The sequence below is a fragment of the Sphingomonas sp. OK281 genome, from assembly GCF_900115295.1.
In the GTDB taxonomy this organism is placed as follows: Bacteria; Pseudomonadota; Alphaproteobacteria; order Sphingomonadales; family Sphingomonadaceae; genus Sphingomonas.
Map to the genome: position 1 here is coordinate 1 of NZ_FOVZ01000012.1, position 57510 is coordinate 57510.

55 protein-coding genes and 2 pseudogenes (1 of these 57 only partly in view) are annotated in these 57510 nt (G+C 62.5%); 30 read left to right on the top strand and 27 right to left on the bottom strand.

Annotated elements, in window-relative coordinates; genetic code table 11:
* The coding region (locus tag BM244_RS23710) for an integrase core domain-containing protein (protein ID WP_254784751.1) at nucleotides 1-182 on the top strand (182 nt) is incomplete at its 5' end.
* 193 nt (nucleotides 183-375) lie between these two features.
* Here BM244_RS23710 and BM244_RS21930 read toward each other — a convergent pair.
* The 5 genes from BM244_RS21930 to BM244_RS21950 form a co-directional block, all read right to left on the bottom strand.
* On the bottom strand, nucleotides 376-1638 hold the full coding sequence (locus BM244_RS21930; protein WP_093401045.1) for a retropepsin-like aspartic protease: 1263 nt from the start codon (nucleotides 1636-1638) through the stop codon (nucleotides 376-378).
* Nucleotides 1639-1680: 42 nt separating this feature from the next.
* Entirely contained in the window at nucleotides 1681-2886 is a 1206-nt protein-coding gene (locus BM244_RS21935) for an SGNH/GDSL hydrolase family protein (RefSeq protein ID WP_175518365.1), read from the bottom strand.
* Nucleotide 2887: 1 nt separating this feature from the next.
* Entirely contained in the window at nucleotides 2888-4342 is a 1455-nt protein-coding gene (locus tag BM244_RS21940) for a S41 family peptidase (protein WP_093401047.1), read from the bottom strand.
* Nucleotides 4343-6178 carry a S41 family peptidase gene (locus tag BM244_RS21945; protein ID WP_093401048.1) on the bottom strand — a complete coding sequence of 612 codons (1836 nt, stop codon included), beginning with the start codon at nucleotides 6176-6178 and terminating at the stop codon, nucleotides 4343-4345. It abuts the gene before it with no gap.
* A 184-nt stretch (nucleotides 6179-6362) separates the two neighbouring features.
* Nucleotides 6363-7304, bottom strand: a complete 942-nt coding sequence (locus BM244_RS21950; protein ID WP_254784754.1) for an MBL fold metallo-hydrolase — start codon at nucleotides 7302-7304, stop codon at nucleotides 6363-6365.
* A 193-nt stretch (nucleotides 7305-7497) separates the two neighbouring features.
* Between BM244_RS21950 and BM244_RS21955 the strand changes: the two genes are divergently transcribed.
* Nucleotides 7498-7884, top strand: a complete 387-nt coding sequence (locus tag BM244_RS21955) for a nuclear transport factor 2 family protein (RefSeq protein WP_093401049.1) — start codon at nucleotides 7498-7500, stop codon at nucleotides 7882-7884.
* Nucleotides 7885-7957: 73 nt separating this feature from the next.
* Complete coding sequence (locus BM244_RS21960; protein WP_093401050.1) at nucleotides 7958-9037, top strand: alpha/beta fold hydrolase; 1080 nt, start codon at nucleotides 7958-7960, stop codon at nucleotides 9035-9037.
* 245 nt (nucleotides 9038-9282) lie between these two features.
* On the opposite strand, the gene BM244_RS21965 is transcribed toward BM244_RS21960, so the two are convergent.
* A protein-coding gene (locus BM244_RS21965; RefSeq protein ID WP_093401051.1) for an IS5 family transposase occupies nucleotides 9283-10040 on the bottom strand; the annotation gives its coding sequence in 2 pieces (ribosomal slippage) (nucleotides 9283-9719 and nucleotides 9719-10040; 759 coding nt in all).
* Between the two features lie 668 nt (nucleotides 10041-10708).
* On the opposite strand from BM244_RS21965, the gene BM244_RS21970 reads away from it, so the two are divergent.
* From BM244_RS21970 to BM244_RS21985, 4 genes are all read left to right on the top strand, one after another.
* Nucleotides 10709-10906, top strand: coding sequence for a hypothetical protein (locus tag BM244_RS21970; protein WP_093401052.1), 198 nt, complete (start codon nucleotides 10709-10711; stop codon nucleotides 10904-10906).
* Nucleotides 10907-11120: 214 nt separating this feature from the next.
* On the top strand, nucleotides 11121-11369 hold the full coding sequence (locus tag BM244_RS21975) for a helix-turn-helix transcriptional regulator (protein ID WP_093401053.1): 249 nt from the start codon (nucleotides 11121-11123) through the stop codon (nucleotides 11367-11369).
* A complete protein-coding gene (locus BM244_RS21980; RefSeq protein WP_093401054.1) occupies nucleotides 11366-11872 on the top strand; it encodes a hypothetical protein in 507 nt (168 codons plus the stop codon). The genes BM244_RS21975 and BM244_RS21980 overlap by 4 nt, the downstream gene beginning before the upstream one ends.
* On the top strand, nucleotides 11869-12375 hold the full coding sequence (locus BM244_RS21985) for a hypothetical protein (protein ID WP_093401055.1): 507 nt from the start codon (nucleotides 11869-11871) through the stop codon (nucleotides 12373-12375). Before BM244_RS21980 ends, BM244_RS21985 begins: the two co-directional genes overlap by 4 nt.
* Here BM244_RS21985 and BM244_RS21990 read toward each other — a convergent pair.
* Nucleotides 12286-12984, bottom strand: coding sequence for a recombinase family protein (locus BM244_RS21990; protein WP_254784757.1), 699 nt, complete (start codon nucleotides 12982-12984; stop codon nucleotides 12286-12288). The two genes, BM244_RS21985 and BM244_RS21990, sit on opposite strands and share 90 nt — an antisense overlap.
* A gap of 5 nt (nucleotides 12985-12989) precedes the next feature.
* Between BM244_RS21990 and BM244_RS21995 the strand changes: the two are divergent.
* The 4 genes and pseudogenes from BM244_RS21995 to BM244_RS22005 all read left to right on the top strand — a co-directional run.
* Nucleotides 12990-13724, top strand: a pseudogene (locus BM244_RS21995) (transposase); the annotation flags it as partial.
* A 454-nt stretch (nucleotides 13725-14178) separates the two neighbouring features.
* On the top strand, nucleotides 14179-15114 hold the full coding sequence (locus BM244_RS22000) for a Crp/Fnr family transcriptional regulator (RefSeq protein WP_254784759.1): 936 nt from the start codon (nucleotides 14179-14181) through the stop codon (nucleotides 15112-15114).
* Complete coding sequence (locus BM244_RS23330) at nucleotides 15114-15266, top strand: hypothetical protein (RefSeq protein WP_175518366.1); 153 nt, start codon at nucleotides 15114-15116, stop codon at nucleotides 15264-15266. The genes BM244_RS22000 and BM244_RS23330 overlap by 1 nt, the downstream gene beginning before the upstream one ends.
* 209 nt (nucleotides 15267-15475) lie before the next feature.
* On the top strand, nucleotides 15476-15826 hold the full coding sequence (locus tag BM244_RS22005; protein WP_093401056.1) for a hypothetical protein: 351 nt from the start codon (nucleotides 15476-15478) through the stop codon (nucleotides 15824-15826).
* A 350-nt stretch (nucleotides 15827-16176) separates the two neighbouring features.
* Here the strand turns inward: BM244_RS22005 and BM244_RS22010 are convergent, their stop codons facing one another.
* The 6 genes from BM244_RS22010 to BM244_RS22030 form a co-directional block, all read right to left on the bottom strand.
* Nucleotides 16177-16602, bottom strand: coding sequence for a hypothetical protein (locus BM244_RS22010; protein WP_139227080.1), 426 nt, complete (start codon nucleotides 16600-16602; stop codon nucleotides 16177-16179).
* 137 nt (nucleotides 16603-16739) lie between these two features.
* Nucleotides 16740-17006 carry a hypothetical protein gene (locus BM244_RS22015; RefSeq protein WP_093401058.1) on the bottom strand — a complete coding sequence of 89 codons (267 nt, stop codon included), beginning with the start codon at nucleotides 17004-17006 and terminating at the stop codon, nucleotides 16740-16742.
* A gap of 160 nt (nucleotides 17007-17166) precedes the next feature.
* Nucleotides 17167-18120, bottom strand: a complete 954-nt coding sequence (locus BM244_RS22020; RefSeq protein WP_139227082.1) for a hypothetical protein — start codon at nucleotides 18118-18120, stop codon at nucleotides 17167-17169.
* 173 nt (nucleotides 18121-18293) lie between these two features.
* The gene (locus BM244_RS22940) at nucleotides 18294-18617 is read right to left on the bottom strand and encodes a hypothetical protein (protein ID WP_139227084.1); all 324 of its coding nucleotides are present in this window, start codon (nucleotides 18615-18617) and stop codon (nucleotides 18294-18296) included.
* Nucleotides 18618-18667: 50 nt separating this feature from the next.
* Nucleotides 18668-20188: a M16 family metallopeptidase gene (locus BM244_RS22025; protein WP_175518367.1), complete on the bottom strand. Its 1521-nt coding sequence runs from the start codon at nucleotides 20186-20188 to the stop codon at nucleotides 18668-18670.
* Nucleotides 20189-20413: 225 nt separating this feature from the next.
* The gene (locus BM244_RS22030; RefSeq protein ID WP_093401061.1) at nucleotides 20414-22126 is read right to left on the bottom strand and encodes a M61 family metallopeptidase; all 1713 of its coding nucleotides are present in this window, start codon (nucleotides 22124-22126) and stop codon (nucleotides 20414-20416) included.
* A gap of 788 nt (nucleotides 22127-22914) precedes the next feature.
* Here BM244_RS22030 and BM244_RS22035 point away from each other — a divergent pair.
* Complete coding sequence (locus tag BM244_RS22035) at nucleotides 22915-24615, top strand: M61 family metallopeptidase (protein WP_093401062.1); 1701 nt, start codon at nucleotides 22915-22917, stop codon at nucleotides 24613-24615.
* Between the two features lie 111 nt (nucleotides 24616-24726).
* On the opposite strand, the gene BM244_RS22040 is transcribed toward BM244_RS22035, so the two are convergent.
* On the bottom strand, nucleotides 24727-25134 hold the full coding sequence (locus BM244_RS22040; protein WP_093401099.1) for a winged helix-turn-helix transcriptional regulator: 408 nt from the start codon (nucleotides 25132-25134) through the stop codon (nucleotides 24727-24729).
* Between the two features lie 17 nt (nucleotides 25135-25151).
* On the opposite strand from BM244_RS22040, the gene BM244_RS22045 reads away from it, so the two are divergent.
* The 6 genes and pseudogenes from BM244_RS22045 (at nucleotide 25152) to BM244_RS22070 (ending at nucleotide 31035) form a co-directional block, all read left to right on the top strand.
* Nucleotides 25152-26150: an NmrA/HSCARG family protein gene (locus BM244_RS22045; protein ID WP_217649199.1), complete on the top strand. Its 999-nt coding sequence runs from the start codon at nucleotides 25152-25154 to the stop codon at nucleotides 26148-26150.
* Between the two features lie 260 nt (nucleotides 26151-26410).
* Nucleotides 26411-27127 carry an alpha/beta fold hydrolase gene (locus BM244_RS22050; protein WP_175518368.1) on the top strand — a complete coding sequence of 239 codons (717 nt, stop codon included), beginning with the start codon at nucleotides 26411-26413 and terminating at the stop codon, nucleotides 27125-27127.
* 190 nt (nucleotides 27128-27317) lie between these two features.
* A pseudogene (locus BM244_RS22055) lies at nucleotides 27318-27895 on the top strand (recombinase family protein).
* A gap of 1093 nt (nucleotides 27896-28988) precedes the next feature.
* A complete protein-coding gene (locus BM244_RS22060; protein WP_139227086.1) occupies nucleotides 28989-29729 on the top strand; it encodes a hypothetical protein in 741 nt (246 codons plus the stop codon).
* A complete protein-coding gene (locus BM244_RS22065) occupies nucleotides 29726-30577 on the top strand; it encodes a sulfotransferase domain-containing protein (RefSeq protein WP_175518369.1) in 852 nt (283 codons plus the stop codon). Before BM244_RS22060 ends, BM244_RS22065 begins: the two co-directional genes overlap by 4 nt.
* Nucleotides 30574-31035 (top strand): lasso peptide biosynthesis B2 protein, encoded by a 462-nt coding sequence (locus tag BM244_RS22070; protein ID WP_093401067.1) that lies wholly within the window; start codon nucleotides 30574-30576, stop codon nucleotides 31033-31035. Before BM244_RS22065 ends, BM244_RS22070 begins: the two co-directional genes overlap by 4 nt.
* Here the strand turns inward: BM244_RS22070 and BM244_RS22075 are convergent.
* Nucleotides 30975-31769, bottom strand: a complete 795-nt coding sequence (locus tag BM244_RS22075) for an aspartyl/asparaginyl beta-hydroxylase domain-containing protein (RefSeq protein ID WP_217649200.1) — start codon at nucleotides 31767-31769, stop codon at nucleotides 30975-30977. The two genes, BM244_RS22070 and BM244_RS22075, sit on opposite strands and share 61 nt — an antisense overlap.
* Here BM244_RS22075 and BM244_RS22080 point away from each other — a divergent pair.
* From BM244_RS22080 to BM244_RS22090, 3 genes are read left to right on the top strand one after another with little or no spacing between them, the layout of a single operon-like run.
* Entirely contained in the window at nucleotides 31738-32907 is a 1170-nt protein-coding gene (locus BM244_RS22080) for a sulfotransferase (RefSeq protein WP_139227087.1), read from the top strand. The two genes, BM244_RS22075 and BM244_RS22080, sit on opposite strands and share 32 nt — an antisense overlap.
* On the top strand, nucleotides 32904-33185 hold the full coding sequence (locus BM244_RS22085; RefSeq protein ID WP_093401070.1) for a PqqD family protein: 282 nt from the start codon (nucleotides 32904-32906) through the stop codon (nucleotides 33183-33185). Before BM244_RS22080 ends, BM244_RS22085 begins: the two co-directional genes overlap by 4 nt.
* Nucleotides 33182-35116 carry an asparagine synthetase B family protein gene (locus tag BM244_RS22090; protein WP_093401071.1) on the top strand — a complete coding sequence of 645 codons (1935 nt, stop codon included), beginning with the start codon at nucleotides 33182-33184 and terminating at the stop codon, nucleotides 35114-35116. The genes BM244_RS22085 and BM244_RS22090 overlap by 4 nt, the downstream gene beginning before the upstream one ends.
* Here the strand turns inward: BM244_RS22090 and BM244_RS22095 are convergent.
* The gene (locus tag BM244_RS22095) at nucleotides 35104-35283 is read right to left on the bottom strand and encodes a hypothetical protein (RefSeq protein ID WP_093401072.1); all 180 of its coding nucleotides are present in this window, start codon (nucleotides 35281-35283) and stop codon (nucleotides 35104-35106) included. The two genes, BM244_RS22090 and BM244_RS22095, sit on opposite strands and share 13 nt — an antisense overlap.
* A 206-nt stretch (nucleotides 35284-35489) precedes the next feature.
* Here BM244_RS22095 and BM244_RS22100 point away from each other — a divergent pair, with 206 nt between their 5' ends.
* Genes BM244_RS22100 through BM244_RS22115 form a run of 4 tightly spaced genes read left to right on the top strand, consistent with a single transcriptional unit; the run spans nucleotide 35490 to nucleotide 37678 of the window.
* Entirely contained in the window at nucleotides 35490-36017 is a 528-nt protein-coding gene (locus BM244_RS22100) for a phage tail protein (protein ID WP_093401073.1), read from the top strand.
* Between the two features lie 22 nt (nucleotides 36018-36039).
* On the top strand, nucleotides 36040-36585 hold the full coding sequence (locus BM244_RS22105) for a phage tail protein (RefSeq protein ID WP_093401074.1): 546 nt from the start codon (nucleotides 36040-36042) through the stop codon (nucleotides 36583-36585).
* Between the two features lie 17 nt (nucleotides 36586-36602).
* Nucleotides 36603-37142, top strand: a complete 540-nt coding sequence (locus BM244_RS22110) for a phage tail protein (RefSeq protein ID WP_093401075.1) — start codon at nucleotides 36603-36605, stop codon at nucleotides 37140-37142.
* On the top strand, nucleotides 37142-37678 hold the full coding sequence (locus BM244_RS22115; RefSeq protein ID WP_093401076.1) for a GNAT family N-acetyltransferase: 537 nt from the start codon (nucleotides 37142-37144) through the stop codon (nucleotides 37676-37678). The genes BM244_RS22110 and BM244_RS22115 overlap by 1 nt, the downstream gene beginning before the upstream one ends.
* On the opposite strand, the gene BM244_RS22120 is transcribed toward BM244_RS22115, so the two are convergent.
* The gene (locus tag BM244_RS22120; protein ID WP_093401077.1) at nucleotides 37657-37947 is read right to left on the bottom strand and encodes a DUF6916 family protein; all 291 of its coding nucleotides are present in this window, start codon (nucleotides 37945-37947) and stop codon (nucleotides 37657-37659) included. The genes BM244_RS22115 and BM244_RS22120 overlap by 22 nt on opposite strands.
* A gap of 157 nt (nucleotides 37948-38104) precedes the next feature.
* On the opposite strand from BM244_RS22120, the gene BM244_RS22125 reads away from it, so the two are divergent.
* Nucleotides 38105-39208 (top strand): nucleotidyltransferase family protein, encoded by a 1104-nt coding sequence (locus BM244_RS22125; protein ID WP_302847316.1) that lies wholly within the window; start codon nucleotides 38105-38107, stop codon nucleotides 39206-39208.
* Here the strand turns inward: BM244_RS22125 and BM244_RS22130 are convergent.
* The 5 genes from BM244_RS22130 to asnB form a co-directional block, all read right to left on the bottom strand.
* Nucleotides 39174-40478, bottom strand: coding sequence for a sugar transferase (locus BM244_RS22130; RefSeq protein ID WP_093401079.1), 1305 nt, complete (start codon nucleotides 40476-40478; stop codon nucleotides 39174-39176). The genes BM244_RS22125 and BM244_RS22130 overlap by 35 nt on opposite strands.
* A complete protein-coding gene (locus BM244_RS22135; protein WP_093401080.1) occupies nucleotides 40456-41754 on the bottom strand; it encodes a nucleotide sugar dehydrogenase in 1299 nt (432 codons plus the stop codon). The genes BM244_RS22130 and BM244_RS22135 overlap by 23 nt, the downstream gene beginning before the upstream one ends.
* Nucleotides 41755-41856: 102 nt before the next feature.
* Nucleotides 41857-42981 carry a glycosyltransferase family 4 protein gene (locus BM244_RS22140; RefSeq protein ID WP_093401100.1) on the bottom strand — a complete coding sequence of 375 codons (1125 nt, stop codon included), beginning with the start codon at nucleotides 42979-42981 and terminating at the stop codon, nucleotides 41857-41859.
* Nucleotides 42981-44060 (bottom strand): EpsG family protein, encoded by a 1080-nt coding sequence (locus tag BM244_RS22145; RefSeq protein WP_175518371.1) that lies wholly within the window; start codon nucleotides 44058-44060, stop codon nucleotides 42981-42983. The genes BM244_RS22140 and BM244_RS22145 overlap by 1 nt, the downstream gene beginning before the upstream one ends.
* The gene (gene asnB / locus BM244_RS22150) at nucleotides 44039-45973 is read right to left on the bottom strand and encodes an asparagine synthase (glutamine-hydrolyzing) (protein ID WP_093401082.1); all 1935 of its coding nucleotides are present in this window, start codon (nucleotides 45971-45973) and stop codon (nucleotides 44039-44041) included. Before asnB ends, BM244_RS22145 begins: the two co-directional genes overlap by 22 nt.
* A 92-nt stretch (nucleotides 45974-46065) precedes the next feature.
* Between asnB and BM244_RS22155 the strand changes: the two genes are divergently transcribed.
* From BM244_RS22155 to BM244_RS22165, 3 genes are read left to right on the top strand one after another with little or no spacing between them, the layout of a single operon-like run.
* Nucleotides 46066-46848, top strand: coding sequence for an FkbM family methyltransferase (locus BM244_RS22155; protein ID WP_093401083.1), 783 nt, complete (start codon nucleotides 46066-46068; stop codon nucleotides 46846-46848).
* On the top strand, nucleotides 46845-47945 hold the full coding sequence (locus BM244_RS22160) for a glycosyltransferase (protein WP_093401084.1): 1101 nt from the start codon (nucleotides 46845-46847) through the stop codon (nucleotides 47943-47945). The genes BM244_RS22155 and BM244_RS22160 overlap by 4 nt, the downstream gene beginning before the upstream one ends.
* Nucleotides 47946-47950: 5 nt before the next feature.
* Entirely contained in the window at nucleotides 47951-49048 is a 1098-nt protein-coding gene (locus BM244_RS22165; RefSeq protein ID WP_093401085.1) for a glycosyltransferase family 4 protein, read from the top strand.
* On the opposite strand, the gene BM244_RS22170 is transcribed toward BM244_RS22165, so the two are convergent.
* Nucleotides 48999-50087 (bottom strand): glycosyltransferase family 4 protein, encoded by a 1089-nt coding sequence (locus BM244_RS22170; RefSeq protein ID WP_139227088.1) that lies wholly within the window; start codon nucleotides 50085-50087, stop codon nucleotides 48999-49001. The genes BM244_RS22165 and BM244_RS22170 overlap by 50 nt on opposite strands.
* A 76-nt stretch (nucleotides 50088-50163) precedes the next feature.
* On the opposite strand from BM244_RS22170, the gene BM244_RS22175 reads away from it, so the two are divergent.
* Nucleotides 50164-51090 (top strand): glycosyltransferase family 2 protein, encoded by a 927-nt coding sequence (locus BM244_RS22175; RefSeq protein WP_093401087.1) that lies wholly within the window; start codon nucleotides 50164-50166, stop codon nucleotides 51088-51090.
* 4 nt (nucleotides 51091-51094) lie between these two features.
* Here the strand turns inward: BM244_RS22175 and BM244_RS22180 are convergent, their stop codons facing one another.
* The 4 genes in view from BM244_RS22180 to BM244_RS22195 are tightly spaced (at most 14 nt apart) and all read right to left on the bottom strand, a layout consistent with a single transcriptional unit that may run on beyond the window.
* Entirely contained in the window at nucleotides 51095-52993 is a 1899-nt protein-coding gene (locus tag BM244_RS22180; protein ID WP_093401088.1) for an acyltransferase family protein, read from the bottom strand.
* Nucleotides 52990-54768, bottom strand: coding sequence for an ABC transporter ATP-binding protein (locus BM244_RS22185; protein WP_217649201.1), 1779 nt, complete (start codon nucleotides 54766-54768; stop codon nucleotides 52990-52992). Before BM244_RS22185 ends, BM244_RS22180 begins: the two co-directional genes overlap by 4 nt.
* Nucleotides 54765-55907, bottom strand: a complete 1143-nt coding sequence (locus BM244_RS22190; RefSeq protein ID WP_175518372.1) for a tetratricopeptide repeat protein — start codon at nucleotides 55905-55907, stop codon at nucleotides 54765-54767. Before BM244_RS22190 ends, BM244_RS22185 begins: the two co-directional genes overlap by 4 nt.
* A gap of 14 nt (nucleotides 55908-55921) precedes the next feature.
* Nucleotides 55922-57510 carry the 3' portion of a GumC family protein gene (locus BM244_RS22195; RefSeq protein WP_175518373.1) on the bottom strand. The gene runs 655 nt beyond the window's last position, so 1589 of the gene's 2244 nt are visible here — the last part of the coding sequence; its start codon lies beyond the right edge, outside the window; it ends in the stop codon at nucleotides 55922-55924.

Consider the following 57510-nt stretch of genomic DNA (forward strand, 5'->3'; position numbering starts at 1 on the left):
AGTGTCTGAACGAACACCTGTTCCCCTCGCTGGCTGCGGCGAGACGGATCATCGAGGCATGGCGGACGGACTACAACACCGTGCGTCCGCACAGCAGTCTTGGCGGGATGGCTCCCGCCGAGTTTACGAACCGCCCCCGCCAGGGGCATATGGAAACCGAAGCTAAGTTATCAGCGGCCTGAAAACGGGGAGCAGGTCAGATTGCGCGATAGAAGGCGTGTGTACTTTCGATCCTGTTTCATCAGCACGTCGTAACGTGGTGCATGACGGACACGCCAGCCCTACGCCTTCGGAAGGACGTTCATCCGAGCGCGAACGGCGTACCTTGACCAAATTCGATGGGGGGTGAAAAATAGCTGGCGCTAAATTCGTGTCTCAGAAATACCTTGCAAGCTCCATTACAATGTCTCGACCGCTGAGAAGATGGAGTTTGATACGGCCGGGTATAGGTCCGAACCGCCATTCATCGTTTGTGGTCAGGGTCTGTCTCACGCCATTGACGGACGCGATTACGTCACCGGGAATCAAGCCTGCCTTGGCAGCCGGAGACGCCGCGGCAACATATACTACCACTTTCCCGGCTGGGCTCGACTTCAAGCGAAGCCCGGAATGATCAATGGTAAAGGGCGTGCCGTGATCAATTGGGGGAGCGAGTAGGACGCGATGATGCGGAAAATCTACGATGAGGTGGAAACGCCTCAGTATGCCAATTCCAATGTTGCCGTCTGAAGAAGGGTCTTGGGTGCCGACTTGGCTATCGACATCCCAGAGTTGGGCGGGGATTTCGTGAAAATCGCTTTTTCCAATGGTGACCAGACCCACCATGGTGACTCTCTGCTCACGGGTGCCGCCTGCGCCCCCAGAGATGCCTGTCGAAGTCTTTCGCGTTCCCATAAATCCCGGGCGCGCCCAGAAGTGAGGCGATAGAATAAGGTTTCCCGGATTGCCTAGGTCGAGGACAAGATTGGCGGGTCTGCCCTCGACTGACACAGTGATCGACTGGTTATCACCGGCAGGTGTCAACGGCGCAGAATAGGCAGAAGCAGGCGCCACAAAGTCGGCGGGGTCACGAAAGGCAATTCTATGACGAGCAAAGTCAATATCTACAACAAGTTTCCTAAATAATTCACCCCCCAGAAGAATTGGAAGAGGACGCCCGACACGCTGTGAAACAAAGCTCAAATCAATCGCAACGGCTTCACCATTCCATCGCATTCTGCCTAATTGCAGGCTTACTCCCTTAACAGTGCTATAATCAGTCTTCCCGCCCACGGCCTCCCCAATTAGATGATCTACGGTAGTAAGTCCAAGGCCTTCAGAAAAGGACTTGTCCAGAACTGTCGAAGAAGCCCCACTGTCCAGCATGGCCGTTACGGTGCGGCCATTGACGACAACCGGAAACATGATCCGGCTTTTGGAGTACAGGTCGAATTTAACCCATCCGCTCGATCGTTTTCTGGAATTAAACCTAATTCCAGCATTGTCCGGTTTTCCGGCGCTGGCTTGCCGCGCAGATGGCAATTCTGCTGCTCTACCGCATGCCGGTAAGCTCGATACCAGGAAGGCAGATGATATCCACGAGTAGGCCAGCGTGCGCATAATGAACATATAAAGTGCCTTATTGTTTTTATAGAGCATGATGTTGCAAGGGCGTGCCAATTAGCAGGGATCCCGAGAAGCTTATTGTTGCAGGACCGCGGAATTTAAAACGTGCTCCGCCACCTCCGCCATTGCTTGATACCCAGAATCATTTGGATGGAGGTGGTCACCGCTATCGAACTTGGACAGTAGGCGCTGTGGATTTTCTGGAGTGCGGACCGCTAGATCCATATCGAGTATCCCATCGAAGGCATGTCCCCGACGGATGAATTGATTAACCGCCTGGCGTGCCATTTCCCCTTCACGGGAGTAATAGTCCGCCCCCTCAAACGGCGTGATGGTGGCGCCGTAGATCTTTAGCCCTTTGGCATGAGCGCGCTTGATAAGCCGTCGATAGGCCGAGATGATTTCCGCCGGTTTCACTGCCTCCAATCGGAAAGCCTGTTGCGCTCCGAAGCCGATATCGTTGACGCCTTGGAGCAGAATGATCGCGCGGGCGCCTCTGATGGCGAGAACGTCGCGTTCGAATCGGTTCAACCCCGCCGGACCGTCCATTTCACCGTCATGCAGCAACCGGTTCCCACCAATCCCGGCATTGACTACGCTCCACTGGGCATAAGCGGGAGTCGCTGCGAGACGTCGTCCCAACTGCTGCGGCCAGGACAGGTCTCCGAACGGCGTTGAGCCGACGCCATCCGTGATCGAATCCCCCATTGCAATCAGGACCATGCGGTCAACTGGCGCCATGACCTCGATCCGTGAGATGATGCCGGCTCCCAGGCTGCGATGCCCTTCGGCGATGACGGCGTCGCTTCCATGATCGCCGGGTGGCGACAGGAACAGGCGGGAGAGGTGCCCCGAGACGCGCGTCGCCTCGGGATAGAAGATCGTCACCGAGACATGCCCGAAACGCTCGACGGGAAAGTCGATCGCGTCGCTGGTCAGTTCCCTTCGCGCCGGGATGATGGTGGTCCGTTTGCCGCGAAAACTCAGCGAGCGGTCGCTCCCCGCGGCCAGCCGGCCCTGCGCGTCGCTGATCGCGATGCGGACATCGGCGATGCGGACGGGCGCATTGCCGAGATCGTTGCTCAGCACCACCCGCAATCGCGATGCCGCCACCTCAAGCCGGATCGGCTGCCGCACCGTCTGATTCTCGTAACGGCGGACGGCGCGATCGAAGTCCGCCGGTATGCCGCTAACCGGCGGGGCCTCGAACGCCGCGATCCACCGCTGTTCCGGGATCTCCGCGATCGCCAGCAGCGCGAGGATGGCGGTAAGGATCTTCATGCTATCGGCCCCGCTTCGTCGACAATGGTGTGGGGAAACTCGCCGGCGGCACGATCCCGCCAGCTGGATAGGCAGGCTCCGGCGCCGGCGGGTGCAATCCGGCCGGCGGGTTCCGTCCGATTGTATCCAGGACTTGGGCGACGGCCGCCGCCAGTTGCGCATCCACGCCAGCCGCAAGCGCCGCCGGCATGTTCTCGACGACGATATCGGGCTCGGTACCCTCGTTCTCGATCGTCCAGGCACCGCCGGTGGTAAACAGCGAATCCTTGGGGATCGTGATGCGGGTGCCGTCGATCAACGGCCACGGCCCCTTGATCCCGCGCACGCCGCCCCAGGTCCGCTCGCCGATCACCGTTCCCAGTTTGCCCTGCTTCACGAAGAACGGAAACTGATCGCCGTCGGATGCGGAAAAGATATTTGTGACGATGGCCAGCGCACGGGGTGCGACGGCGCCCGGCAGCGTCGTGACCGCGCCCTGGCGGTTGACGAAACCGCCGTCCACCGTGCGGCGCAGGATGCCGAGCACCCACTGGCTGGTAAAGCCGCCGCCGTTCCAGCGAACGTCGATCACCAGACCCTGCTTATCGGTCTGCGGGTAGAATTGACGGATGAAATCCTGCGATCCCATATCGTTGAAGTCGGACAGGAAGATATACCCTACCCGCCCGCCCGACAGGCGATCTACGCGCGCGCGGTTCGCCTCCACCCAGTCTAACTGGCGCAGCTGCTGCTCGCTTGCGACCGGTTCGGCGGCGATGTCCCGCCCGGGGCCGTCCGATGTCCGCGCGACGGTGAGAATCACGGGGCCGCTCCAGTCGATCAGCAGCGAATAGGGATCGGCGGGCGCGCGCAGTTGCCGGCCGTCGATCGCGAGCAGTAAGTCTCCGTCGCGGATATCGAGCGCCGGCTCGCCAAGCGGTGCGCGGAAGCGCGTGCGCGTCTGGTCGCCGCGATAGACGTGCGTCATCCGGTATCGCCCGCTGGCACCGTCGATCCCGAAATCGACCCCGAGCAATGCCGCGGGATGGGGGTCCGCAGCCCGAACATCCGCACCCGGCGCGATGAACATGTGGCTGTTGGCCAGCTCCCCTTGCAACTCGCCGATCAGGTAGATCGCATCCTCCTGGCTGCCGACGAGGCGGGCCAGCCGGGTATAAGCCAGCCGCGCGCGATGCCAGTCGACGCCGTTCATGCGCCGGTTCCAGAACAGGTCGCGGTCTAGCCGCCACGCCTGATCGACCATCTCGCGCCATTCCGCGGGCTGCTCGATGCCGATCCGAATCGCATTCAGATTCAGCGATGCGGGCGGGCCGCCCCCGGGCTCCGTCGGGACGATCGACAATCCATCGTCGCGGCGGACCAGCGCCCGCGCGCCGTCGGCCGAAACGATGGTGCCGTCATTGTCCATCGGCGCGACCGCGCGGTCGGTCAGCGTCGCCAGATCGAAGGTGCGCAATTAGGCGGCGCCCCCCTGCCGCTCGCCGCCGATCGTCGCGATCCCCGCCGCCCGATAGAAGACGCGGCTGCCGCGTATCTCGATATGCGACAGACGCCCCGGCGCGACCGGCACCATCACCGCGCGCGCCATGAGCCCGGCCGGATCGACGCCACGCGCCGCGCCGGCTTCGGTGCGGCCGGGGGCGAAAGGCGATCGCGTCGTCGCGGCCAGCGGCGCGAGGTAAAGGCCGTCCGACGCGAACGTCGCGATATCGGTTTCGCGATCCCGATCGGATGGGACGGGCAGCTCGCGGCGTTGCGAAACGAACAGCAGATAGCGCCCGTCCGCCGAAAACGCCGGCTCGCGATCATTCTCCATCGGCGAGCTTATGATCGTGTCGCGGTCCGTCGCGAGATCGAGCAGGTGCAGCGCGCGCATCTGCGAGGGGCGGATCGTGCTGTACGCCAGCAACCGGCTATCCGGGGAGAAGGCCGCGTCATGAATCTCGGCGAACGGATCAAGCGCCACCCGCCGCGCACCCCCGCCATCCGCCCGGATCAGCCACAAGCCATGCTCGCCATCCGCCACCGCGAGCAAGCGATCGTCGGGGGACCAGCGCGGAGTATAGAACGTGCCATGATCAAAATGGGTGAGATACAGCGGCGGGCCGCCGGCGACGGGCATCGTCGCGATCTGCTGCTCGCCCGTCACATCGCCGACGAACGCCAGCATCTTGCCATCGGACGATATAGCCGGATGATCCTCGTCGCTGCCCGCCATATTGGTGAGGTCGCGTGCCGTGCCGTCGGCGCCCAGCGCGAACAGATCGCCGCGCGCGGAGACTATGGCGGTGCGGCCGTCCGTCGAAAGCGCCTGATCCGGCTCGCCGGCCACGTCGCTCGCGCGGAGGTATCGGCCCGCCGCGATCACCGGCGATACCGTTCGCGCCTCCGTGGGGAAGGAGACGGACACCTCGCGCAGCCGCTCGGTCACGAGATCGAACAGCCATAGCCTCCCCGCCTGCTGGAAGGCGATGGCACCCGCGCCGGCGGCGGGCACATCGATATCGAAATCGGCGAAATGCGTAAGTTGCCGGGTCAGATGCGTGTCGAGATCGGTGACCCACAGGTTGAGCCGCCGCGCCGCATCCCGATCGGACAGGAAATACACCCGCCGGCCGATCCACATCGGTGCGGTATCGGCGCCGCGCCAGTTCGTCAGCCGCTCCTGTCTGGCCGAGACGAAATCGTACAGATAGATTTCCGGCGCCTGCCCGCCGACATACCGTTTCCAGCGATCCCCGCCGAACGTGCGATAGGTCCGATCAAACGCGATCGCGTGTCCGTCTGGCGCGTAGCTCAGCAGACCGGCGGTTTCGATTGGTAGCCGATCCGCCAGCCCCCCGGCCTCTGCGACCGAAAACGCCGTCGTGTCGCCAGAGTGGAACCGCGCGCGTCTGGCGGAAATGAACAGGATGCGACTGCCGTCCGGCGTCCACCCGGATACCATGTTGTCGTATCGCCCATAAGACGGGCCGTGGGTTAGCCGCGTCGCAGGTCCGCCCGTCGCGGGCACGAGATACACGTCCGAGGCACCACCCTGTCGCAAGGTGAAGGCGATCGAGCGGCCATCGGGCGAAAAGCGTGGCATCATCACTTGCCCGGACCCGTCCGTGAGCCTGGTCGCCAGGCCGCCGCCCCGCGACACCGTCCACAACGCCCCCCGCGCGACGAAAGCGATGCGATCCGCGCTCACCGTCGGGAAGCGCATCAGAGTCGCTGACGGCGCGGCAACTGCCGTGTTCGCGACCGTCAACAACATCAAGATCGTCGTCGCTGGGATCAGACGGAGCATATTCTACGAGGACCTCATTCGCATCTGCCCCTCCGGCAGGTTAGGCGGTCCCACCGAACCGACGACACCTCGGTATGCGAACGGTCATTAGATGCGCGCCCGAGGGGATACGAGCGTCGATCGTTCTGATGTCGCCGGCTCTGTCGAGGAGTGATCGTCAAACCGGCATCGCAATGGACGAGGGTTAAGGTTGTGACGAATACGCCCGCGGAGCCCATGAGTAGCCGTTGGCTTCCCGAACGACGTAGCCAAGCCCGGGAAAGGAAAGATGAGCCCCGCCGACCAACGTGCCGCTATCGGCAGTCTCCGAAAGGATCCTGAGACGCGTCGCCGCGGCATCGCGTTTGTCGACATCATACTGGATCGTTATCGAAGGATCCTGGAACTGCACGTCCGCGGAATGAATCACATCCCCCCAAAGCAATAGCTTTTGACCCTTGCTTTCGATGATATAACCGCTTTGTCCAGGCGTATGACCCCGTAGGGGGATCGCCTGTACCCCTGCGAACAAAGTCGCGGGGGCATGGAAGGTCTTCAGTCGGCCCGCGGTAACGTAGGGACCGACAGTTTTCTGCGACTGCTCGAAAGTGGGTCGTTGGGCGAGCGGAGCGCGAGCCTCTGCGTCCTTGCTGAGCCACAGCGCGGGATCGGCATCGTCGACGTACACGGTTGCGGACGGGAAGACCCGCTGTCCCCCAATGGACAGGCCGCCGGAATGATCGCCATGGATATGGGTCAACAGCACAATGTCGATGTCTTCGGGCATGTAGCCTGCGCTATGCAGGTTTTTGATGAGTTGACCGGCGACGCCCGGGCCGAATAGCTCGCCGGCACCGGTATCGATCAGAATGCGATGCTCGCCCGTGTCGATCAAAAAGCAATTAACCGAAAGATGAGCGGGTAACGGTTGATGCCGAGCTTTGAACCGAAGCCGAACCTTTTCCGGTTCACTCATGAGAGCCGGCAGGTCTCGTTCGACAGATCCATCGGACAGTACCGTCACTCGAAAGTCGCCGAGCCGCATCCTGTAATATCCTGGCGCCTGAGGCCATTGCTCAGCATGGGCGATCGAGCCGGCCGCCAAGGCCAAAGCCCCCGCAGCCATGAGTTTGGTCTTAATTCCCATGTTTATCTCCATCTATTGACAACCCGTAGGGCAGCGCATCTTCGCTGAATTAATCGCACCCGACATAGTCGGACGCGTTGACAAAGCCAATATGCCACCTCAAATATATCGGACGCGATAGGAGCGCGGGCGATCGGTTCTCGGTCTGCCTGGTTTTGTGGATTCCGTTCGCGAGAGTTTCAGGAGCAAGCCGATGGGTAGCTATGCAGAAAATGATGCGCTTGGGCGGCGGCTTCACGGGGCCCTCGTTGCTGGAGATTGGAGCGCTATCCGCGCAATCTTGGCCTACGACGCGCAGTGGACACTTCCCGGGGATAATCGAATTTCCGGCGTGGTGAAAGGCGCAGACGCGATTGTGCAGCGCATACAAGACATTGCCGCCTACGGAGTCAGATTCGACTTAACCGATATACTTTTGAGCCGAACCGATATGGCCTTGGCAGTCCACAATACTGCCGAGCGAGATGGTGTCATGCTTGATGAGCGTCTTGCCACGATATGCCGCGTGCAAGGAGATAAGATTACCTCAATCGAAACGTTTCTGTCTGACGTGGACAACATGAACGCGTTCTTCATCTGACCGTTTAGTACGAGGATGGAATGCTACCAAGGATGGCAGCGCACATGCTTTTGCCCAAATCAGGAAAAAATCGATGTCCAATTCCGACGTTCCTCGGCGCACGTTTCTGACGACTGCGGCCTTAGGTATAGCGGCCGGCGCTTTCGAAAGCGGAGAAGCCAGTGCCGAGACGCACAAGAAGGCGATGCGACCACTCAAACCGATCAAACGAGAAGCGCGCGTGGGCTTTGACACCATCAAACAGATCGACGCGGGAGAACTCAACGTTGGATATGTCGACGTAGGCCCAACGGACGGCACGCCCGTCCTTCTTCTGCACGGGTGGCCTTATGACATCTACAGCTTTGTAGACGTCGCGCCGGCGTTGGGGGCTGCGGGTTACCGCGTCCTCATTCCATTCCTTCGAGGATATGGCACTACGCGCTTCCTTTCTGAATCGACGCCACGTAATGGCCAGCAGGCGGCATTCGTCGTTGATGCATTGAAATTCCTCGATGCGCTTAAGATAGACAAGGCTCTCGTAGCTGGATTTGACTGGGGCGGTCGAACCGCCTGCGCGCTCGCAGCCCTATACCCAGAACGCTTTAAAGGTCTCGTCGCCGTCAGCGGCTACACGATAGCGAGCCAAGATGATCAAACTTTGAAGGCGCTGCCTCCGGAAAAGGAGCGTGATTGGTGGTACATATTCTATTTCGCGACCGAACGCGGCCGTATCGGATACACTGAAAATACGCGTGCATTCGTTAAGATGACGTGGGAGCTCGCTTCACCCAAATGGCATTTCGATGATGCGACGTTCGATCGCTCTGCGAGCTCATTCGAGAATCCAGACCACGTCGCCGTTACGATCAGCAGCTACCGCTGGCGACTAAAACTCGCTGAAGGCGAGGACAAGTATGCCGAGATTGAGCGTCGGCTAGCGGCTCATCCCCCAATCACTGTTCCGAGCATAACGATGGAGGGAGATGCCAATGGGGCCCTCCATGCCGAGCCAAAATCCTACGCCAAGAATTTTAGCGGGCCCTATCAGCATCGGAACGTGACGGGCGGAATCGGCCATAACTTTCCTCAGGAAGCTCCCAGCGCATTCGTGCAAGCGATCATGGCGGTTAATAAAATAAGCCCGATTACTAATGCAACGGGTAGTTCCTGAGATCGACGGCGACAAGTAATCTCGACCCGAAATAAAGACGGAGCAGCAGCGGAAACCTGCCTCCGCCTTTCGAGATTGCAGGATGGCGCCAATCATCGAGTTTAGGCTGCGGGGTTTTCGGTCACCGACGTCTTCATGAGCGTCCTCGATGCCCTTAGTCTACAGGTATCGTCGCCGGCTCACCACGCGGGGCTCGGGATCTACGCCTATCTCGCGCTTGGCGCTCTAGGGTCAGGACTCATTGGTCATAGCCAGAAGATGACGGTGGCCGCGAGCGCGACGGCAGACAAGAAGACGGTTGGGCAGCGGTCGTAGCGAGTGGCGACGCGGCGCCAATCCTTCAGACGGCCGAACATGATCTCGATGCGGCTGCGGCGCCGGTAGCGGCGCTTGTCGTATCTGGCCGGCTCGTTGCGCGATCTGCGGCCCGGGATGCAGGGCTGGATGCCCTTGGCTTCCAGGGCGTCCCTGAACCAATCGGCGTCATAACCACGGTCGCCAAGCAGCCACTGTGCTCTCGGCAGATCGTCGAGCAAGGCTGCCGCGCCGGTGTAGTCGCTGACCTGCCCGGCGGTCATGAAGAAGCTCAAGGGCCGCCCATCTGCATCGCTGACGGCGTGCAGTTTGGTGTTCATGCCGCCTTTCGTGCGGCCGATCAGGCGGCCGAGATCCCCTTTTTTACCCGCAGACTCGATGCCGTGCGGTGTGCCTTCAGGTAGGTCGCGTCGATCATGACCGTTTTCGGTACGGCTTCCGCTGCCGCGAGCCCCTCCATCATGCGCAAGAAGACACCCCTCTCGCCCCACCGCTTCCAGCGATTGTAGAGCGTCTTGTGCGGCCCATAGTCCTTCGGCGCATCACACCAGCGTAGCCCGTTGCGATTGACGAAAACGATGCCGCTGAGCACCCGCCGATCATCGACCCGAGGTTTGCCATGGCTCTTGGGAAAGAACGGTTGCAGACGCGCCATCTGCTCATCCGTCAGCCAGTACAGGTCGCTCATCCACGCTCTCCTCACCGAGCCTGAATCAGATCGCGCCTCTCACATCAATGGGTCCTGACCCTAAGCAAACAAAAGTGATTTTGTACAAAGCGGAAGTTTCCGATAACTACAAAAAAGACAGTCAAGAGACCCTTGCCGCTTTAGACTTTGCTGGTGATCAGATATTTATCGAGCCGGGACTAGACTCTCCGATTTGGGGAATATCAATTCTATCCCAAGAGCGTGCAACAAGCCCTGCAATCATTGCAAATTTCATCTGGTTCCGCCGGCCGCCACGGTAGACCGGCACTTGGTAATTCGCGCAGCTAGTTTGATGCAAAATTCTTGATTTTTGCATCAGAGTGACCGGACCGAAAAAAATCGCGCTGAACGAATGACCGCTTTCGGGAGCCGTGATTCGCAACCCGAGCGTCCAGTATTGGGCGTTTTTGTCCGATCCGGCTTTCTCGCGAGGGATCCTATTTCGAGAATCGAAGCTGGCAGGGGCCGCGTTGCAAAAGGGGTCCCTTCTGCGACAGCACGAAGTGCCGAATGTCGGACGTTGAGCAGTTCACTTGTGGCGATAAGCGGACTGCGGCACATGTCTGCCGCCTATGCGCATGAAGCCCTCCTTGCTCGCTTTCAGCGTTGCGCTGATAGTCGTAACGATCGGTAGTCGCGCGATACCCATGCGCGATACCATCGATCATCCCGCTGTGTTCGCCGCCCTGGCGATACTCTCGCTGGGGTCCAGCGTAGCTATCTACCGAATTTACCGTGCGGAAGTTCGCCGCATCGGCGACAATTCGCGGAAATTCCCGCTGATGATGGGCTTCATCAGCTGTGTCCTGCTTATCCAGCTGTCGATGCGGGTCAGCCAACTCTGACGCGTTAAAAGGGGTCGGTTCCGGGTGAGGGCGAAATGACACTCTAAGCGTAGACAGACGAAATCTCGACTGTCCTGTCCACTCGTACGGGAGGCCGTTCAGACGCCTTTGATCGCGATTGTCTGCACGCAACAATGCACGCGCATGATGTTAATGCCAGCCCTCGCAATCACAAATACGTTGTGTAAACACAACGATTGTCTATATTTGTACCGTGAATAACCGAATCGCCTTGTTTCGTAGCGACCGCTCAGTGTCACGCCGAGAGCTGGCGGAAGCGGTGGGCGTCAACCCCCAGACGATCGGTTATCTCGAACGTGGCGACTATAATCCCAGCCTCGAATTAGGGCTGAAGATCGCCGCCTATTTCGACGTGCCCGTCGATCTCATCTTTTCGCTCGCCCCCTTCCCCTCGCTCACCGAAACGCTGCGGGGGTCCCCAGATCCTGAGGACGCCGCATGAGCTACCGCGACGGCTATGATTTCCGCAAATGGTATGCGGGCAGCATGCGCAAGCGCCCACGGCGCTATTGGGTACGGTGGGGGCTGACTGCCGGCCTCGCCTTCGTCTTGGCAATCCCCGTTTTCGCGATGCTTGGCATCGGCGAGCGGAGCGCCATCGTGCCCAATGTCATGCCCATGAGCATGTTGCTGTTCATCAGTTCGCTCTACTCGCCCTTCAGCCGAGAAGCGTGGCTCAGCCGGCGTGGCTTTGCGACCTATGACGAGTTCGAACGCAATGCGCTGTTGGAGGCTATGCGCCGCGCCTATCTGGCCGATCTTAATATCGTCACTGCATTGTTTCTGTGGCTAATGGCGGCAAGCCGCGCCGGCTGGTCGATGCCGGTGACGAGCGGGCAATGGGGCGCCATCGGCTTTGCCACTGTAATGACGATGCTGACCCTGCCCATCATCTTCGCCGAATTCATGGTGCCCATGCCCGACCCGGAGGATCAGCCCCTATGAGCCGCAAGACCCTCCTCGAACGGCTTGACGATCTGGTCGGTTGGACTGGCATACCCGCGCTCAGCCAACGCCCACCTCGTCGCCGACCATTACACTGGCCGGCGACGCTTGCGCTGGTACTGGCCTTCGGGGGCGCTGTAGTCGCAACGGCGCTAGGTATCGACAGCAACGGCTACTGGATTGGTTACGCTGCCTTGATAACAGGTTTTTCAATCGGCAATTTCACTAGCATTTTTGGCCCGTTAAAACCTCCCGCTTCGCTTTTCGAACGTGTCGACGAATGGGACCGGTCTGTACGCTCACAAGCTTATCTTGTGACCTTCGGCGTTTTTGCAGCGACCGTCTTCGTGGGGCTGTTCGCGATGATGTGGGCTGTCGCCTTTGGGCCTATCTCATTGTCTTTAAGACATATCTCAATCCTGCTGTTCTTGTTGATGACAATCCTGACCACGACTCCCACCGCCTATGCGAGCTGGCGATGGCGTTGGGACGATGATCGTTGACTGGGCACTGTCTGCTCGTGCCCGTCCGACGATCGCGGCGACGGTGTTCTTGCTGAGACTGATATCGCGGGCGATCCACCGATAGCTGCGACCCTCGGCGACGAGCGCCAGCACTTTAGGCGCGAGCCGGTCGGATTTTGGACGATCGCCGATCTGGCGACCTAGTGTTCGACCCCGTGCCCGCGCTGCGGCGAGACCCGACCGAACCCGTTCGCTGAGCATGTCGCGCTCGAACTGGGCGATGCCGGCGAGCATCGTCGCCATCATCCGCCCGTGCGGCGTATCGACCTCGAACGTCATGCCACTCATCGCGACGACCGACACCCGCCAGCCCGATAACCGGTTCAATGTGTCGAGCAGATCCTGGGTCGAGCGTCCCCAGCGGCTGAGTTCGGTGACGAGGATCGCGTCGATATGGCGCGCCTGCGCAAGCTTCATCACCTCGCCACGTGCAGAGCGGTTAGCCTTCATTCCCGAGGCAGTTTCGCGGAAGACCTCGACCACATCATATCCGCCGCGCTCGGCAAAACCGGTGAGGTCGCGAAGCTGCCGCTCGCACGACTGGTCGGCGGTCGAGACGCGGGCGTAAATGGCGGCGCGTTGTCCCAATTGAAGCCTATTACGCCTACTCGACCAACTACCTCATCGATCTCGACCATGCCGTCATCATGGACGTGGAGCCGAGCACCGCGATCCGGCAGGCCGAGGTAACCGCCTGCAAACGGATGATCGAGCGCGTGCAGGACCGCTTCGGCGTCTGGCCCGAACGGCTGGCAGCGGACACCGGTTATGGCTCGGCCGAGATGCTCGCATGGCTCGTCCACGAGCGCGACATCCACCCGCACATCCCCGTGTTCGACAAGTCTGCGCGCCGCGACGGCACCTTCGCGCGGGCGGACTTCCGCTATGACCTGGGCGACGACAGCTATGTCTGTCCTGCCGGCAACCGCCTGCGCCCCCGCAACCGCAACTTCACGCAGTCCCGCGGCGATGTCGGCCAGGACGGCTTCATCCGCTATCGCGCCCGGCAGCAGGACTGCGCCGGCTGCGACCTGCGGCAACGCTGCACGCCCAACGTGCCGGCCCGCAAGGTCACGCGCTCCATCCACGAAGGCGCTCGTGACCTGGCCCGCGATATTGCCAGCACCGACGCCTATGTGACCTCCCGCCGCCAGCGGAAGAAGGTCGAGATGCTGTTTGCGCACCTCAAACGCATCCTGAAGCTGGATCGATTGCGCCTGAGAGGTCCAAACGGCGCAAAAGACGAGTTCCTCCTTGCCGCTACTGCCCAGAACCTCCGCAAGATGGCCAAGTTGATCCCGATGCCAGCGCAGATGGCACCCGCCTGAGGCGCCGCGCGCGCCTAGCTCTGTTTCAAACCACCGGCCTGCCCGCGGCCTATCCTGACTTTTTCAACACAATCGAAGGAAAGCGGACCTTCCGCTTTTGGGGGCAGCCGAGGAAGCCGACCGCTAATTGGCCGTCGGAAGCGCATGCGTTTTCCAACTGGCGGAACCGTCCACTTCCGTGCTCTATCGATTGAGCGCCGGCTATGCCTACCTACTGGTGTGCCTTCATGAATACGTGATACTGATATATGTAAGTAAGTTTAGGGTATTAATCACTTAGGATTTCAGTAGCAATCGGACGATAAGGTTCGTCTTTTACAAACTTGCTCGTTTGTCGAAAATTCATGAATAATAACCGATGCATACCCCTATTCTAGAAATAGCTCGATGCAGAATACCAGATGACTGTGACTTTCATTGGTAAATTGCCGCCTGCACCGAAAGCGATGAAGCGATGCTGATGTCTGATGCCTGGCTCGCCGACGCTCGATCAAAACTTAAATCTCTGTTTGATGTTTTTGACCTGCACGGCAAGACATTGGTATCAGCGCAGTTGACAAAAGTTTTAGAACTTCTTGACGCTAAACCAGATGAAAAATTAGGGCATGTTGATACCGACGAAGATCTTAGGTCATTAGCACCGGCGATTAAGCCGGCTTCTTTCAAAGCGACGAACCCACTTATCACCAAACTGTCGCGGGTAATGACGCTCTCACAGGACGACTGCGCTGCCCTGCAGGCGATGTGCCAGGATGTACGTCAAACTGGCGCCCGGCGTGACATCATTCGTGATGGCGACAGACCGGAGCGTGTCCACCTTATTCTAAACGGTTGGGCGTGTCGGTACAAAATCTTGAAGAACGGCAAGCGGCAAATTACCGCTCTGCTGCTCCCCGGAGATTTCTGTGACCTGCACGTAGGCGTGCTCGATCGAATGGATCATGCCATCGGCGCCATAACTTCGACCACCTTTGCCTATGTTGATCGCCTGCAATTCAAGGAACTGACAAGCTCGCGACCGGCAATCATGCGAGCTCTGTGGTGGGCAACGTTGGTTGATGAAGGCGTATTGCGAAGCTGGCTTGTCAGCCTCGGCGTTCGAACAGCGCGCGAAAGGGTAGCGCACCTCATTTGCGAACTTCGTGAACGGATGCGCAATATCGATCGCGAAGACGGTGGTCAGTTCGCTATGCCGTTGACCCAGCCGGATCTAGCTGAGGCTCTTGGGCTCACAGCGGTGCACATCAACCGTGTCGTTCGTCAGCTTATGAAGGAAGGCGTGCTTGAAATACGCAAGGGTCAGGTCACAGTGCTCGATCTGCCTGCCCTCATCGAGATTGCCGAGTTTGACCCCAGCTACCTCCACGCACAGTCGATCGACAAGCACTAATGAGCGCGCCGAGCGCAGTCAGTATGACGCGCGGCAACCGCAAAGCGGTTCGCTTCTACCAAGTTCAGAGTACCGTGGACATGCCAAGGCAAACGGCTTTATTTAGGATCATGCTCAGACAAATTTTCGGCGAGATGAAGGGCATCGCCTAGATACGCCGCGATTAAACTTTGGTCTTGGGAGTCCGCGAGCAGGAGCGCCCAAGCTATCGCTGCACGTAAGGACTCGACGTTTTGTGCGTTCATCGCCGGCATATTACCTGTCCGATTCTTCCAGTTCAGCGGGAGGCATGGAATAAGGTTAATTTCGCGAGCTTCACGCAGATCAAGGCTTTAGAAATTATTTCTGGCAAGATCATTTGATGATTGGTGACCAAGCTCGCGGTGAGGCCGCTCAGTGCATTCTAGATGTTCGTTCATTGCGGAAGGTCATGTTCCCCAGTGAGCTCTTCGACGAGTTCGCCTGGAATATGATGCTGCATCTGTTTGTCGGGCTGGCCAATAACCAAGTTATGACGGAAATTGCTCTCATTGAGAAAGCCGGAGCCAGCGAGCATTCCGGTCGGAGGTGGATTGAGCATCTTGTGAAAGACGGTCAGGTGGCGGAGCGACGCGACCATGACGATGTGGTTCTTACCGCAGACGCCATAGCTCGCCTGCGAACCTTCTTGGACGACGTCCTAAATCGCGGCGACGCAATATTACGCGGCTGAGCGTCATCGGAATGGCTGGTTGGAGCATCAGCAGGCGGGCCATGTCGACGCCAAAAAAGCCCATGTCGCGAAAGTGCTGATTTTGCATCGGGAGTGGCGGGCCGAGCTCATAGTGCTGAACGGATGTCCGCTTTCAAGAACCCCATTTTGCCAGATGAACGTCCAGGTGTGGGCGATAGCGGAAAGGCGGCTTTCAGGGGCAGCTTTGCCGATCGCTAACGTCGCCACGTGGTGTTGAGCAGACATTGCCTAGCTGACTTTAATCCACTCACCGCCAGTTCGACGGGAAACCGAGCCGACCTAAGTTGCGACCGTGATCACAGCCTTTCGAACCGGCAAGGTCGTTGCATTCACTCTCGGGCTTGGTACGCGTCCAGTAGCGGCCAGAGGCTTGTTGTGTCTGCGCCCCTCTGCTCGACTGCGCTGCGAAGCATGTAAAATTCACTGTCGCTCTTGATAATACCTCGACGAACTACCCGCTGGACGACTTTCGAGAAGCGTGCGCGCACCTCTGACAGTGTCGGCAAGTTCATCTGCGAAAGCTCGACGTTGCACGTCATCACGTCCTCGGAGGCCCAGCCGTCCGTAAACTCCAATATATCCCCAATAGTATCGCTTAAACCTTTCCTCGCCTTGGCTGGGGCCTTCTCCGCCATTCGATCAAGCAAGAGTACTGGGTGGTTATCTGGCGCAACCATATCCAGGGGAAACGCCTTGGGGACCATATGGCTGAACCAAGCTCTCAGCTGCATATATTCGGAGGGGTCGATACGCATCGCCGTTATGCTGACAGCGTTGGGTCATTCGCGCAACGGTAGCGGTAACCCTTTGAGCCAGAGCGTTGGACGGTCTGCTGTCGCCCAAAACACGAGGGGGAAGGCGCGACAGCCGCTCCTTAAATCTGCCATTGAGCTTATTTGTGCTTGAAGTCCCAGCTACGATCCCTTGCAGGTTCGCCGTTGATGAGGAACTGCATTCCGTCGAGGTCTCCCTCGGGCCAGACAACAAGCTCTCGATCGTTGATAAAGTTGACTTGTGCGGCATCACCATCTTCAGCCGCATTCCATATGAGCGTCAATTTTTCACCCGGCTCGAGCTCAAAGCATTCCGGCCTAATCTCAACGGATATGTAGATCGGGCTATCCTTGTCATTGACAAAAGTCTGTTGGGTTCGGGCCATTCCTATGGCTTAGCTCCCGATCTCAAACCTGCCAATGTCGGCTTTCCGCAAGCGCCCGCCAAAAGCAGCCCGTCCGCTTTCGTTCCCAACCCGGACATTCCCGAAATCCGATGGTGTTTCAAGAATGGCAGGTCTGGGGCTTCGAAGCGACCGCCAATGACTATGGCGTCTTTTCGAGCGGTATACGACGATCCCATGCCGCGCGCTGATTTTCTTGGGCGGCTAAGGGTGGAACATTGCTGGCCTTACGAACGGCATCAGACAGCAAGCCGCGTTGGTACGGCTCCTGGGTGTATGTGGTCGTCGGTCGCGTGAACTGCGTGCCATATATCTGCGGTCGGCCGCTGTACTGAAGATAACGGTCGAGGGTTGCCGCTCCGATCCACGTCGCGTCTGAGCGTCCGCGTGCAATAGCGATCATCGCCAGTGCGTGCGCCCTCATGAAATCGTCGGGCTTCTCGCCATGCTGAAAAACAAATGCAGCATGATAAAAGTCGTCGCCGCTCGACAATCGACCACTATCGAGCAGTTTTTGCGTCTGCTCTCGCCGGGCGCGATCCGCAGGGAGAACGACTTTCCAGTCAATGTGCGCCGGATCGAGGCGATCAGCTTGGTCGGCATCAAAGATAGAGGTCATAGCCTCACTGGTCGATCGAATGGTGTCAGGAATATACCCTCGATCAGTCTGCCACGGACCCAGCCCAATCGGTGACGCCACCCGCGTCAGTTCATATATGGTTGAATCGAAGGCTGCCCACTGCATGCTGGCGTGACTCGCGCCGTCCGCATGGATCGCGATACGATCCGGCGCTCCCTCAGGCCAAGGATTATCGAAGACAAGCTCGACGCCATCTTCAATTTTATGCGCCTCGCGAGAGCGTCGAGTAGTAGTGTCAGCTTTGATGTCGTTGAAATATTCACCGTTGGTGTCGTAGCTGCTTGGCTGCGTCCACGATCCGGTCCAACCCTTGCGACTGCGCGACACTTCAAGAAGCATTAGCGTCGAGCCCTGTGCGCGGAGCGCCCATATACCGGCAACATCCGCTGCGCACGTTGGTGCAGCACCGCCGATCACCGCCAAAACGGTAACACAAAATTGGATAAGCATTTTCACTGAGCGATTTTGGCCGAAAGATCGAGGGCGTCAATATCGACGCATCGCTGCTATCGGTATTATCTTCCACACGTACCAACCGCTGGGGGTGGGCGAAGGTGGCCGGATGGCATTCCGGAATTGATCGAATTAAGAGAATGTCTGGTTTAAGTTTCGATCTTTCCAAGGCTGGTTCAAAAATGCCATTTTAATGTGACGGCTGCGGCAGGCGCTACGCCAATAGGACTGCCGTGCTGGATGACATGTACAGTCGATTCTGCATTCAGCGGACCGGTGAACTCGGCGCGTATCGGACGCGCGGCAAATCTGCCTGTATCAGATATCCAAATGTCCATGCCTTTAGGAGCGCATACAATAATCTCGTCAGATTGACCTCTGTCTATGCAGGTAGGTTCACGCGGCCGAGCTTTCGCAAGATCAAAATTGACTAGAGTTGGAGTGACAATAGTCGAACTGGGCGATGCGGCTAAAAAGGCGACCATCAGGGTTACGGTCATATCTCAACCTCTTCTCGTTAAGGTAGCGTTCTCTAGAAGATACAAGCGTGTTACGAAAATTTACATGTAGAGGTGCCTGCCGCTTCAACCGCTGCCGCCCGGATCGCGGATACGGGATTTTGCACTCTAGCTAAGTCAGGAGCCTCCACCCTTAGGTGTTCGATGCCGCTACCCCACTGTTCGCGCCACCAGTTGCTTGCGTCCCGTGCACTTATCTGTGGAAGCATGATCCTGGCGTAGATAAGCATTTCATCGGGCGGGATCAGGTCTCGACCATCAGCAAGCGCGTGAGAAAGATCTTTCGCAAGGTCAACGTTCGCGGTTCTCGGCATATTAATTGCGCGCTGCTTCAGATCGGCCTCAAGATTGTGCCTAGCCGCAGCCCATTCCTTCGCCGTAAATCCCGAGGTGGCAAGATCGCACGTCATCTTCCGCAAACCCGTAACCGCCGGTTTCCATTGATCGGCAGCGAAGTTGTCCCAGAGCATGATCTGGCGCTGACCTTGCTCACCGTTCTCGATGAACATGCCGACCTTACCGGGCGGGCTTCCAAGCTGGAGGGCAGCGAGCCGGTCATTGATCGCACGTGTGACGAGCAAGTCCATGATGTCGGCTCGCGCTTGCTGATCGCGCGAAGATGGCGGGACCGGCGTCGGCATTACCACTGTCACCAGCGCAGTCCGACGTCCTTGAGGAAGCGCGGAGAAGCTGACCGGACGGATGAGATTGCGCTGGAACATAGGGAAAGTTTCTTGGCGATACGCGGGTTTTATAGATATCCAGTCCCCAAAGCGCTTCTCGACCAGCTTCTTCACCTCACCCGGCCTCACATTGCCGACGACGACGATCATCATGTTCTCAGGGCGGTACAAGCGTCGATACAGGCCACGAATGGTATCAATACTCGCGGTCGGCACATCGTCGGAGTTCTGCGCATCGAGCCTGTCGTTTGGTGAACCGGGAGCGATTGCAGCGATGTAGTCGGCGTAAATCTCATTGCCGAGCTTCTTGTCCGCCATTTCCCGTATGACTTCACCCCGCGAGGTATCGACCGCATCGGCGCGAAGGGTCATGCCTGTGGCAGCGTCTCTGAACAGGGCCAGCAGCACATCGAGGTCTGCCGAAGCCGTCGTTCTGGTCGAAAGGTAGTAGTTTGACTCCCGCCACGATGTGGAACCCGCATTCGGTGCGGTTAACGTCAGAGGCATACCGATACGCTTGAGGTGGTCTGAATCGTCTGGCGAGCCGATGGTCGGGCTGTGGAACACAATGTGTTCGATTAGATGTGCCAGACCCCGTTCGCCTGGACGATGCTCCGCAATGAAGCCGCCCTCGTTGCGCATGAGTACTGCAACGCCAGGTTCATTGCCTTGCCGGGGCAGGATCGCAAATCGTACACCGTTTTCGAGACGGCCAATTACCGGGGCGCCCCAATCGGCGGAGGGGCGATCTACAATCTCTGAACTGACGCCAACCGCAGCAGGCCTCCTATCCGCGGCAAGTCCCGAAGAAGATAAAACGAACAGCGGGACGGTAATCAAGCACATCGATGCTTGGCAAAATTTCCGCATGTAGGCTCCACTCCTCGACAGGCCGGCCGCCCGTATCATGCGAGTATTTCTAGCCGGCTGGATCGGTGATGTTCCACCTTTGAGGCAGAAAAGTGACTATGTCCGCGGTGTCAGTGCTGATCGTAATTTCCGGTCGCGAACAGGGAGCGGGGAGGTAGGCGCTCTGTCGATTAGGGTCGAAAAACAGCTATGGCGTCAGGCGTATGCCGAACAGCGTTCAGTGGTTTACAAACCCCCTAGCGTACGTCGACAGTCGGGAGCTTCGGCGTTCGTTATATGGATCTGCTGAACCGTAACTTGCTTGTGTCCCTGCGGGAGATACCGGATCGTACGGTGTTTGCCATTGTCTTCGACCAACAATGCATAAGGCACTAGTGCGTTGTCCGGCTCGCCTTCCGTTCGGGCGAGTATCTTCATGCCATCTCGCAACCCTGCCGCATACGCTGGCAACAACCGATCAACGGCGGTTGCGACATTCCCGGCGTTTGCGGTCAGCTCCGCGTCGAAGCCTGGTGAGAACGACGGGCGTTGTTCGGTAACGATCTTGGCGCACGATCCGAATGTTCCTGCCGGCAACAGGATCGGTTCACCGTTGATTAGGTAGCGGGCTACATCGTCAGTGATGTTCAAACCGTTCTTGCGGATTAGCGTCTCAAAAAGGAAGGTCGCTTGCTCTCTCGAAGACCGCGCGGTCGCGAACTGTGCGTGCAGCACCGTGTCCAGATTCACCGCGCCCCTGCTTGTTGCCAGTAAGCGCTCGTTCCAGATCGCCGCCAGCATCGCGCCGCGCTGATAGGGTAGCTTTTGCGCCGCATCGTTGCTCCAGAAAGCCGCCTTAGCCTGCGCTCCCGGCATGGTTCGGACAGGAGAACCGGCATAGGCCGCCAGCATCTCGTTCCAGATGGATGCGAACTCCGTCGGCGTTATTAGACCGGCGCGCACCATCAAGGCACGCGCGTAATAATCGGTAAAGCCTTCACTGAACCAATAGGCAGCAGGCCGCTCTTCCCGATCTTTCGAAAGGGCACCAAGTTGCCCCGGATTCCAGGTATGAAAATACTCGTGGGCGAGGAGCCATTTCATACTCGCTGAAGGCGTTCGCTGATCGATCCATAACGCGAATGCGTCCCCGCGTCCGGTGCCAGCGAAACCCATTGTCGTTGGGCTACCGACAATCGGGGCAGCCGTTACAAGGAAGGGAGCACGGCGGCTTGAGTTCCAGAAGGCGCGCTCCCGTGTAATTACTTGACGCGCCAGGCTGTCTAGTTGCTCCGGGGCAAACGAGTAGCTGCCAACGGTTGCTACTCTCACCGCTGAGCCGTCTGACGCTGCAAAGATGCGAAGATTACGCCCGCCGATAACGACGCTTTCCAACACGTCGGCCACGGTGCCGGAACGGCTCGCCTTGCGGTTTCGACCGGCAAGATGTTCGAGGTCGGAGGCGAAGCCCATACCGTTTGAGCCTGACCAATCGAACGTAGCTGGTGCGTTCTCGCGATCATCGGGGTAGCCGAACATTGCATTGCCGACCGCATAAAACCACTTAGGTCTGATGACAGGTCGGGGCTGCTGGCTGTCGTCTACGGTTGGGTCGTGATCGTAGGCAGATACTATTCGGTAGGTCACTGTCAGCGCCTCGCCGGGAGCCGCAAGAATGCGCCAATGGCCGTCTCGATCTTTCGCGACAGCGGTTGCCCCTTGGACGTCAAAGTCGCGCGCCCACTGCCACAGCCTGCGCTCGCCGGCCCAACCTTCGCCCCATCCGAACCCGGTGGTGCCCGAAGGATTGGCACGGAAGCGGACTTGAACGCGCAACCCGGTAAGCAAGTCACCAGATAAATCAGGCGCTAAGGTATATTGCACGGGGACGGTGATTTCGCGAGGTGCGTTGGACGCGCCTAGCAATAGCAGAGTGAGGCTCAGCGAACGCAAACGCATGCCGCTATCTTACCCAGAGAAATAGGTTCGGCAATCTATTCGCTCGTCCCGCAAACGAACGGCCAGTGGGACGGCGCGGGCATGCTCGAAATCGATCGAATTTTGGGAATGTATTAACTGCGCGGTCAATGGCGCATTAGCGTGCTGGTGCGACGTCCATGTCGCTTGGGGGATAAATATCAGCATCTGGGTCTATAAGAGCGCCGCATTTAGTAGTTATTGAACCTGTGAAGATCCAGTGCATCGTCGTGTTATATGACCTTGCGTATGTTTCGGCCCACATATCGAAAATCGATGGTAAAACATCAGTAACAGTTAAGGCGTTGCTATATATCTCACAATTTGTACCCGGGTACAGATTGTTCATCGAAGACGATAGCCTCCGTCGATATAGTGACGGAATCCAACTATTCCTGTACTGAGAGCGGAAATGGCTCCGGTAAAATTGGGGAACACTAGTAGGAAGATCGCCACGGCGAATGTCGATCCAATGCGCGTACGCGTTAGCCGTACACGGGAAGGCGACGATCGTTGGTTATCCATTTCGACGTTCCATCAAGCAGAGATAATCGGTCAACGATTAGGCCGCTCTGATGAGGTAATTCCGTACCTCCATCAAGTCGTCCTAAGCTACCTATCTGACACTCCCGCTATCGGGCCATGACCCTAAGGCCGTTTTAATTCCCGTTTCACGATCGTTATGGCATACGCGTTCGGGTGGTTAGTCCGGTAGATTGGCTCCCGCCGAAGGTCTTGCGGATCGCCTCGCGTTCTGGCGTGATGTCCCAATGAAGTATCTCGCCGTTGCGCTTGTTCCGTTCCTGTTGGGGGCTGCCCCCGCCCCCGACGTTGTCGATTACACCCTCGCGCCCGAGTTGCACGATGGCACGATCACGGCGTTGTCGGTGGAGGTGCGCTTTCAGGGTGATAAGTCAGGCACGACGACTTTCGACTGGGGAGATAGCTGGGCGGGAGAGGAAAAGCTCGGGCAGTGGGCACGTAATCTCACGGTGGAAGGCGCGCAGACGACGGCCCCTGCACCACACGGTGGGAGGATCATTCACTCCGCTCCCGGAGCGCCACTCGTCGTGCGCTACCGCGTCGTTTCTGCCTTTCCGGCCGATCCCACCGTTGCCGACAGCAAGCAATCCAAGCCGGTAGTCCGCCCCACATGGTTTTATGCAGTGGGCGAAGCGCTGTTTGGGACGCCAGTGGGACGTGGCGATGCGCCGGCTCGGTTCGCTTGGGCCGGACCGCCTGACGTGAGCTTTGCCTCTGATCTGGAACATGATCGTGCTCGGCTGGGGCTGCGAACCAAGACGGTCGATGACGTAGTGGAAAGTATCGTGATCGGCGGGCGCGACCTGCGAATTACGAATTCCACCGCAGGCGGGGCAAAGTTGCAGGTAGCGACGATCGGACAATACGCCTTCGACGCGTCCGCTTTTGAGACGCTAGCATCCAACATCGTCGCAACCGAGCGGCGCTTCTGGGGAGCGACGGACGATCAGCCCTTTCTTATCACGATGACACCCGTCGCTTCCGAGCCAGGCAGGATCAGCTACAGCGGTACTGGACGCACCGACGCCTTCGCGCTGTGGATGGATACAAGCGCGGAAATGTCCAACTTGGGCTGGCTTCTTGCCCATGAGTATTTCCACACCTGGAACTACAGGCAGCTCGGCGAGATGGGTGATGGCGAGCGCGAGGTCGCTTCCTACTGGATGAGCGAGGGCTTTACTGACTTCTACGCTCGGCGCCTGCTGCTACGATCGGAACTGATAACGCCTGAGGCATTCACAAGTAGCTGGAATGAGATGCTGGCGGCCTATGCGCGCTCGACGTATCGCACCGCGCCAGAGGCGAAGATCGCTGCGGATTTCTGGAAGGATCGGGACGCTGAAAAGATACCCTATCAACGCGGTGCCATGTTGGCGGCGCTGTGGGATGCTCGCTTACGTGAAGGCGGGCATGGCAACCTCGATGACGTACTACGCGACCAGCAACGGCGACGCACGCGAATGGCTGCCGCACCATCGCTAACGGCGTTATTCGCGATGACAGCTGCTGCTCATGGACTGCGTATTATGCCAGATCTTACGAGATACGTTGCACAAGGTAGGACGTTGTCACTGCCGGCGGGGGCGTTCGGCCGTTGCGCGACAGTCTCCGAGATCACACGTCCTGTTTTTGAGCGTGGCTATGATGTTGATGCCACGTCCAAGGCCGGGGTCATAACGGGCCTCGATCCTAAGTCGCCAGCCTACAGAGCCGGGCTACGCGATGGCATGCGGCTACTGCGCCGGATAGCGGGTGTGCCGGGGGACTCTCGGGTAGACTACGCCATCGTTGTAAACGACCACGGCGTCGTTCGTACGATCACCTTCAGTCCAGCCGGTCAGATGACCGAGACGCTTCAGCAAATCGTGCTAAATTCGACACTGTTTGCTGCTGATCCGAAAGGGTGCGCGGCTATTCTGGCGGGCTAGCTGTTTCAAATCCGGTTACCGTGGCGCAACGATCGATTCTCGTTTCTCGATGGTGAATTGGGAATCGGCAGGCCGCAGCCAGTAAACGCCAACCGATCCACTGGATGCCTGCTAGGCAGCTCGTTCTTCATCATAGGCCAGCCGGGATCGCTCAATCAGCGGCCAGTGATCCTTGATCCAAGAAGTAAAGCCTTCAAGCGCCGGCAACATGCTCGCGCCGGTAGCCGTCAGCTCATATTCGACGCGGGGCGGCACTTCAGGATAATAGTGACGGGTAAGTAGCCCGTCGCGTTCGAGGTTTCGAAGCGTCAGTGTCAACATCCGCTGTGTGATGCCCTCAATGCTCGCCATCATCGCGGAAAAGCGCAGTCGGTGGCTCTCGGCGACGGCGAGGTTGGACATAACCAAGATTGTCCACTTGTCGCCAAGACGGGCAAGCACGCTGTTCGGGACGCAGGGCCGGAAGCGTGGACCATCGGGTGTCTGGTTATAGGGGCGGCCGTGGATCAGTTTCTCCAAAGGTATCATCCTTGTGCGTGACGCTGCAAATTGTGCCGTCTTTCGCCAGTCCCACCCCGGTATATATTAGGAACCTACGTAGCATCAATGAGAGTGATTATATGTCTCAAACTATAGCGCCTGTCCTGGTTTTCGGGGCGACGGGGCAGCAGGGCGGCTCGGTCACCAACGCCCTGCTCAAGGCGGGCCAGACGGTGCGCGCACTGGTTCGCGATCCCGCATCCGTCAAAGCTATCAAGCTTGCTAGCCGCGGCGTGGAAGTCGTGCGCGGCGACCTATCCGACACGGCATCGATCGAGGAAGCCATGAGTGGAGTGCGAGGCGTGTTCAGCGTCCAGCCTAGCTCGCCAACCGGCACGCTGACCGACGCGGATGAAGTGCGCTACGGGATTGCGGTCGCTGACGCGGCCGTGCGAGCCGGCGTAGAGCAATTCGTTTACAGTTCCGTTGGTACAGCGAGTGACGAGCCGACAGGCATGGGCCATTTCGACAGCAAAGCGGAGATCGAGGCACACGTCCGCACCTTACCAATCGCATGGACGATCGTCCGCCCAGTTGCCTTCATGGACATGCTGGTAATGCCGGGCTTCGGGTTGGACGAGGGCCGCTTCAGCTTCTTCGCGGGCCGCGATCAGACGATGCAATTCCTGGCGGTCGAGGACATCGGCAAATTCGTTGCGCCAATCTTCGCCGACCCGGAGCGCTTTGCTGGGCAAACGATCGAGATCGCAAGCGACATAGTCACCGGCACCGAGATCGAGGCGGCCTTCTCGCGAGCAGCGGGCCGGTCTATTACCTATAGTCGCTTCTCTGACGAGGTGCTTGCGGCCAACCCCTTCCTGAGCGGTTTGACCGCGCTTCTCGACAGTGGGCCGCTGGCAGGACATGCCGATCTTGCAGAGATGCGCCAACTCAACCCAGAAATCCTGACGTTCGAGAGCTGGCTGGCGGGCAGCGGTCGCGAGGCGTTCCAGCTGGCCTTGGGAACGTCCGGGCAGTGGGATTACAACCGCTAAAGCATCCGATGCTGGCACGACTTCGACTCCGGCCGTGCCAGCCCCGCAATCAAAGTTCCCCTTCAGTTGCGATTTTTTTCTCGATTGCGAACGGCCAGCGAGACGGGAAGGTCGTTCTTGGAATCACTGGTGATTTAGGAAAGGTAGCCTGCCGCTACCCGTAGCCGATCCCTGCCCCTTCGTTAGCAGGCGTGGGTTGGGGAGAGCGATAGCGCACACTTAGGCGAGAAGAAGGCGTGCGTCCGAGTACGGTCGGCGACGTGATCGCGGTGCTCGATCACTTTCGGATCGGCCGCGCGATCCTGGTCGGGCATGATTTCGGCGCGAACGTTGCCTGGAACGCGGCGATGATGCGTCCTGACCGGATTGCAGCGGTATTCGGGGCCAGCGTGCCTTTCATTCAGCCTGGCGGTCCGAGTTTTCTCGACCAGCTGCGCGGCGCAGGTGCCGATGACTTCTACATGTTCGACCAGATGACTCCCGAGGCCGATGCCAAATGGGCGGACGCAGCGCACAGCATCCCGGCGAGCCTTTACTGGCTGTCGGGAGAACCGCCGGCAGACGAACGATGGGATCCGTTCGATCCTGGGCGGCACATGCTCCGCCCAGCGCCAGGCGCTCCCACGACCATCGATCCCGCCTATGTCGATGAGATGGTGGAGGTGTTTGGCCGGACGGGCTTTCATGGACCGTTGAACTACTACCGAGCGATCGACACTTTCTACGCGGTCGCCAGCCGGGCTTTCGCGAGCTGCGTGATCGCGCAGCCGAGCTTCTTTCTCACCGGTGAGGCGGACGGCCTGAACGCCGTGCGCAGCCCAACAGAGGATTCGCTTCGTAAAACACTGCCCGAACTGTGCGGCTTCGTCGCATTGACCGGCGTGGGCCAGTGGCCACAGCTTGAGGCGCCGGAGGCGTTCAATGCCGCGCTGGTTGGGTTTCTTGGAACGGTGTCCCCGAACAACGCTTCACGCTAACCGGCCATCCTCCGAGCCGGCCACACGAACTTACCGATCGGGACCGCCAGCGCGTTCTCGCAACGGAACGTGAAGCGGGAAACGAGCACCGCCAATCGCGCTGATGGCCGCGTGCGGGTTCTGCTTTCCCAAAATCTGTTCCCGATTTAAAATTCCCGAAATCGCCAATTTCGATGGGAAAACGGGAAAGATGCTGATTGGCTATGCGCGCGTTTCAACGGCCGATCAGGACTTGGCGCTGCAAAGCGATGCCCTGAACAAAACCGGGTGCGAAAAGCTGTTCACCGATAAGGCGAGCAGCGCGAAGCCGATCGACCGGGGTTGGCTGAAGCCATACATTTTGCACGCGCCGGCGATTGCATCGTAGTCTGGAAACTCGATCGTCTCGGTCGCTCAATTCACGGTCTTATCAGGCTTGCTGCGGACCTCGCGGCACGGAAAATAGACTTCCGATCCCTCACGGACGGTTTTGACACGTCCACCGCTTCGGGGCGGTTCCTGTTTGATATTCTCGCCTCGGTGGCCGAAATGGAGCGCGAGTTGATAAAGGAGCGGACAAGCGCCGGGTTAGCAGCGGCTCGGAGGAAGGGCGGTATTGGACGTGGTCGGAAATCGGCACTGACGCCCGAGAAGCTCGAGACGGCACGCAAGCTTCTCGCGGTAGGGGTTAAGCCTGCCACGGCCGCCAAGCTGCTAGAGGTCGGCGTCTCGACCTTCTACCGTCACTTTCCGGCGAGCGAGAGGGCGGACGGGACGGATGCAGGGTGATATTTGCATTTATGAGTGTGCGCGCGTTAGTTAGTCTATCTAAGCGCATCGTTGGTCAATCACCTGATATCGCCAAAGGCGCGGATCGCTGACCACCAGACCGAGGCCGTCGCGAATACCAGCTTCTAGGGCCGACGCGTGAGAGGTACACCCTAAGGCATCTAACCGCCAAGCGTACTGTCGTATCGGCTGGAATCTCGAAAAGTAGAGCAGCGCGCGGTATCGCGTTGGAGTTCGTGCTATCAATGACACCGTCTCGCAAGGTCAGTCGTCGCGATGGCGTCTGCAATACGATTACGCCGTCCGAGGCATATCCACAATCGACGGCCTGATCGCCGTGGCGCTTTGGACGCCTGGTGGCAGCATCGCTGCCGCCATCAGGTCGACGTTCGTCAGATCGCAGTAATCGATCCACTACTTGGGATCAGTGACCTGAAGGCAAGAGTAACAATCGGGGCTACTTTTGCCGTTGGTTAGTACTGCGAGCCACTTGGCCCTGATCGTAGATGTCAGGCTGATTTTCTGATCGGCCGTTGGAAACTTACCGAATGGGCATAGCCGCCTGAGTGGCAGTGGCTGGACGGGAGCGACTGTTCAGTTCGACGTACCTCCTTCAATTTGATTGAGGGGTGGCACAGGGGAAATTCGGCACCGAGTGCCTGAGCGCCTCCATCAGCACTGGCACAGGCGCGCGGCGCAATCGTCCGGGGAGTAGGGCCCCCATGCCGCTCGTCGCGACCTTCGTGCTTTGAGTCAGGGTTCAGAGGCTGGACTTGTCTTGCAAAAGCGGGAAGTTCCCCGATTGTACACCATGTTAAACGAAAACTACGTGAGATAAAGCGTAGGTTAGATCGACCGACGGGCGGGAGGGTTGGGGATGGGGAACGAGGGGGCGGACACGACAACCGGCGCATGCGCATTCGGTTATCTCGTTGCGGGGCTCCCGGTCCATTCAGACCTGCGCTTGCCCGGGCTGATTGAGGCGGCGATATCGTGCCATCCCTCGATCAGGGTCCGGCGCGCGGACCTCGCGCCTTGCTTGCCGGACGCGATCAGCAGTGGTCCGACGTGGCAAATGGCGGACGGGCGTTTCTTGCTGGAAATACCCGGCATCGTTCGGATGCTGCTGTGTGACGGTCGGGATCTTTGGTACGATCCCGTCGGCCAAACGTGCGATGCCGACCTAGACGTGTTTGTCGGTGGCACCGGCCTGGGCATCCTGTTGCAGCAACGCGGCTGGGTCGTGTTGCACGCCAGCGCGGTGCGTGTCGGTGATGCAGCTGTGCTGTTCTGCGGAGCGTCGGGGGCGGGAAAGTCGACCTTGGCCGCCGCACTGAGCGGTCGCGGGTTCGATCTGGTAGCCGATGATTTCTGTGGCATCACCATCGGCGCCGATGGGGTAGGGCGGGTTCATCCCGACGGCCGCCGGTTCAAGCTGTGGGACGACGCGATCGAGCGGCTGGCGCTCGCCGATCGGCGCGGTGCGGCGGTGCGATCGCGGCTGCACAAATTCCATGTCGATCCGCACGCAACCAGCCTCGCGGCGCTGCCCGTTGCGGCGGTGTACGTACTTGCCGAGGATCGCCCGCCCGCGGTCCCCGGCATCATTCGCGCTAATCTCGTCGATGCTGCGCTGCTGTTGCGGCGGCAGGCCTACCGTCCCGCGCTGGTCCGATGGATGCGACAGCAGCCGTTGTATCTCGCGGCAGCGGCAGCTGTGTCACGCGGTGGCGGTGTCTTTACTCTAACCCGCGCGCGGCGGTTCGAGGCGATGGACGCCGTACTTGACGATCTGGCGACGCACTGGCGCGAACTGGGTATGCCGGGCGCGTGAGACCGACGTTCTGGATCGCATCGTATCCCAAATCAGGCAACACCTGGTTCCGGCTGCTACTCGCCAACCTAGCTCGCGACACGCCGTTGGCGATCAACGACCTGCGGCACGACTCGGGTACGGCCAGCGCCCGCCCGGTCTTCGACGAGGCTATCGGTTTTCCGTCTGCGCTGCTGACCCATGCCGAATCCGACCGGTTGCGTCCCCGCGTCTATCGCGCGTTGGCGGCACAGGCGAGTGCGCCGCGCTTCGTGAAGACGCACGACGCCTGGACGCGAACCGACACCGGCGAACCGTTGATGGGCGGGCCGGATGCTGCGGCGGGCGTAATTCTCATCGCGCGCGATCCGCGCGACGTGGTCGCCTCCCTTGCGCATCATATGGAGCGAGACATTGACTGGACGATCGCGTTCATGGCGGATCCGACCTCCGCCTTCTGTGGAAGAGTCGATCGCCAGCATCACCAGTTACGACAACAATTGCTCGGCTGGAGCGGGTTCAACGATGGATGGATGCGACAGGACGTACTGCCCATCCATATCGTGCGTTACGAAACGTTGCAGGCCGACGCAGTGGCGACCTTCGCGGCCGCACTGCGTTTTGCCCGGGTGGAAGCCTCCGCGGAGGCGATCGCGCGCGCCGTCGATTTCGCGAGTTTTGACAGGGTGCAGGCGCAGGAACGTGCGAGTGGCTTCGGCGAGGCACCCCCGCAGCTACACCATGGGGGCTTCTTCCGGCGCGGCGTAGCCGGCAATTGGCGCCACGAACTCAGTGCGGCGGAGGCCTCGCGCATCGTCGCTGTGCACGGCGCCACGATGGCGCGACTGGGTTATGGACCCGGCGGATGAGACGCGCGACGACCGCGCTGACGATGGGGCCGTTGCGCCAGGCACTCGTGATCGAGGCGGCGGCGAGCCTGCTGGCAGCACGGTTGCGGCTGCGGCTGCAGCCGTTCGGACGGATCATGGCCGGGCTGGGACGCTTCGTACCGCCCACGCCGGTCGACGCTCCGTTGCCGGTCGACCTCGTCCGTCGTCGTCGTATCGCGCAGGTCCGCTGGGCGATCGAGGTCGCGGCACCGCTGATGCCGTTCCGCGCGGTATGCCTGCAACGCTCGCTCGCAGGGCGGGCGATGCTGGCGCGACGCGGGATCGACGCTATCCTCCATTTTGGCGGCACAGTGAATGCGGGGGCCCCCGATGGCGAACATGCGTGGCTGACGGCAGACGGGATCGGCGTCGCAGGCTATCCGATCGACCCGGCGACGGTTGAGATCGGGCGGATCGTGCCGCCTGGTTGGCCGTAGTCAAGCAGTGCCGCCAGCCAATCGTTCACTTCGCAATCGATCACCAGATGTACCCGATCGGTCGTGCCTTGATTGGCGACACTGTGGCGATCGGCCAGACGCAAATACCATGTCTCGCCGATGGCCATGTCAATGCGCGTACCATTCAATCGGAAATCGACGTGGGGGTTGGTCGTCACCGGCACGTGAATGCGGGCCATTCCCTGTTCGGCCGACAGGTCGTGGTCGCTATGTTCGCGGATGGTCGATCCGGGCGTCAGTCGCATCAGACGCGCGGTCTGCAACGGACATCGGAACGCTGCCAGAACTGCCCCAAACGCTGGGCAATGCGCGAGTGCAGGCGCATCGACGAACGCGGTGGCGGTGGGATCGGCATAGATCATCATAACCGGATGGGTCGCCCCCGCCACCATGCGCAGCGGCAGTGCCTGCCATGTGCCTTCGTAATTCCGCTGAACGAGATGGTCGATCCATTGCGGTGCCGAAAGCCGCGCGAGATCGCTGGCGAGCGGCCCGGGAGCAAATGTCATCGGCAGACGTATTCGGTCGGCGGCCGTCGCGTATTGGCGGTGCCCATCAAGCATGATATTCGCCCCCGCGTCAGATGGTTGATCGCCCGGTAACAGGAGTGACGCTATCGGAGGCGACGGCTGGGGGGAAGCGGTTAGAATGAAAGTCGACGTCGAATCGTCGGGGGCGGCGATGCTGGCGCGTTTGCGCAACGCGATCTGCACCGATTCGGCGCTTGCGGCACGGCTCGCCACAATCGCGGATGCCGATGTGTTCGTCGTCGTCGCGCGCGTCGAAGCGTTAGCGCTGGGGATCGACCTGTCCCAAGCCACAATCGCGGCGGCGGCGGGCCCCGATCCGCTTGGCGTCAAGCGATTTGCGCTGCCGCTGCCGACTCAGGACGAATGGCCCGCACCCGACTGGCTGCCGGTCGCGGTTGTCGACGGTGCGGCGGGGCCGGTGGTCGAATGGCTGCATTTTGCAAAACGACGGCTGACCGATCCGTTTTTCGAGGATGCCGTACGTAGGGCGCGGCGTGTACCGCTCAACCGACTGTGTCCAGTGCTTACCCCACTTGACCGGTTCGCCGAGACCATGCCCACCGATGCGGCTTTCACCCCTTCGGGACTTGTCTTTCACCTGTCGCGTTGTGGATCGACGCTGGGGGCGCAAATGCTGGCGGCGGTGACGGGGCACATCGTCGCCTCCGAACCGGCACCGCTCGACGCGATAATCCAGCGAGCCTCGTCGGGGGAAGCCGACGCTCGGCGCGACGCGGTCGCACAGATACGCGCGATGGTCTCGGCGCTGCTGCGCGACCGGCATGGCGACCGGCAGGTCGGCGTGGTGAAGCTCGACTGCTGGCACATGCTGACGTGGGACGTGTTTGCCGAGGCGTTTCCAGATGTCCCGTTCCTGTTCCTGTATCGCGATCCCGTTGAAGTACTTGTATCGCATGCCAAGCAACCAGGGTCGCAGATGGTGCCCGGCCTGATTCCGCATCTTGCCGACGATTTCGATTACGCAAGCGATCCCGCGATTTTTGGCGCGAGACTGCTCGGACGCATAGCGGACGCGGCAACCGACGCGGTGCGCGCGGGGCGTGCGATCGCGCTGCGGTACGACTCGCTGCCTGAGGCATTATTCGACCGCATCCTCCCCCATTTCGCCATCGCCGCCGGCGATGCCGATCGCGAGGCGATGCATTGGGCGGGCGCGCGCAACGCCAAGACACCTTCCAGGCAGTTCGTCGATGATCGTGCCGCCAAGCAAGCCGAGGCGAGCCCGGGCCTGCGCGCCCAAGCGGTCGCGTTTCTTTCGTCGCCGGTCGCGTGGCTCGACACGGCGAGGGCGGTGCAATGATCGTTCGCAAGCAGGGGGACTGGCTGACAGCTTCGGTCGGCGACGAGGTGCTGATGATGAGCGCCGACCATGGCACCTATGTCGGGCTGAACGCGGTCGGCGCGCGGATCTGGACATTGCTGGACGAGATCGACGACCGTGAGGATCTGTGCGCCCGGCTGTGCGAAGAGTTCACCGTCACGCCAGAGGTGTGCGCGCGCGAGGTCACGATGTTCCTGGACGCGCTGGCGGCGCAGGGCGCGATCATATCCGAACCATCCGGCGGCCGTTCCCCGTGAGCGCGATTGCCGGGATCGTACGGTTCGACGGTGCTGCCATCGATCCCCGCGCCATCGACAGGATGTTGGCGGCGATGGCACGGCGCGGACCCGATGGTGCCAATGCCGTTATGCTGGACTCCGTCGGCATCGGCCACGCTCTTATGCGGGTGAACCGGGAGGACTGGCACGAGGCTCAGCCGATTGCTGACGACGGTCTGCTTCTCGCCGCCGACCTGCGCTTGGACAATCGCGACGCTCTGGCGTCCGAGCTGGGCATCGATGCGACCGGGATGGCGGACTCGACCATCCTGTTCGCCGCCTGGCGCCGCTGGGGGGCGGACTGTGTCGACCGCCTGATCGGTGATTTCGCGTTTGCCCTTGTCGATCCGGCCGCGCGAACGCTGTTGCTGGCGCGCGATCCTCTCGGCCAGCGCGGTGTCTACTGGCACTGCGGCGACGGATTCCTCGCATTCGCCAGCGAACCGAAGGGCCTGTGGGCGGTAGAGGGCGTACCGCGTCGTCTGTCGGACGCGGCCATGGGCAAGCGGTTGCTGTCGCCCGTGGATCCGGGGCCGGAGACGACGTTGTTCGAGGGTATCGAATCCCTCCCCGGTGGCGCGACGCTGCGACTGGGGGAGGGGGGACAGGTCGTCGTCGAACGATACTGGGTGCCGCATGCCGCGACCTGTCATGTCGGGCACGACGATGCGTATTATGTCGAAACCTATCGCCGGATCGTAACGGAGGCGGTGGAATGTCGCGTCCGCCGCACGCTGCGTTCGCCCGCGTTGCTGTTCAGCGGTGGCTTCGACAGCGGCAGCATCGCCGCGGTCGCGGCGCCGATCGTGGCGGCCCAGGGCCGGCGGATAGTGGCCGTGTGTTCCGCACTGGCCGAAGAGGACGTCCGCCCGGTCCGCAGCGCCCGTGCCGCGGCAAGCGCCTTTGCCGACCGCGAGGGGATCGATCTGCGCTGGTTCGTGCGGCGCGACGAAACGGTGCTCGACGATATCGAGGCGCTGTTCGCCGGTGCCGACGATTGCGCGGGGATATCGCATGTCCGCCCGCATCTATTCGCGATGGCGGCGGCGTCCGGGGCGCGACTGGTGATGGATGGACACGGTGGGGACTATACCGTCAATCCGCGCGATGCCTGGGCGCTAGGTCGTGTGCTGCGCCGTGGCGACGTCCGCCGGTTCGTCCGCGAATTTCACCTTCGCATGTTGGTGACGGGGCTCGGTGTAGTGCGCACGGTCCGCAACGACGTGCTCGGCGCGCTGTTGCCGCTCCGCCTGATCGCATGGCAACAGGTGATACGGCGACGGTTCCTGCCCGCTTGGCGGCTGCGCGCGATCGCTCCCGCGCTGGCACGCGTGCTGATGAGCAGCGGCGGGGTTCATGCTGGACGATTGCGTCAGCCGATGCCGGTCCACGCGCGCTGGGAAGCGTTGCGTCGTCACCGCCTTCACCGGATTACGTGGGCCGCGCCGGCAATGACCAACCTGGCGGCGCGATACGGCATGGACCTGACGCGGCCGTTTCATGATCGCAGGGTGGTCGAATTCGCGTTGGCGATCCCTGCTCGGTTGACCTTCCGCGACGGCCGCGACCGTTATCTGGCGCGTATCGCCCTGGCCAGCCTACTGCCTCCACGCCTGCTGGCGTCAGGGCCGGGCAACGACGCGGAGGAGCCCGACTTCTTCCGCATGGCGGCCACGGTGGTGCCGGATGCCATTAGAAGCCTTCGAGCGGGTGACAATGCCGGGCGTCTGGCCCGTGTCCTTGATTTCGATCGCCTCGCCGACGAGGTCGCCGATATCGACGAAGCGCGTCTGGGGGATCATCGCGCGCTGTACCGCGCGACGTTCGGGGTCGCTCTCGCGCGCTTCATTCTCTGGTTCGAACGGCGGAACGACGGTACGATACCCGCCGGGCGAAATCAGGAGCCGTAGGGCCCGTACACCGGGGTCGATCCATCGGATCCGAACGCGACCTGTGCCCCGGCACCGCGTGCGTCGGACGTGATGACTTCCGGCGTCTGCCATGGCCGCCGTGCGTCGGGAATCCCGACCGATGCATCGGAAGACTTGTTCAGGGTCCGATCGTCCGTGCCGTCCATATGCCGCATCCCACCGATTATCCGCTTGTACGGTACTTGTGTTGGAATGCCATCATATCCCAATCCCCGCAAGTCTGCGTAAAAAGTTGGATGATATTGGAAGAATCTATCTTCGTCGTCGAAATTCTTGCTTGTATCACGGTGGCGGATCAATCAAGTTGCTAGAGCAACGGTGATCGCACCGCGCAGCAGGAGCGGAATGGGACATGGCAGAGCCGTTCATTGGTGAAATCAAGTTGTTCGGTTTCGGATTCGCTCCGCGCAACTATGTGGCGTGCGACGGTCGACTGCTGCCGGTCAACCAGTATCAGGCGCTCTTTTCGCTGCTTGGTACGCGATACGGCGGAAACGGCGTTCAGAATTTCGCGATTCCCGATCTGCGCGGCCGGACGCCACTGCATTTCGCACCGGCCACCATCTCCATCGGTATGCGTGAAGGCGTCGAAGCGGTCCCGCTGACGCAGGGGCAGATACCGCCGCACTCGCATCAGTTGGCAGGAACCAATCAGACCGCGACACAACGACCGGTAACGGGCGCTGCGTTCGCGAACGACGTTTCGCTCCCCGTCGACTTCTACGCGCCGGCCAGCATCACTTCGCCCGCCGCAAAAGTGACGTTGTCACCGCAAACGCTGGCGTCGGCTGGAGGGGCCCAGCCACACAACAACATGCAGCCCTATCAGGTGTTGAACTTCTGCATTGCAGTCGCCGGCATCTTTCCTTCGCGCAACTGATCCGACGAAAGGCTAACCTGCGATGAGCGATCCCTTTGTCGGCGAAATTCGGTTGTTCGGCGGTAACTATGCACCGGCGGGCTGGGCTCTTTGTAACGGATCCCTTCTGGCGATCAGCGACTTCGAAACCCTCTATACCCTGATCGGCACGACCTATGGCGGCGACGGTGTCAACACCTTCGGCCTGCCCAGTCTGGCTGGACGAGTACCGTTGGGTCAGGGGACAGGGCCCGGCCTTACCGCGCGTTCGATGGGAGAGATGGGCGGTGAGGAGCAGCATTCGCTGAACTCGGCCGAACTGGCCAGCCACACCCACGGCGTGGTCGCCGCTACCGTCGCCGGCTCGCTAACCGGTCCGACGAGCGACGCGATCACCGCGACGCCGACCGGCGGCACCGCAAAGACGTCCATGTACGTGACGCAGGGAACCAGCGCGATGGTACCTGCGGCCATGTCGACAGGCGCGGTCAGGCCGTTCGGCGGCAGTCAACCGCACGAGAACATGATGCCGACGCTCTGCGTAAACTACATCATCAGCCTTTACGGCATCTATCCCACGCAAAACTAGGTTGGGACACAACAATCATGTCGGATCCTTTCATTGGCGAGATCAAGCTCGTCGGTTTTGACTTTCCGCCGCGCGGTTACGCCTACTGCAACGGGCAGACCATGCAAATTCGTCAGAATGCGGCGCTCTATGCAATACTTGGCGTCCAGTTCGGCGGTGACGGCCAAAACACGTTCAATCTACCTAATCTAGCAGGATCGGTCGCGATGGGACCGGGCAACGGGCCTGGCCTGACTCCGCGTCGGATCGGTGACGTCGTCGGGACCCCCACGGTCACGCTGACGACTGCCCAGATACCGGCTCACATCCACCAGCTTAACGGCGCATCGCTGAACCCGCAGAATCCGGCACAGAACGTCGCGACGCCCGATGGAAAGGCGATGTACGGCATCTCCAATCCCGGCCCCGCCTATGTGCTGACGCCGACACCCGACATCCCCATGTCGCCCGAGGCGATCAGCGTTGCCGGTGGTGGCGAGGCGCACAAGAACATGCATCCGTTCCAGACGATCAATTTCGTCATCGCGCTGCAGGGTGTCTTCCCCGCGCGCAACTGATGGCAATGATCCCGGTCGACCTTCCGCCCGCGCTGGTTGCTCAGGGCATCGCTCTTCGTCAGGAACGCGACGATGACATCCTGTTCCTGACGGAACTATACGCATCGACCCGTGCCGGCGAACTGGAGCTGCTCCCGCATTGGACCGACTCGGACAAGGCGGCGTTCGTCGTTCAGCAGTTCGCGGCGCAGCGGCATCATTATCGCACGACGTTGACCGATGTTCATTTCGCCGTGGTCGAGCACGGCGGGCAGCCAATCGCCAGGTTATACGTTCAACTACGGCGGAACGCGATGCAGTTGATCGACATTACGTTGCGTCCCGAGCGGCGCGGTGCCGGCCTTGGCAGCGCGCTGATCACGGCGGTAATAGACTCGGCCGTACGGCGCCGGCTGGACGTAGGACTGTTCGTGGAGCGCTACAGCGCGGCGCTCCCGCTATACCGTCGGCTTGGGTTCACGACGCTTGCCGAGCACGATATCTATCTGGAAATGGAACGCCGGCAAGACGCGGGTCAGTTGAAGACCGCTTCGTAAAGGATGACATCGCCGTCACGCCCGACCGGAACGAGGAAGATGTCGGTTGGCCCAAGCGCGGGATGCGCCAGCTTATAGTCCCCCTGGCCGCGCACTGTGGGATCTGGCGCCGCGAACAGCAGTACGAATGGGGGGCGCGGCAAACGCCCACCCGATCTGTCGGGTAGCGCAGTCGCTTGGCGCAGGAAAAAGGGTGCTGCGGCCTCGTTGCCGATCAGCGCGAACGCTTCGGCCAGATAAGGCGTGAAATCTTCGAGAACGAGCGTCATGGTCGCTGAAGTGAACCAGGTTCCCGACACAATCAAGCGTCCTGTCGCCGCCGATCCCTGTACTGCGAACGGCGGGGATCTGCGCCCATTCTCGATCATATGCGCCTGTAGCGTCTGGCCCCGGCAAGCGGCCGACATCATTCGTATCCGAGAACTCATGACCCCGGGTCACGACCCCCGTCTACTTCGCGCGGTCGCCCATCGGCACGGCGTGGCGGCGCTCGTGGCCGATGGTATGCGCGCAGCCGGTCTCGCGGTGCCGCCGGGGATCGATCGCATTGCACGTGCCCGTGCCCGTGCCGCTCTTATTCAGTTGCGCGATACCATCGCGCTCGACCGGTTGCTGGGGGAAGCAGGCGTCGCGATGCTGACGCTGAAGGGCGTCGGGTTGGCGCAGCGATTACATGGTGGCGTGGCGCTCCGCGAGTCTGCGGACATCGACATCGCCGTCGCCCCGGATCAGGTCGATCGAGCATGGGCGGCGTTGGCGGCTGCGGGGTACGTCCGCGAGCGGCCCGTGGCATCGCTCCCCGCTACGGTCCTTCGCCGCTACATCCGCGTGACGAAGGACAGTCTGCATCGGCGCGATGTGGACGGGACGATCGTCGAACTCCACTGGCGTTTGTCCGACGCGACGACAGATGCTGCGATCCCGCCCGAAGCGGACTGGCAGTGTCAAGCGGTCCTCCCGGGGGTGGCGTTGCGCACTTTGGCCGACGACGCGGTGTTCGCCTATCTCTGCGTTCACGGTGCGGCGCATCTATGGGCGCGGCTGAAATGGCTTGCGGATGTCGCCACGCTAGTCCGCGCCGCGCCTGATCACGGAGCGGCGTGGTGGGTGGCGGCGCAGGCGCGGGGGGACGCGCGGGCAGTGGCCTCAGGCCTGCTGCTCGCGCACGAATTCCTCGCGCTCCCGTTTCCGCCCGGTTTCGCGCCACCCCGTTCGGTACGGCTGCGGGTGCTGGTCGCGCTGGGCAGCCGGGTATTGCGGGCAGGAGACGGCACACGCGAACTGGCGACGACGCGCTGGCGCGGCTGGGCGGAATTCGCCGCCAGCCTGTTGCTCGCGCCGGACGGACGGGTCCGGGCACGGGTGATCAGGAGGCTGCTCGTTTCCGGCGAGGACATCGCCGACATGCCTTTACCAACCCTGCTGTCGCCACTGTATGTCGTGCTGCGAGTTCCGCTGCTGCTACTTCGTCGGCGAGCGCGCCGGCAGAAGCGGCTCAGCGCGAACCATGGCCAGTCAGCATCGTCTTGATCGTGCGGACGACGATAAGCATGTCGATCCAGAAATTGAACCTGCTGATGTAGAAGAAGTCATAGCTAAGCTTGGCCAGTACGTCCTGCACGCTTGTGACGTGCCCCTGAGTCACCTGTGCCCAACCCGACAAGCCGGGACGCACGATGTGGCGATAGCGGTAGAAGGGAATCTCGGCCTCGTACCATTCGGCCAGCACGGCCGCTTCGGGACGTGGGCCGATCCAGCTCATCTGCCCGAGAGCGATGTTCAGGATCTGCGGCACTTCGTCAATACGCAGCCGGCGCAGGTGCCGGCCGAGGCGGGTGATGCGCGGATCATCCGTCAGGGTCATCGCGTCGGCCCGTATTCCTTCTGCCACGCACGGCGCACGGTGGACCATCGTGCGGAATTTCCACACTCGGAACGGCTGTCCACGATAGCCTATCCGCAACTGACGAAAAAAGGCGGGGCCGGGAGAATCCAGCCGCACCGCCAGCGCGCAGAGGGCGAGGACCGGCAGCAGCGGCAACAGCAGCGCAAGCGCGATCAAGCGGTCGGCGACGCTCTTTATCCCCAGGTAGGTCGGATCTGGTAGTAGCGAGCCGAATACGTTTTCCGACAGGCGATCGACCTGCACACGCCCGGTCAAGGACTCGCGCAACTGCCGGTAATGGACGACGGTAACGCCACCCAGCGCGCACTCGGCGAGGAAGCGTTCCCATTCGGCGGCATGATCATGATCGAAATCGGCTGCCACCGTTGTGCAGCCGGGAGGGAGCGCGGGAGCGCAGAGTAGCCGCCACGCGATGCTGTCGATCGCGAACAGGCTGTCGGTCTCGCCGATGGGAACGACGGCGATCGCCATGCGCGGCCCGCGCTGCAACTTGAAGTAGACGATGTAGAACCAGATGAGTGCCAGTCCGAAACTGGCCAGTAGCAGCGGGCGGCTGTAGTTCAGCCGGGTCATGAACAGGATCGCGACGGCGACGGCGAAGGTCGAGGAGAAGACCGGCAGCACGTAATAGCTAGCGCGAATACCTGGAAAACCGACTAAGCCGCGGAACAGCCAGCGGCCCAACGCTATCGCTAGTAGGCTGCTGACCAGCGATACCGCGAACAGCGGAAGGCGCAGCAGCAGAGGTTCAATCGCTGCGGCGATCGCGAATGGCGGCAGGATCGCGAACAGGATCGCGCCGCCGAGCTGAACGGTGCCGCGCTGCCAGAAGGCAATACGCGGCCGACTAAACCGATCGGCGGCGGCTCCGCTACAAAGTCCAGCGTCGAGCATGGGCGAATGCGGGCGAGGGAGGGACGATATTTTTCAGGTCGCCGAACACGCCGCCGTCACGAACCAGCGCGGCCAGCCGTTCGGGCGACAGCGCGTGATATTCGTCGTGCGGGACCGCGAGGAAGACAATGTCGTAGGTGCTTTCGGGTAGCGAATCGAGGAGATCGATGCCGTATTCGGCCCTGGCTTCGGCGCAATCCGCGCGAGGATCGTGCACCTCGACCCGGTGTCCGTGGTCGCGCAGCCGGGCAATGACGTCGACGACCTTGCTGTTGCGAAGGTCCGCGACGTTTTCCTTGAAAGTCAGTCCCAGCACCAGTGCGCGCGCCGGAGCCGCTACCGTGTCGCACAACCGGTCGGCGACCCAGTGCGCCATCGCATCGTTGGTCGTCCGTCCGGCAAGAATAACGGTAGGCGAATGGCCCAGAGCTTCGGCGCAATGGCTGAGATAATACGGGTCGACACCGATACAGTGGCCACCGACCAGGCCGGGCTGGAACGGCAGAAAATTCCATTTGGTCCGCGCCGCCGCCAGAACGTCCCACACCGACAGGTCGAGCCGCGACATGATCTGTGCGACTTCGTTGACGAAGGCGATGTTGATGTCGCGTTGCGCATTCTCGATGACCTTGGCCGCTTCGGCGACCCGGATCGATACGGCGGGATAGGTGCCCGCGTCCGTGACCTTGTCGTACAGCGCGCACAGTCGTGCGGTAACCTCGGGCGTCTCGCCCGCCACGACCTTGGTGATGCGATCGACGCTGTGCACGCGGTCGCCGGGATTGATACGTTCGGGCGAATAGCCGAGAAAGAAATCGCGCCCGCGCACCAGTCCCGATACCTGCGTCAGCACCGCACCGCATTCGTCCTCGGTCACGCCGGGATAGACCGTGCTCTCATACACGACGATCGGTAGCCGCGCCGGATCGAGCATTCGCGCAACAGCGGCGCTGGCGGCGAACAACAGTGACAGGTCGGGTCGGTTGTCTGCATCCACCGGGGTGGGCACCGTCACGATGTAGATGTCGGCACCATTGCCCAACGCGGGGTCGTCGGTGACGGTCAGCCCCGACGCGGCCAGCACGTCGGGCGCGACTTCGCCACTGTGATCGTGTCCGGTTCGCAGCGCCGCCACGCGCCGGATGTCGCAATCCAAGCCGATCGTCGGGAAATGCGTCGCCAGCCGCACGGCGAGCGGCAGACCGACATACCCCAATCCGACGACGACGACGCGAGTTTCACCGGCGGCCCCGACATGAGTCTCCGGCTTAATCATGATCGTATGATGGCATCGAAATACAAATGACGCAAAACCGCGAACAGATACCACCCTGTCAAGATGTGCCCCCCCCAAATCGCACCCGAAAGCACAATTGCGCTATTGGCTAGCGGACGTCACCTGGCCGCGCAAGGCATCACCGATGACTGCACGATAGCTTGTAATAACTTTATGTTCGGCGAAACGTGCGAGAACATCGCGTCGTGCGGCAACCCCCATCGCCACGCGCGCACCGTCGTCGCTCGCGAGCATCTCGCGCATCGCCCGGGCCAGATCGGTGGCATCGCGCGCACGGCACAGCAGGCCCGTTTCGCGGTCTCGCACCACATCGCGGCATCCCGGCACGTCGGTTGCGATCGTAGGCCGGGCCATTGCCGCAGCCTCCAGCAGCACGCGCGACGTACCTTCCCGATACGACGGCAGCACGACGCAATCGGCCTGCGCCAGAAAAGGGCGCACGTCATCGGCCACGCCGAGATAGTCGATCAATCCTTCCGCGACCCAGCCCTCCAGCGTGGCGCGATCGATGGCGGTGCGATTGGCAACGTCGAGGAAGCCCAGGATCTGGAATCGGACGGCTGGGTGCGTCACCCGGATCGTACGCGCCGCCTCGATGAATTCGAACACCCCCTTGTCGCGGATCAGCCGCGCGACAAGCAGGAAGCGAAAGACGCCGTCGGTCGTCTGGCCATAATGTGCGGGGTCGAACGCGACGCCGTCGATGCCCGATCCAGGTAGCAGGGCCGTCTGTCGTTCACGCACCAGACCGCGCCCGACGAACACCTCACGATCCGCCGCGTTCTGGAAAAATACCGTCGCCGACCGTCGTAGCCCGATGCGGTACAATACGCCCACGACACGCATCAACCATCCTGCGCCTAGGAATGCCGTGCCGAGGCCCGAGATGTTGTTGATCGCGGGGACGCCGGCAAACGCCGCGGCGATCGATCCATATATGTTGGGCTTGATCGTCCAGCCCAGATAGACGTCGGGCTGTTCGTGGCGAAACAACGCCCGGTAGTGCGCTAGCAGCCGCAGGTCCGCGAACGGCGAGATGCCCGCGCTGTCCATCGGCAAAGTCACGACCCGTGCACCGAGCGCTTCAATACCCGCCAATGCGCCGTCGTCGCCGACCGCCGCGATCACTTCATGCCCGTCGGCGATCAACGCACGTACCAGCCCGGCGCGGAAATTGACGACGTTCCACGCGGCGTTGATCGACATCAGCACTCTAGGCAAATGCCGTCCTCCAGCGGATAGAAGCGATAGGGCAGCCAGTAGTCGACGTTCACCGCGAAATTGAGCCACACGAAAAAAGCCAGCGCGTAAAGTGCAAGAATGGTCACGACGATCAGCCTCCGCTGCTTGTCTGTCGTGGCAATCGCATCGGGCAGATGAGCATAGACGAAACACTGGATCGGCAGCAGGTACAGCGCCAGCCGGTCAACCACGGTCGATGACGGAAAGACGAACAGCAGGACCAGCGCCGAAATCGCCGCCGCCGACAATGCCATCCATACGCTGCGCTCAGGCCCTTCGACAGTGAGCCGTTCACGAAAGATAAGCAGCAATGCGCCGGGCACGGCCGTCAGTATCAGCCTGATTGCAGCACCTGACGACGCCATTTCCGCATCGACGTAATTTGTCAGGAGGTCGCCGCGCGTCGCTGCGATGCTGTATCCCAGCAATAGCGCAACGGAGAGACCGAGCACGACCCGGACCACGATGTTTCGGTTGGTGACCATCACGGCCAGCGGCAGCAGGATCAGCGCGGTCGAATGGAACGCCGCTCCGGCCAGCACCCACAGCGAATAGCGCGCGACGCGTCCATCGCGCAGGGACGCCAAAGCCAACAGCAGGAACGACACAGCGATCCCCTGCCGGATGTAGCCCATGCCCATCACGACGATCAAATACGGGACCGCGACCGACAGGCACAGCCACGGTCGCGGCTGGTCGAAACAGAAGCGCGCCAGCGCCAGTGCCATCACCACTCCGCTGAAACAGGTGATGAGCAGCATTCCCATCTGCGACCGGGCCGCGAAGCCAGTTAACACCGTGAACCCCGGATCGGACAGCGGCGACAGCGGCACCGGACTCCACAGCGCCCGTTCGACCATGCGCTCGTAATTGAACCAGTCGCCCCCGGTCTGCCAGCGCAGCCCGATCAGTGCGGCGATCGCGGCGATCGCGAACACCCATGCGAAGCCGATGCGCCGCGCGTCGGGCCGTTCGACCATTGCCATCGCCGCCGGGAAGGCGAACAGGAGCCAGTAGACGATCATCCGCGCGCCGTGGCCCATGCCCGGTACATCAGAATCCCCCATAGCGAAGCGGTCCAGTCGTGCGTACCCGCGACATGCTGGGCCCAGCGCGCGCGGATCGGCGCGGGATCGAGCACCCCGTCGTCGCTCAGCGACGCGGGCGACAACAGCTCCTCCGCCCAGTCGCGCAGGTCGCCGCGAAGCCATGCCCCGACCGGTACCGCGAACCCTGCCTTGGGCCGTTCGATCAGTGCGCGCGGGACGTGGCGGTAGAGCACTTGCCGCAACAGCCACTTGCCATGTCCATCGCGCTTCTTGAGCGACAGCGGCGTCGCCCATGCCAGTTCGACGACACGATGGTCGAGCATCGGCACACGTACTTCGAGGCTGGCCGACATGCTCGCCCGGTCGACCTTGGTCAGGATATCGTCGGGCAGGTATCGCGTGAGGTCGCGCTGCATCATCTGTTCCTCGGGCGTGGCACGCAGAACCGGCCACGGGTCATCGCCGCGCGGAATGGCCGCGCGCAGCGGAATGCCGTCCAGCCATTCCTCGCTCGACGTGCGGTGGATGTCGGCGGGGCCGAGCGCGCTGCCGATCATCCCCGCGATCTTGGCGAGCTTGGCCCCCAGCATTGGAACCGCGCGCGGCCCAACCCGTCCGATCGCGTCCCAGCGCGATGGCGGCAGTGCGCGGATCGCCCGCGCAGCCGCGTGGCGCAACGGTTGAGGTAGGCGCGATAGCGTGTCCCACATGCTGCGGGACACCAGATACCGGTTGTACCCGCAGAACAGTTCATCGCCTCCGTCCCCCGACAAAGCGACCGTCACGGACGCGCGCGTCATCCGGCTGAGCAGTACCGTTGGCAATTGCGACGAGTCGGCGAAGGGTTCGTCATAGATAGCCGGCAGATCGGGAATGACCCTGAGCACCTCGTCGGCGGTGACATGTAGTTCGTGATGATCGGTTCCGAGATGCGCGGCGACCGCGCGAGCATGCGGCGCCTCGTCATAGGCGAGATCGCCGAAGCCGATCGTGAAGGTACGTATAGGACGGGAAGATGCCTGCGCCATCAGCGCGACGACGGTCGAGGAGTCGACTCCGCCCGATAAAAACGCGCCGTACGGCGTGTCGGCCACCATCTGTCGCGCCACCACGGTGCGCAGCTCGGCCTCGAGACGGTCAACCGCCGCGACCGGAGAAAGGTCGTCGGTACCGCGCGCGATCACCCGGTCGAGTGACCAGTACCGTGACACCTTGATTCCGTCAGGCGTAGGCATGTCGCACTCGGGCGGGGTCGCGGGCGCGGCGGCGCGTCCCGACGAGTCGATGGTGACGATCGTCGCCGGCGCCACCTTGAACACCCCCGTAAAGATCGACCAGGGCGCGGGCACGCAATTATGGCGCAGATAGCGCGCGAGCGCTCCCGGATCGACGGGGTTAGCGAACCTAGGTACCTTGCGCAACGCCTTGAGTTCGGACGCGAAGACCAGCCGTCCGTCGCTCCAGCCGTAATAAAGCGGCTTTTCCCCCATCCGGTCTCGCGCTAGCGACAGTCTGCGGGTCGCGCGGTCCCACAAAGCAAGCGCGAACATGCCGGTCGCGCGCTCCAGCGCGGCGGCCAGTCCCCAGCGCGCGATGGCGTGGACCAGCGTTTCGGTATCCGACGTGCCGCGCCAATCGCCGCCCAGATCGCGGCGAAGATCGCCGTGATTGTAGATCTCGCCATTGAAGACCAGCACATAGCGTCCGCAAGGCGATCGCATGGGCTGATGTCCCGCACTCGACAGATCTAGTATCGCGAGCCGCCGATGCGAGAGCGCAACCCCGGTATCCGGATCGGCCCATACCCCCGAGTCGTCGGGGCCGCGATGGGCGATCGCATCGGCCATGGCGCGGGCGATAGTCGCCTGATCGCCGCCTTGCGCCCAAATCCCGGCCAGCCCACACATTTTTCGCTTCCCACCCCGCCCCTGTCGCGACAAAGCCGTGGCAACAGGCAAAAGTCCAGCACCGACTGTTGTCGAAGCATGGGAGGGCGATCATGTCCGGGGTGGCGCGGATCAAGGCGGCGGTACGCGACGGACTGCCCACGGCATGGCAGGTGCCTGCAAAATACTGGCACGCACGCTTGAGCCGTACGCTGGAACCCGAAATGGCGATGTTGCCGCATTTGGTGCCGCGCGGCAGCCGGGCGATCGATGTCGGTGGCAACTATGGGGCCTACGCGGTGGCGCTGGCCGGGCTTGGTGCGCGGGTCGAGGTGTTTGAGCCGCATCCGGCCTGCCTGCGCGCGCTCGGCGCATGGGCACGGGGCCGCGCGCGGGTGACGATTCATCCCTATGCGCTGTCCGATCAAGTCGGCGAGGCGGAGCTCGCGATTCCGGTCGAGGCGGATGGGACCGAACACGACGCCGCCGGATCGATCGCTGCCAGCGTGAATGCGGGCGTGGTACGGACACACCGCGTGGCGCTTCGCACGCTCGACGCCTTCGCCTTCCCCGATGCTGCGTTGGTCAAGATCGACGTGGAAGGGCACGAAGCGGCGGTGATCGAAGGCGCTCTGGCGACGATAGCCGCCAGCCGCCCCGCGCTTCTGGTCGAGATCGAACAACGTCATCGTGCCGATCCGATCGCCACCAGCTTCGCGCGGATCGAGGCGCTCGGTTATGGCGGCTGGTTTCTCCGCGACGGCACGCTGGTCCCGGTCGCGCGGTTCGATGCCGCCGTCCACCAGCGGGCCGACGCGCTGGGGCAGGGCGGCTATCACAACAACTTCCTGTTCCTATCGCGTGACCGGCCCTATCCGGGGCTACCGCGGGCATGAAGCCGCTGACCATCGCGGTGGTGACGCCGCGCTATGCCGTGTCGGGGGTGCCGCTCGCGCAGTGGCGGTTTGCCGCCGCCCTGGCGCAGGCGGGGCACCACGTCGACCTCATCATCGGCAATTGCGACTCCGACCTGACCGTACCGCCCGCGCCGGGCGTCGCCGTTCGCATCCTCGACAAGCCACAGGTGCGCGGCATGTTCGCGCCCCTGTGTCGTTACCTGCGCCGGGTCCGGCCCGATGTTGTGTTTTCCGCCGAGGATCACCTCAATACTTTTCTCGTCGCCGCCGCGATCGTGACGCGGTCGCGCGTGAAGATCAGCGGATCGTCGCGGGTCACGCCGTTCGACACCTATTCGAACCGGCCCTTTACCAAGCGGTGGGTGCTGAAATGGGCGGCGCGCGCGGTCGCGTGGCGTGCCGATGCGCTGACCTGCGTGTCGCAGGACATGGTCGAGCAATACCGCACGGTGTTCGGCCCCGCGACCGCGCATGTGTGCGTCTACAACATCGTCGACCAGCCCGAGGCACGCGCGCGGGCCGCCGAACCGGTCGACGATCCGTGGTTCCTCGACCGGTCGGTCCCGCTGGTGGTAGCGGCGGGGACGCTGGCCCCGTGGAAGGGGTTCGCCGACCTGATCGCGGCGATAGCGGTGCTGCGCGACCAGGGCAGCGCGGCGCGGCTGGTCATTCTCGGCGAAGGGCCATCGCGCGCCGAGCTGGAGGCGCTGGTCTCCACGTACAACCTAGGCGAACGGGTGCGGCTTCCAGGACGGGTCGCCAACCCGCTCAAGTACTTCGCGCACAGCGACGTGTTCGCGCTGTCGTCGCATGTCGAAGGAATGCCCAACGTGCTGGTCGAGGCGATGCTGGCGGGATGCACTCCGGTCGCCACCGATTGCCCCACCGGCCCGCGCGAATTGTTGCAGGGGGGGCGTTACGGCTATCTGGTCCCGGTTGCCGATCCGTCGGCGCTGGCCGCCGGGATCCTCGCCGCGCTCGACCGGCCGATCGCGCCGGCAGTCCTTGCCGAGGCGGTGGTGCCGTTCGAGCAGCACAGCGTGATCGCGCGCCATTTCGAGCTGATCGGGCAATAGCGGCGATGCGGGTCGGGTTGGACGCCACCTGTTTCGACGATCGCCCATCGGGCGCGAACCAGCGTTTCCGCGAACTCTATGGCGCGCTGATCCGTACGACGCCAGACGTCGAATACGTTGTGTACGAACCCGTCGAGCACCGTATCGGCGCATGGTTCGCCGACTGCGGCAACGTGACGATCCGCCGTACGTCGGTGCCGGGGGCGGGGCGGTTGAAGCGCATGGTGGCGGGCATGCGCTACTGGCCGAGCGCGTTGCGCCGCGATGCGCTCGACCTGTTCGAAGGCTTCAGCCTGCCGATGGTGCACGCGCATTGCCCGACGCTGCTTACCATACACGATCTGCGCCCGTTGCGCGCTGACCGGCCGCTGGCTGAAAGGCTGGTCGGGCGGCCGGTCCTGCGCCATGGTTTCTCAAACGCGACGCGGGTGATCGCGGTGTCGCGCACGGTCGCCGACGAGATCGCCGCCTTCCGCCCCCGTACTCCGGTGGAGGTGATCCATAACGGTGTCGACGTTGCCCGGTTCGTGCCGGCGCCGTCCCCGCCCGATCTGCCTCGTCTGCCCGACCGCTTCCTCCTGGCGGTCGGGCATATCGAGACGCGCAAGAACCTGGAAACGTTGGTCCGTGCGGTGGCGGTGCTGCGCGACCGAGGACAAGCGTGTCCGCTCCGGATCGTCGGGAATGACGGCGGCGCGATCGGGGCGGTTGCCGCGCTGATCGACGAACTGGGTGTCGGCGATCTCGTCCGCATCGTCCACGGCGCCAACGACGCCATGGTCCAGGCGCTCTATGCGGCGTGCACCATGGTCGTGGTGCCCTCCACCTATGAAGGCTTCGGCATCGCGGTGATAGAGGCGATGGCGAGTCGCCGGCCGGTCGTCACCAGTGATATCGCGGTGTTCCGCGAATTGAGTCAGGGACAGGGGCGCGACTTTGCTCGCTGCGACCCGTACGCCGCCGCCGCCGCGATCGAGCGGGTGTGGTCCGATCCAGCGGAGGCGGCGCGTCTGGTCGCGTTCGGCGATCGTCGGGTGCGCGACTTCGCCTTCCCTACGCTCGCGGGCCAGTTGGCTGCGCTGCACCGGCGGATGACGTCATAATCGCAGCCAGTCCCACGCGCGCCGCTTCGGGGCTATGGAAGCGGTCGAACAGTTCGCGCATCGCCGGGTCGAACGGCGGCGGGTTGTCGGCCAACGTCGTCGCGATCGCCGCGACGAACCCGTCGACATCGCTAGCAACGCGGCTGGCTGCGATCACCGCTGAGGCATAGCCGGTGAACGCTTCGGGGGTGCCTACCACCCGCTTTCCGTGCATCAGCGCTTCGGCGACCTTGGTCTTCATGCCCGATCCGTCGAAGATCGGTGCGATGACCAGCCGCGCGTCGCGATACCATGGAGCCAGATCATCGACCGCGCCGACCACATCCACCCCGGCCAGCGGCGGCAGGTCGCGCCCTACGACGACGGTGCGCACCCTGATCCGTGGCGCGACATGGCGTGCGAACCACGCGGCTCCGGCGCGATTGGCGTAGAACCCGCCGCCTACGAACAGTACGAAGTTGCCGCCGGGGTCCCGCGGTCCGGCCGCGACCGGACGATCGATCATCACCAGCGGTAGGATCGCGTCGGCGCTGCGCCCGTACCAGCGTCGCAGCAACTCGCCATCACGGACGTTGAGGCATACGATCGTGTCGCTGTACCGCGTTGCCCAGCGTTCTGCCCGCCAATTGGCGGCGAGGACGCCCGCTGCTCGCACGTTAGGTCGGTCGCGCAACGCCCCGACGAAGAAGCGTGCCTCGACATTGTGGAAGAAGGTGACGATCCGCACGTCGACGTTGGCGCGTCGCACCGCCCGCGCAACCGCCCCCAGATTAGATCCGTCGAGGAACAATTGTGCGATCCCGCGCCTGCGGATCAGGTCGACGATGCATGACAGGCTGGCGGTGCTCACCCCGTTGATATGGCCGTAAGCCACAGCGGCCAGCGGGCCGGACGCGGCCCCTTCGAGGCGATAGGTCAGGAGGTCGTCCCCGAACAGGTCGCGGAGCGCGGCGCGGTGTGCGCTAGCCAGCATCGCCCGCCCGCCGGGCGGGGCGTCGTCGGCCAGGGGACTGACCAGCAGGACGGGGCGGTCGCGCATTGCCTCTCTATCGCCCGGGACCGGCGGTGCCGCAATCGCTAGCGTGGCCCCGGCAGCTCCGGCATGATGCGGAGTCATGACCGCTCCCCGCTTCTCCGTTGTCGTGCCACTGTACGACAAGGCCACGACAATCCTAGCCACGCTGACCTCTGTATGTGCGCAGACGTGGCCGGCGACCGAGATTGTGGTGGTCGACGACGGATCGCGCGATGGAGGCGATGTGTTGGTGGCAGCGCTCGACGAGCCGCGCATCCGCCTGATCCGGCAAGCCAATGGCGGGCCGGCTGCCGCGCGCAACGCCGGGGTCGGGGCGGCTCGGGGCGACTGGGTGGCGCTGATCGATGGCGACGATCTGTGGCATGGCGAGCATCTCGCTACTTTGGCAGCGGTGATTGCCGCCGTTCCCGACGCGGCGCTCGTGGCCACGGCGTCGCGCATGATCGCGCCCGGCGATGCCGTCCCCGACCTGCCGCGGCATTCCGTCACGTCTCGCCGTATCGATTTCTTCCGCGACTATGGCCCCGACCTGCTCAACGCTTCCAGTGTGGCGGTACGCCGCGATGTCTGGCTGAACGTCGGCGGCATGCCGCCGGTGCCGTCGGGTGAGGACATGGCGTTCTGGATCACGCTTGCCGTCGATCACGCGATGGCGGTCAGCGACCGGCCGACGTCCTGCTATGTGCGCGGCGATGGGATCATGGCGCGCGAACAGGCGGCACGGCTTGCGGGCCGGACGATGCCGGTATCGCCGGTGTTCGCCGCGGTCGACCGGGCGGTGGCGTCCATCGCCGACCCTACGCGGCTGGCGGCAGCGCGGGCGTTCGGCGATCGTACGCGGCTGCAATATGCGCGAAGCGAGCTTTATGCGGGCCGTCCTGCGGATGCACGGCGGCTGCTGGCCGGGGTCGCGCGGCGGCGGGGCGGGGCCTACGTCGCCTATCGCCTGCTCGCACTATTGCCAGGCCCCGTGTTGCGCGCAGGCATGCAGTGGCGACGGCGATGATCGCTTAGCGGGCCAGCTCCCATGCGTGCGCGCCCAGCCCCAGCCGGCGTGCAACGACGATGGATCCGGTGCGGGTCAAGTGCTTGCCCTCGACCCACAGAGGCCGTCCCGCCCATGCGGTCGGGCAGATGCCGTCGCTGCGGCATAGACCGGGGGCAAGCTGTACGACCGGAGTGCCGTCGCGAGCGAAGCGCGCCATCAGCGCCGCCAACCAGTCGCTCCCCGCCAGCCGGTTCGCCGGGGTGATCGCGCAATCCGTCGGCGCGCCGGCCAGCAGCAGGTGGTGGACCCGTCGTTCCTGACACTGGCCGACATCGAACGCCGACTGGGGCGGGGCGGCGACCAGCACCACCCGTTTGCCCATCCGCCGCACCCGTGCCACCATATCGCGCTGCGCCGCCGCCAACTGGTCTGCATTGGGCGGCTTCAACGATCCGTCGCGGCGCAGCACTCGGACGCCAGGCCAGGTATAACGCAGATACGATCCCGACAACATTACGACCTCGACGGACGGGGTATGCGCGAGCCATGACAGCACGCTGTCGCCGAACGCGATGCAGCCGCGCGCCACTGCGACGCTCGCCTGCATGTCGACGGGCGCGAGGCCCGGCAGCGGTGGACACCCGCCCTTGCTTGCCTGGGCAAAGGCAACGTCTGTCGTCGCCTGCAATCCGGGGACCAGATGCTGCGAGAAACTGTCGCCCCACAGCAGCAGGCGCGGGGCCGGTCCGGTCCGGCACGCCGGATCGAAGGTGGTCCGGGATCCATCGCACGCCGCGCCGGGCAGGCCGGTCACGGGCTGAAGGTCGACGCGCGCGATGGCATTGCCGGTCAGGCGCGGCGCGAGTGCGCCGGTGACGGCGATTATTGCCGATCCGGCGATCAGCGCCGCCCACCACCACCGCGACAGCGGCAGGCGCAGGCAGGGCCGCTCGACCAGTCCATGCAGTACCGCGCCGACGCCGATCCCAGCGGTGCAAAGCAGGATCGCAACCCATGCGGGCGGCGAATTGCCAAGCCAAATCGCGTGCGCGAACGCAATTGGTGGCCAGTGGACCAGATAGATCGCGTAGGACCGATCGCCCAGCCATCCCGCCACCGCTCCGCGCGGCCCGATCGGGCGCGCGGCTGCCAGCAACCCCGCAGTCGCCGCACAGGCAGGTAATGTCAGCCAGTAGGCCGCCGCCGTCGGAAGCGCCATAAACGGCACAGTGAGCACTATCGCCGCCAGGCCCGGGGCGGTGCGATACGCTAAGCGCTGCACTCTTCCGCGTACCGGCATACAGGCGACGAGCGACCCGATCCCAAGTTCCCACGCCCGCGTGGGCAACAGGTAGAAGGCTGCGCCCGGCGACCACGGATAGAGCCACAGAAACGCCGCGAGGCTGGCCAGCGTAACCGCCGCTACCATGGCTGGCCACCAGCGATGGGGCACGAGCAGCAACGTGACGGGCAGCAGCAGGTAATATTGCTCCTCCACCGCCAGCGACCAGAAATGCAGCAACGGCTCCAACGCGGCCGAGTCGTGGAAGTAATTGATCTGTCGCCACAGCGCGACGTTGGTCGAGAAGGTCAGCGCACCGACCAACTGCTGCCAGAACCGCGCCTGTGCGGTCGGCGTCAGCAGTAACGCTGCCGCCAGCGTCGTCGCTAGCAGCGTGACGAAGGCGGCGGGCCACAACCGACGGATGCGTCGCTGATAGAAGCGCCCGATCCGCAACGTTCCTGCATTGCGTTCGCGCACGACATTGCCGGTGATGAGATAGCCCGACACGACGAAGAAAATGTCGACGCCGACGAACCCTGATGGCGCAATGCCCAACCCAGTGTGGAACAGCACGACGAACAGCACCGCCCAGCCGCGCAGGGCCTGGATATCGTCGCGCCACCCGCTGGCGGTCACGACGCTCCCGCGCCGCCGCCGACGATCGCATCATAACTGCCGCTAGCGACGATCCGACCGGCCTGCAACCGAACGATCCGATCGCATCCGCGCAGCGTCGTCACGCGGTGCGCAATCGAGATCACGGTCAGGTCGCGCGAGAGCCGGTTGATGGCCGCCATCACCGCCGCCTCGGTCTCGTCGTCCAGTGCGCTGGTTGCCTCGTCGAGGACAAGCACTGACGCTCGCTTGTACAACGCGCGCGCGATGCCGATCCTCTGACGCTGCCCGCCCGACAGGCGGATGCCGCGTTCGCCGACCAGCGTGTCGTAGCCTTGCGGCAAAGTCGCTATATGATCGGTCAATTCGGCTCCGCGCGCAGCATCGCGCACCCGGTCCATTTCGATATCGGCCGGGTCACGGCCGAAGGCGATATTCGCGGCGATGCTGGCATCTGCGAGGAAGATCGCCTGCGGGACATGCGCGATCTGTTGCTGCCATGACGGGCGGGCGGCGGCGTCCAGCACGCGCCCATCGATCCTTATCATGCCGTCACCTGGTTCAAGCAGGCCCATGATCATATCAGCCAGCGTGCTCTTGCCGCTGCCCGACTTGCCGATCAGTCCGATCCGCGTGCCCCGCGGAATCGACAGCATGACGTCGGCCAGCGCCGCCGCCTCGCCGGTCGGATAGTGATATCCCAGTCCATCCAAGACGATCGCGTCGGCAAAGGGCGGCAGTGGCAACGCTGCGGGTTCCGGCGGAGCGGGCATCTCCAGCATGTCGGCGATGCCGTTCAGAGCGCCGCGATTGCCATAGATCTGCGACCAGCTGAAATAGACCTGCTGGATCAGCGGTAGCAGCCTCTGCGCGCCCAATGCCAGCGCGCCCAGCATCGGGAGCGCGGCCACGACACCGCCCGGCTGGGTGCTGACGTACAACGCCAGCGCGGCGACCAGCACCACCGCGCCGGCCTCCACGACATAGCGCGGGGCGGCGGCAATGAACTGGTTGGTCGCCTGCGCTTCGCGGAAGCGTGCGTCGATCGCGGCGAACTTGGCCGCGAAGATCCCCTGCGACCTATCGAGCAGCACGTCGCGAATGCCGCCCAACCCTTCCTGCAACGTCTGAACCCGCTGTTGCAGCGCCGCGGCAATGATGTCGCCGTTTTGATATAGCTTGCGTCGGGTCAGGATGCTGACGGTCGCGTAAAGCGCGACGAAGCAGGCCGCGGCGATCAGCGATGTCGCCGGGTCTACCCACACTAGCGCCACTAGCACGAATAGCGCGACGATCGCCGCCGTGAGGCCCGCCATGGCCGGCAACAGGACGTTGCCCAGCACATACTGCACTTTCTCGATGCCGGAGATGGTCTGGCTGGTGTTGCGCTGGACGTGGAAGCTGTACGGCTGATGCAGAGTACGTTCGTAGATGTGCGTCGCCAGGTCGTGCGCGATCGCGAACACGACATGCTGGCTGGCGCGGGTCAGGAGCAGCCGTAGCGCTCCTGCCGCCACCGCGACCGTGACCAGCAGGCCCGCCGATACCGCGACGGTCCCGATACCCATCGCCGCGCCGAACCGCGCCACCGCGCGCACGACCGCGCCATAGCGTCCGCCCTCACCGCCGGTCACCACGACCAGGAACGGCAGCACCGCGCCGATCGTCGCTAGTTCGGCGAAAGCGCCGACCACCATCAGGGCGATGGTGCCGCCCAGTTGCTGACGGCGCCGCGCGGACAGATGGACGTAGATGCGTCTTGCCGCGGTCAGTGCGCTGCGGTCGGTTGCGGTCATGCGCGGATCAGCTGCACATCGGCGATCGTCGCGTTGACGACTCCGGTGTCACCGGGCGTTGCAACGACGCGCAGCCACGCCGCGCCGCATCTCGCCGGGATGGTCGCGTCCACCGCATCACCGCCGGCCGGCAGTGCCACCAACGGCGACTCGTCATGCGCACACGACAGGCGGACCTCGATGTCGCCCGTCGCTCGCGCCGACAGGCGGTAGCGGCCTGCTCCGGGCACCAGTTGCTGGGCGGCCGTCGCCGGCGTTTCGCCACGATAGGCGACTGTCAGTCCGTCACGGCCGGTCTGCGCTTGCATGCCGGCCACGTCCGGCGCGCTCCAATCGAAGGGCGTATCGGCAAGTGGGCGTCGGAACATCGGGTCGTGGACCGGCCCTGCCTCGCGCGCCGTGGTGGGGCGGGCAGCCTGCCATAGCGTCTCCGCTTCGGCGTACGCCCCAGCACGAACCGCCGCCAGCACCACTACGCGTCGTTCGCGAGCGCGCGACGCAGGATCGGCTGGCGGGGGTAGCGAGGCGAGTAGGTGCACCAGCAGGACCGGGTCAACATTTGCCGTAGCTTGCATCGCGAAGAATGATTCACGCCAGTCGGGATCGCGGGCCAACGCCGCACGCACTGGCTCGCGCATTTCAGGTGATGCCGCCATCGCCGAGACCAGCGCGAAGATCGCTGGACGTGTACCGGGCCGTAGGCGCAGCGCCGGGCCGACTTCCGCCAGCGCGGCGTTGCCCTGTCCGGTGCGGACATAATGGTCGAGCAGCCAATAGCGGGCGATCCCGGCGCGCGGATCGCGGGCGCGGGCCGCCTCCATCAACGCCTGCGCCCGGTCGGCCGCGCCGTCGGCGCTGGCCGCCAGTCCGGCGAGGATCAGCGGTGCGGCGTCGCGCGGCGCGCGTCGCAGCGCGGCGGCGGTCTGCGCGCGCGCGACGGCATCCACAGTGCCGCCTGCCTGTACGATGCGCATCTGTGCCGCATTGGCCAGCGCAGCCGCCCCAGCCGGCGCGAACACCAACGCCAACCGGGGCCGGTCTTCCGCCAACAGCGCCAGCGCCGTTGCTCGCACCGTCGCCCAACCGAGCAGCAGGAGTCCGAGCACGATCGCAATCCGCATCCTCGTGGTACGCACCACGGGCGCGGCATCGCTCACGGTGCGATGTCCAGCATCGGCGTCTTCGACCCTTCGCCATAGGTCGCTCCGTAGCCGTAGCCATAGCCGTAACCGTCGCCATACCCGGCGGCCTTGGGATTATACTTCGTCAGCGTCACTCCGACGATGCGCGTGCCCGACGCGACCAGCCGGCTGAGAGCGCCAAGCGCGATCGCGCGGCGGATCGATCCCGCCTCGATCACCATCACCGTCGCTTCGCAGATCGATCCCAAGACCGGTGCATCGGCCAGCCCCAGCACCGGCGGCGCATCGACCACCACCACGCCGAACCGGTCGACCGCATCGTGCAGGATCGCGCGGATCCGACTGGTCGCCAGCAATTCGGCCGGGTTGGGCGGCACCGTGCCGCTGGGCAGCAGGTACAGGTTTGGCGTGTTGGTCTGCACCACATGACCGGCGATGCTCTCGTTGCTGATGAGCAGTCGCGACAAGCCTATGTCGCTGCCCGTCTTCGCCATGAAAGACGGTTTGCGCAGGTCGGCGTCGATCAGCAACACCTGTACCCCGGTTCGTGCAAGGTTCTGCGCCAGCGCCAGCGAAGTGCTTGATTTACCTTCCGCAGCGCGCGAACTCGTCACCAGCAGCGAACGCGGCAGGCTGCCGCTGTCGGTGAACTGCAGCGCGGTCATGATGGAATAGTAGGCTTCGGCAACCGACGAACGCGGCGAAGCCAATTCGTCGCGGATCGTCTTGCCCTTCGCCAGTTTCGGTACGACGCCCAGTAGCGGCAGGTTGAGCTTGGCCGCGACGTCCTCCGGCGTCTTGATCGTATCGTCGATGAATTCGATCACGAAGGCGATGCCGAGGCCCAAGACAAGCCCGGCGATCAGTCCGACCGCCAGATTGCGGATGGGGCTGGGCCGGAAAGGGCTGGCGGGCTGGATAGCCGCGTCGACGACCCCGGCCTGACTTTCGCCCAGACCACCGGCCACGCCCACTTCCTTGAAGCGCTGTAGCAGCGCGTCGTACAAAGTGCGGTTCGTCTCCACCTCGCGTTGCAGGATGGTGTATCCAATGCCTCGCCCGCGCAGGTCGAGGACGTTCGAGCGCAACGCGCTCACCTGTCCGCGCAACTCCGCCTCTCGTCCCAGCGCCGCCAGATAGGCGGAACGTAGCGACGACGACACTTCGCCCGTCTCGCGCCGCAGCGAGATGTCGATTTCCTGGATCCTGTTTCGCAGCGCCACCATGTCGGGGAAATCGGGTTTGAACGTGGCTAGCCGTTCGCGATAATCCGCTTCCAGCTTGGCACGTTCTGCACGCAGCGCCTGGACGGTCGGGTTAAGCAGCGCGTCGCTGGACGACCCGTTCGTCGCCGCCTGACGATAGCGTTGTTCGGCGGAGATGCGCTCGCCGATCGCCGACGACAACACGCCGTTGATCGCGACCAGCGATTGTGAACTCAGCGAATCGCCCGTCGCCGAGGTCGGCCCGTCACCGCCACCCCGCGCGCCGCCCTGTCCGCCACTGTCGAGCTGCACTATGCCCTTCTGCTGGGCATAGGCGACCAGTTCGCGCTCGCTCGCCTCGAGCCGCTGCTTGGTCGCGTTCAGCCGGTTCTGCA

Coding starts and splice junctions, on each gene's coding strand:
- BM244_RS22025 (WP_175518367.1), bottom strand. CDS start 20,188: ATGCGGAAATTTTGCCAAGCATCGATGTGCTTGATTACCGTCCCGCTG.
- BM244_RS22125 (WP_302847316.1), top strand. CDS start 38,105: ATGACCCCGGGTCACGACCCCCGTCTACTTCGCGCGGTCGCCCATCGG.
- BM244_RS22115 (WP_093401076.1), top strand. CDS start 37,142: ATGGCAATGATCCCGGTCGACCTTCCGCCCGCGCTGGTTGCTCAGGGC.
- BM244_RS22005 (WP_093401056.1), top strand. CDS start 15,476: ATGATTGGTGACCAAGCTCGCGGTGAGGCCGCTCAGTGCATTCTAGAT.
- BM244_RS22145 (WP_175518371.1), bottom strand. CDS start 44,060: ATGGGCCACGGCGCGCGGATGATCGTCTACTGGCTCCTGTTCGCCTTC.
- BM244_RS21980 (WP_093401054.1), top strand. CDS start 11,366: ATGAGCTACCGCGACGGCTATGATTTCCGCAAATGGTATGCGGGCAGC.
- BM244_RS22940 (WP_139227084.1), bottom strand. CDS start 18,617: ATGACCGTAACCCTGATGGTCGCCTTTTTAGCCGCATCGCCCAGTTCG.
- BM244_RS22100 (WP_093401073.1), top strand. CDS start 35,490: ATGGCAGAGCCGTTCATTGGTGAAATCAAGTTGTTCGGTTTCGGATTC.
- BM244_RS22140 (WP_093401100.1), bottom strand. CDS start 42,981: ATGTCGATCAACGCCGCGTGGAACGTCGTCAATTTCCGCGCCGGGCTG.
- BM244_RS21970 (WP_093401052.1), top strand. CDS start 10,709: ATGCGCGATACCATCGATCATCCCGCTGTGTTCGCCGCCCTGGCGATA.
- BM244_RS22120 (WP_093401077.1), bottom strand. CDS start 37,947: ATGACGCTCGTTCTCGAAGATTTCACGCCTTATCTGGCCGAAGCGTTC.
- BM244_RS22165 (WP_093401085.1), top strand. CDS start 47,951: ATGCGGGTCGGGTTGGACGCCACCTGTTTCGACGATCGCCCATCGGGC.
- BM244_RS22155 (WP_093401083.1), top strand. CDS start 46,066: ATGTCCGGGGTGGCGCGGATCAAGGCGGCGGTACGCGACGGACTGCCC.
- BM244_RS21950 (WP_254784754.1), bottom strand. CDS start 7,304: ATGGGAATTAAGACCAAACTCATGGCTGCGGGGGCTTTGGCCTTGGCG.
- BM244_RS22160 (WP_093401084.1), top strand. CDS start 46,845: ATGAAGCCGCTGACCATCGCGGTGGTGACGCCGCGCTATGCCGTGTCG.
- BM244_RS22110 (WP_093401075.1), top strand. CDS start 36,603: ATGTCGGATCCTTTCATTGGCGAGATCAAGCTCGTCGGTTTTGACTTT.
- BM244_RS22070 (WP_093401067.1), top strand. CDS start 30,574: ATGAGACGCGCGACGACCGCGCTGACGATGGGGCCGTTGCGCCAGGCA.
- BM244_RS22080 (WP_139227087.1), top strand. CDS start 31,738: ATGCTGGCGCGTTTGCGCAACGCGATCTGCACCGATTCGGCGCTTGCG.
- BM244_RS22175 (WP_093401087.1), top strand. CDS start 50,164: ATGACCGCTCCCCGCTTCTCCGTTGTCGTGCCACTGTACGACAAGGCC.
- BM244_RS22105 (WP_093401074.1), top strand. CDS start 36,040: ATGAGCGATCCCTTTGTCGGCGAAATTCGGTTGTTCGGCGGTAACTAT.
- BM244_RS22000 (WP_254784759.1), top strand. CDS start 14,179: ATGCTGATGTCTGATGCCTGGCTCGCCGACGCTCGATCAAAACTTAAA.
- BM244_RS21985 (WP_093401055.1), top strand. CDS start 11,869: ATGAGCCGCAAGACCCTCCTCGAACGGCTTGACGATCTGGTCGGTTGG.
- BM244_RS22095 (WP_093401072.1), bottom strand. CDS start 35,283: ATGGACGGCACGGACGATCGGACCCTGAACAAGTCTTCCGATGCATCG.
- BM244_RS22030 (WP_093401061.1), bottom strand. CDS start 22,126: ATGCGTTTGCGTTCGCTGAGCCTCACTCTGCTATTGCTAGGCGCGTCC.
- BM244_RS22170 (WP_139227088.1), bottom strand. CDS start 50,087: ATGCGCGACCGCCCCGTCCTGCTGGTCAGTCCCCTGGCCGACGACGCC.
- BM244_RS22035 (WP_093401062.1), top strand. CDS start 22,915: ATGAAGTATCTCGCCGTTGCGCTTGTTCCGTTCCTGTTGGGGGCTGCC.
- BM244_RS23330 (WP_175518366.1), top strand. CDS start 15,114: ATGAGCGCGCCGAGCGCAGTCAGTATGACGCGCGGCAACCGCAAAGCG.
- BM244_RS22185 (WP_217649201.1), bottom strand. CDS start 54,768: ATGACCGCAACCGACCGCAGCGCACTGACCGCGGCAAGACGCATCTAC.
- BM244_RS22085 (WP_093401070.1), top strand. CDS start 32,904: ATGATCGTTCGCAAGCAGGGGGACTGGCTGACAGCTTCGGTCGGCGAC.
- BM244_RS22130 (WP_093401079.1), bottom strand. CDS start 40,478: ATGCTCGACGCTGGACTTTGTAGCGGAGCCGCCGCCGATCGGTTTAGT.
- BM244_RS21930 (WP_093401045.1), bottom strand. CDS start 1,638: ATGCTCTATAAAAACAATAAGGCACTTTATATGTTCATTATGCGCACG.
- BM244_RS21935 (WP_175518365.1), bottom strand. CDS start 2,886: ATGAAGATCCTTACCGCCATCCTCGCGCTGCTGGCGATCGCGGAGATC.
- BM244_RS21960 (WP_093401050.1), top strand. CDS start 7,958: ATGTCCAATTCCGACGTTCCTCGGCGCACGTTTCTGACGACTGCGGCC.
- asnB (WP_093401082.1), bottom strand. CDS start 45,973: ATGTGTGGGCTGGCCGGGATTTGGGCGCAAGGCGGCGATCAGGCGACT.
- BM244_RS22010 (WP_139227080.1), bottom strand. CDS start 16,602: ATGCGTATCGACCCCTCCGAATATATGCAGCTGAGAGCTTGGTTCAGC.
- BM244_RS21955 (WP_093401049.1), top strand. CDS start 7,498: ATGGGTAGCTATGCAGAAAATGATGCGCTTGGGCGGCGGCTTCACGGG.
- BM244_RS22015 (WP_093401058.1), bottom strand. CDS start 17,006: ATGGCCCGAACCCAACAGACTTTTGTCAATGACAAGGATAGCCCGATC.
- BM244_RS21945 (WP_093401048.1), bottom strand. CDS start 6,178: ATGCTCCGTCTGATCCCAGCGACGACGATCTTGATGTTGTTGACGGTC.
- BM244_RS22135 (WP_093401080.1), bottom strand. CDS start 41,754: ATGATTAAGCCGGAGACTCATGTCGGGGCCGCCGGTGAAACTCGCGTC.